At 61.5% G+C, this 57671-nt stretch carries 52 protein-coding genes and 1 tRNA gene (1 of these 53 only partly in view); 37 read left to right on the top strand and 16 right to left on the bottom strand.

Annotated elements, in window-relative coordinates; all coding sequences use genetic code 11:
* Positions 1-9: 9 nt before the first annotated feature.
* Both VLJ37_00590 and VLJ37_00585 read right to left on the bottom strand, forming a co-directional pair.
* On the bottom strand, positions 10-1176 hold the full coding sequence (locus VLJ37_00590; GenBank protein HSA58170.1) for a thiolase family protein: 1167 nt from the start codon (positions 1174-1176) through the stop codon (positions 10-12).
* 172 nt (positions 1177-1348) lie between these two features.
* Positions 1349-3268 (bottom strand): 1-acyl-sn-glycerol-3-phosphate acyltransferase, encoded by a 1920-nt coding sequence (locus VLJ37_00585; GenBank protein HSA58169.1) that lies wholly within the window; start codon positions 3266-3268, stop codon positions 1349-1351.
* A gap of 59 nt (positions 3269-3327) precedes the next feature.
* Here VLJ37_00585 and mutL point away from each other — a divergent pair, with 59 nt between their 5' ends.
* Positions 3328-5031 (top strand): DNA mismatch repair endonuclease MutL, encoded by a 1704-nt coding sequence (gene mutL, locus VLJ37_00580; protein HSA58168.1) that lies wholly within the window; start codon positions 3328-3330, stop codon positions 5029-5031.
* A 21-nt stretch (positions 5032-5052) separates the two neighbouring features.
* On the opposite strand, the gene VLJ37_00575 is transcribed toward mutL, so the two are convergent.
* Positions 5053-5634, bottom strand: coding sequence for a hypothetical protein (locus VLJ37_00575; protein ID HSA58167.1), 582 nt, complete (start codon positions 5632-5634; stop codon positions 5053-5055).
* 191 nt (positions 5635-5825) lie between these two features.
* Between VLJ37_00575 and VLJ37_00570 the strand changes: the two genes are divergently transcribed.
* The 8 genes from VLJ37_00570 (at position 5826) to VLJ37_00535 (ending at position 13519) form a co-directional block, all read left to right on the top strand.
* Positions 5826-6104, top strand: coding sequence for a hypothetical protein (locus VLJ37_00570; protein ID HSA58166.1), 279 nt, complete (start codon positions 5826-5828; stop codon positions 6102-6104).
* Positions 6100-7029 carry a tRNA (adenosine(37)-N6)-dimethylallyltransferase MiaA gene (gene miaA, locus VLJ37_00565; protein ID HSA58165.1) on the top strand — a complete coding sequence of 310 codons (930 nt, stop codon included), beginning with the start codon at positions 6100-6102 and terminating at the stop codon, positions 7027-7029. Before VLJ37_00570 ends, miaA begins: the two co-directional genes overlap by 5 nt.
* A gap of 34 nt (positions 7030-7063) precedes the next feature.
* Positions 7064-7600: a Rieske 2Fe-2S domain-containing protein gene (locus VLJ37_00560; GenBank protein ID HSA58164.1), complete on the top strand. Its 537-nt coding sequence runs from the start codon at positions 7064-7066 to the stop codon at positions 7598-7600.
* A gap of 9 nt (positions 7601-7609) precedes the next feature.
* Positions 7610-8413, top strand: a complete 804-nt coding sequence (locus VLJ37_00555; GenBank protein HSA58163.1) for a cytochrome b N-terminal domain-containing protein — start codon at positions 7610-7612, stop codon at positions 8411-8413.
* Between the two features lie 3 nt (positions 8414-8416).
* Positions 8417-9211, top strand: coding sequence for a cytochrome C (locus VLJ37_00550; GenBank protein ID HSA58162.1), 795 nt, complete (start codon positions 8417-8419; stop codon positions 9209-9211).
* A gap of 1 nt (position 9212) precedes the next feature.
* Positions 9213-11885 carry a c-type cytochrome gene (locus VLJ37_00545; protein ID HSA58161.1) on the top strand — a complete coding sequence of 891 codons (2673 nt, stop codon included), beginning with the start codon at positions 9213-9215 and terminating at the stop codon, positions 11883-11885.
* Positions 11882-12670 (top strand): carboxypeptidase regulatory-like domain-containing protein, encoded by a 789-nt coding sequence (locus VLJ37_00540; protein HSA58160.1) that lies wholly within the window; start codon positions 11882-11884, stop codon positions 12668-12670. Before VLJ37_00545 ends, VLJ37_00540 begins: the two co-directional genes overlap by 4 nt.
* Positions 12671-12754: 84 nt before the next feature.
* On the top strand, positions 12755-13519 hold the full coding sequence (locus VLJ37_00535; GenBank protein HSA58159.1) for a TonB-dependent receptor: 765 nt from the start codon (positions 12755-12757) through the stop codon (positions 13517-13519).
* Positions 13520-13635: 116 nt separating this feature from the next.
* Here the strand turns inward: VLJ37_00535 and VLJ37_00530 are convergent, their stop codons facing one another.
* Genes VLJ37_00530 through VLJ37_00510 form a run of 5 tightly spaced genes read right to left on the bottom strand, consistent with a single transcriptional unit; the run spans position 13636 to position 17488 of the window.
* Positions 13636-14043: a hypothetical protein gene (locus VLJ37_00530; GenBank protein HSA58158.1), complete on the bottom strand. Its 408-nt coding sequence runs from the start codon at positions 14041-14043 to the stop codon at positions 13636-13638.
* Between the two features lie 2 nt (positions 14044-14045).
* Positions 14046-14363, bottom strand: coding sequence for a cytochrome C oxidase subunit IV family protein (locus VLJ37_00525; protein ID HSA58157.1), 318 nt, complete (start codon positions 14361-14363; stop codon positions 14046-14048).
* 14 nt (positions 14364-14377) lie between these two features.
* Positions 14378-14977 (bottom strand): heme-copper oxidase subunit III, encoded by a 600-nt coding sequence (locus tag VLJ37_00520; protein ID HSA58156.1) that lies wholly within the window; start codon positions 14975-14977, stop codon positions 14378-14380.
* A 12-nt stretch (positions 14978-14989) separates the two neighbouring features.
* Complete coding sequence (locus tag VLJ37_00515; protein ID HSA58155.1) at positions 14990-16714, bottom strand: cbb3-type cytochrome c oxidase subunit I; 1725 nt, start codon at positions 16712-16714, stop codon at positions 14990-14992.
* Positions 16715-16723: 9 nt separating this feature from the next.
* Positions 16724-17488 carry a cytochrome c oxidase subunit II gene (locus VLJ37_00510; GenBank protein HSA58154.1) on the bottom strand — a complete coding sequence of 255 codons (765 nt, stop codon included), beginning with the start codon at positions 17486-17488 and terminating at the stop codon, positions 16724-16726.
* 128 nt (positions 17489-17616) lie between these two features.
* Here VLJ37_00510 and VLJ37_00505 point away from each other — a divergent pair, with 128 nt between their 5' ends.
* Together VLJ37_00505 and cyoE are read left to right on the top strand one after the other, a co-directional pair.
* Complete coding sequence (locus VLJ37_00505; GenBank protein HSA58153.1) at positions 17617-18552, top strand: COX15/CtaA family protein; 936 nt, start codon at positions 17617-17619, stop codon at positions 18550-18552.
* Positions 18549-19442, top strand: coding sequence for a heme o synthase (gene cyoE / locus VLJ37_00500; protein HSA58152.1), 894 nt, complete (start codon positions 18549-18551; stop codon positions 19440-19442). Before VLJ37_00505 ends, cyoE begins: the two co-directional genes overlap by 4 nt.
* 4 nt (positions 19443-19446) lie before the next feature.
* On the opposite strand, the gene VLJ37_00495 is transcribed toward cyoE, so the two are convergent.
* Positions 19447-20598 carry an MFS transporter gene (locus VLJ37_00495; protein ID HSA58151.1) on the bottom strand — a complete coding sequence of 384 codons (1152 nt, stop codon included), beginning with the start codon at positions 20596-20598 and terminating at the stop codon, positions 19447-19449.
* Positions 20599-20635: 37 nt separating this feature from the next.
* Here VLJ37_00495 and VLJ37_00490 point away from each other — a divergent pair, with 37 nt between their 5' ends.
* The 4 genes from VLJ37_00490 (at position 20636) to VLJ37_00475 (ending at position 24171) form a co-directional block, all read left to right on the top strand.
* Entirely contained in the window at positions 20636-21187 is a 552-nt protein-coding gene (locus VLJ37_00490) for an SCO family protein (GenBank protein HSA58150.1), read from the top strand.
* Positions 21184-21606, top strand: a complete 423-nt coding sequence (locus VLJ37_00485; protein ID HSA58149.1) for a DUF420 domain-containing protein — start codon at positions 21184-21186, stop codon at positions 21604-21606. The genes VLJ37_00490 and VLJ37_00485 overlap by 4 nt, the downstream gene beginning before the upstream one ends.
* A 161-nt stretch (positions 21607-21767) precedes the next feature.
* Positions 21768-23201 (top strand): NTP transferase domain-containing protein, encoded by a 1434-nt coding sequence (locus tag VLJ37_00480; GenBank protein ID HSA58148.1) that lies wholly within the window; start codon positions 21768-21770, stop codon positions 23199-23201.
* Positions 23202-23208: 7 nt separating this feature from the next.
* Positions 23209-24171, top strand: a complete 963-nt coding sequence (locus VLJ37_00475; GenBank protein ID HSA58147.1) for a radical SAM protein — start codon at positions 23209-23211, stop codon at positions 24169-24171.
* A gap of 22 nt (positions 24172-24193) precedes the next feature.
* Here VLJ37_00475 and VLJ37_00470 read toward each other — a convergent pair whose 3' ends face one another.
* Entirely contained in the window at positions 24194-24964 is a 771-nt protein-coding gene (locus VLJ37_00470; protein HSA58146.1) for a hypothetical protein, read from the bottom strand.
* 209 nt (positions 24965-25173) lie between these two features.
* Here VLJ37_00470 and VLJ37_00465 point away from each other — a divergent pair, with 209 nt between their 5' ends.
* The gene (locus VLJ37_00465; protein HSA58145.1) at positions 25174-25437 is read left to right on the top strand and encodes a ribbon-helix-helix protein, CopG family; all 264 of its coding nucleotides are present in this window, start codon (positions 25174-25176) and stop codon (positions 25435-25437) included.
* 1 nt (position 25438) lies between these two features.
* Positions 25439-25837: a PIN domain-containing protein gene (locus VLJ37_00460; protein HSA58144.1), complete on the top strand. Its 399-nt coding sequence runs from the start codon at positions 25439-25441 to the stop codon at positions 25835-25837.
* 2 nt (positions 25838-25839) lie between these two features.
* On the opposite strand, the gene VLJ37_00455 is transcribed toward VLJ37_00460, so the two are convergent.
* Positions 25840-25923: transfer RNA gene (locus VLJ37_00455), tRNA-Leu, on the bottom strand.
* Positions 25924-26056: 133 nt separating this feature from the next.
* Here VLJ37_00455 and rimP point away from each other — a divergent pair.
* The 14 genes from rimP (at position 26057) to VLJ37_00385 (ending at position 45831) form a co-directional block, all read left to right on the top strand.
* Positions 26057-26509, top strand: coding sequence for a ribosome maturation factor RimP (gene rimP / locus VLJ37_00450; GenBank protein ID HSA58143.1), 453 nt, complete (start codon positions 26057-26059; stop codon positions 26507-26509).
* Between the two features lie 10 nt (positions 26510-26519).
* Positions 26520-28013: a transcription termination factor NusA gene (gene nusA / locus VLJ37_00445; GenBank protein ID HSA58142.1), complete on the top strand. Its 1494-nt coding sequence runs from the start codon at positions 26520-26522 to the stop codon at positions 28011-28013.
* Between the two features lie 51 nt (positions 28014-28064).
* The gene (infB, locus tag VLJ37_00440; protein HSA58141.1) at positions 28065-30353 is read left to right on the top strand and encodes a translation initiation factor IF-2; all 2289 of its coding nucleotides are present in this window, start codon (positions 28065-28067) and stop codon (positions 30351-30353) included.
* Positions 30354-30388: 35 nt separating this feature from the next.
* On the top strand, positions 30389-30676 hold the full coding sequence (locus VLJ37_00435) for a DUF503 domain-containing protein (protein ID HSA58140.1): 288 nt from the start codon (positions 30389-30391) through the stop codon (positions 30674-30676).
* Between the two features lie 6 nt (positions 30677-30682).
* On the top strand, positions 30683-31021 hold the full coding sequence (gene rbfA, locus VLJ37_00430; GenBank protein HSA58139.1) for a 30S ribosome-binding factor RbfA: 339 nt from the start codon (positions 30683-30685) through the stop codon (positions 31019-31021).
* Positions 30969-32012, top strand: coding sequence for a bifunctional oligoribonuclease/PAP phosphatase NrnA (locus tag VLJ37_00425; GenBank protein HSA58138.1), 1044 nt, complete (start codon positions 30969-30971; stop codon positions 32010-32012). Before rbfA ends, VLJ37_00425 begins: the two co-directional genes overlap by 53 nt.
* Positions 32013-32024: 12 nt before the next feature.
* Entirely contained in the window at positions 32025-32285 is a 261-nt protein-coding gene (gene rpsO / locus VLJ37_00420; GenBank protein HSA58137.1) for a 30S ribosomal protein S15, read from the top strand.
* Positions 32286-32470: 185 nt separating this feature from the next.
* Positions 32471-34699 (top strand): polyribonucleotide nucleotidyltransferase, encoded by a 2229-nt coding sequence (gene pnp / locus VLJ37_00415; protein HSA58136.1) that lies wholly within the window; start codon positions 32471-32473, stop codon positions 34697-34699.
* A 153-nt stretch (positions 34700-34852) separates the two neighbouring features.
* Entirely contained in the window at positions 34853-38002 is a 3150-nt protein-coding gene (locus VLJ37_00410) for a hypothetical protein (GenBank protein HSA58135.1), read from the top strand.
* 64 nt (positions 38003-38066) lie between these two features.
* Positions 38067-39206 (top strand): hypothetical protein, encoded by a 1140-nt coding sequence (locus tag VLJ37_00405; GenBank protein ID HSA58134.1) that lies wholly within the window; start codon positions 38067-38069, stop codon positions 39204-39206.
* An 88-nt stretch (positions 39207-39294) separates the two neighbouring features.
* Positions 39295-40713 (top strand): hypothetical protein, encoded by a 1419-nt coding sequence (locus tag VLJ37_00400; GenBank protein ID HSA58133.1) that lies wholly within the window; start codon positions 39295-39297, stop codon positions 40711-40713.
* A gap of 173 nt (positions 40714-40886) precedes the next feature.
* Positions 40887-42461 carry a hypothetical protein gene (locus VLJ37_00395; protein HSA58132.1) on the top strand — a complete coding sequence of 525 codons (1575 nt, stop codon included), beginning with the start codon at positions 40887-40889 and terminating at the stop codon, positions 42459-42461.
* A complete protein-coding gene (locus VLJ37_00390) occupies positions 42458-44272 on the top strand; it encodes a hypothetical protein (protein ID HSA58131.1) in 1815 nt (604 codons plus the stop codon). Before VLJ37_00395 ends, VLJ37_00390 begins: the two co-directional genes overlap by 4 nt.
* A 59-nt stretch (positions 44273-44331) precedes the next feature.
* Positions 44332-45831, top strand: a complete 1500-nt coding sequence (locus tag VLJ37_00385) for a hypothetical protein (protein ID HSA58130.1) — start codon at positions 44332-44334, stop codon at positions 45829-45831.
* A gap of 24 nt (positions 45832-45855) precedes the next feature.
* Here VLJ37_00385 and coaE read toward each other — a convergent pair whose 3' ends face one another.
* Genes coaE through VLJ37_00370 form a run of 3 tightly spaced genes read right to left on the bottom strand, consistent with a single transcriptional unit; the run spans position 45856 to position 48641 of the window.
* Positions 45856-46644: a dephospho-CoA kinase gene (coaE, locus tag VLJ37_00380; protein HSA58129.1), complete on the bottom strand. Its 789-nt coding sequence runs from the start codon at positions 46642-46644 to the stop codon at positions 45856-45858.
* Positions 46550-47977: an HD domain-containing protein gene (locus tag VLJ37_00375; GenBank protein HSA58128.1), complete on the bottom strand. Its 1428-nt coding sequence runs from the start codon at positions 47975-47977 to the stop codon at positions 46550-46552. The genes coaE and VLJ37_00375 overlap by 95 nt, the downstream gene beginning before the upstream one ends.
* 10 nt (positions 47978-47987) lie before the next feature.
* The gene (locus VLJ37_00370; protein HSA58127.1) at positions 47988-48641 is read right to left on the bottom strand and encodes a SurA N-terminal domain-containing protein; all 654 of its coding nucleotides are present in this window, start codon (positions 48639-48641) and stop codon (positions 47988-47990) included.
* A 174-nt stretch (positions 48642-48815) separates the two neighbouring features.
* Between VLJ37_00370 and VLJ37_00365 the strand changes: the two genes are divergently transcribed.
* The 5 genes from VLJ37_00365 to rodA are packed head-to-tail and all read left to right on the top strand — an operon-like array spanning position 48816 to position 54223.
* On the top strand, positions 48816-49850 hold the full coding sequence (locus tag VLJ37_00365; protein ID HSA58126.1) for a rod shape-determining protein: 1035 nt from the start codon (positions 48816-48818) through the stop codon (positions 49848-49850).
* A gap of 13 nt (positions 49851-49863) precedes the next feature.
* Positions 49864-50727 carry a rod shape-determining protein MreC gene (gene mreC / locus VLJ37_00360; GenBank protein ID HSA58125.1) on the top strand — a complete coding sequence of 288 codons (864 nt, stop codon included), beginning with the start codon at positions 49864-49866 and terminating at the stop codon, positions 50725-50727.
* Positions 50724-51209: a hypothetical protein gene (locus tag VLJ37_00355; protein HSA58124.1), complete on the top strand. Its 486-nt coding sequence runs from the start codon at positions 50724-50726 to the stop codon at positions 51207-51209. The genes mreC and VLJ37_00355 overlap by 4 nt, the downstream gene beginning before the upstream one ends.
* A complete protein-coding gene (mrdA, locus tag VLJ37_00350; GenBank protein ID HSA58123.1) occupies positions 51199-53130 on the top strand; it encodes a penicillin-binding protein 2 in 1932 nt (643 codons plus the stop codon). Before VLJ37_00355 ends, mrdA begins: the two co-directional genes overlap by 11 nt.
* Complete coding sequence (rodA, locus tag VLJ37_00345) at positions 53120-54223, top strand: rod shape-determining protein RodA (protein HSA58122.1); 1104 nt, start codon at positions 53120-53122, stop codon at positions 54221-54223. Before mrdA ends, rodA begins: the two co-directional genes overlap by 11 nt.
* On the opposite strand, the gene trxA is transcribed toward rodA, so the two are convergent.
* Positions 54220-54549: a thioredoxin gene (gene trxA / locus VLJ37_00340; GenBank protein ID HSA58121.1), complete on the bottom strand. Its 330-nt coding sequence runs from the start codon at positions 54547-54549 to the stop codon at positions 54220-54222. The two genes, rodA and trxA, sit on opposite strands and share 4 nt — an antisense overlap.
* Positions 54550-54823: 274 nt before the next feature.
* Here trxA and VLJ37_00335 point away from each other — a divergent pair, with 274 nt between their 5' ends.
* Positions 54824-56827: a radical SAM protein gene (locus VLJ37_00335; protein ID HSA58120.1), complete on the top strand. Its 2004-nt coding sequence runs from the start codon at positions 54824-54826 to the stop codon at positions 56825-56827.
* A gap of 88 nt (positions 56828-56915) precedes the next feature.
* On the opposite strand, the gene VLJ37_00330 is transcribed toward VLJ37_00335, so the two are convergent.
* On the bottom strand, positions 56916-57671 hold the 3' portion of the coding sequence (locus VLJ37_00330; GenBank protein ID HSA58119.1) for a CDP-alcohol phosphatidyltransferase family protein. It continues 99 nt past the right edge of the window; 756 of the gene's 855 nt are visible here — the last part of the coding sequence; its start codon lies off the right edge, out of view — the gene reads right to left on this strand; it ends in the stop codon at positions 56916-56918.

Raw genomic sequence — 57671 nt, 5'->3', positions numbered from 1 at the left:
GTCTCGGGACTAAAGCCTTTCAATGATCGCCGCCGGCGCCATGCCGTGGCCCGTGCAGAGCGTCACCAATCCGTATTTCTTGTCAGTACGCTCCAGTTCATCCAGGATCGTTCCCACTAACATGGCCCCCGTTGCGCCGATGGGATGGCCCAGGGCGATCGCCCCGCCGTTGACGTTCAATTTGTTCCAATCGGCTCCCTCGTTCTTGAGGTCATGGAGCCACGCCAGGGGAACGGGCGCGAAGGCCTCGTTCACTTCGTAAAGATCGATTTTCTTGAGGGGGATATTCGCCTTGGCGCAGATCTTTCGTGTGACGGGAATCGGGGCGAGCAGCATGATGACGGGATCGTCGCCGATCTGGGCCGTGGCAATGATCCGCCCCCGGGGCTTGAGGCCGGTCTTTTCCAGACCCTTCCTTGACGCTATGAGGACCGCGCCGGCCCCATCCACGATCCCCGAGGAATTGCCCGCGTGAATGACGCCGTCGGTCTTGAAAACGGGCTTCAAGGCGGCGAGTTTGTCGGCGGTCGTTCCGGGCCTTAAGTGCTCGTCTTTATCCACGACGGCCGTTCCCCCGTCCGCCGTCCTGACCGGGACGGGAATCACGCCTTTCGCGAACCGCTTTTCCTCCCAGGCCCGGGCCGCCCGGGTCTGCGATTCGGCCGCGAATTCGTCCAACTGGCGGCGAGTGAACCCGTAGCGTTCGGCGATCATTTCCGCGGAAATCCCCTGGGGGACGAGGTCGGGGAAGCGCCTGCCGAAGGAAGATTCCCCGACGTCGAAGTCGATTGCCATCGGCACGCGGGTCATGTGCTCGACACCTCCGGCGATCATGAGGTCCTCTTGTCCCGACATGACGGCATGCGCCGCGGCATTCACGGCCGTGAGGCCCGAGCCGCAGAAACGATTGACCGTATAGCCCGCGACTTCGAGCGGAAGGCCCGCGCCCAAGACGGCCTCGCGGGCGATGACGTTGTCCTGCTCGCCGCGCTGGCTCACGCAGCCGTAGATGACTTCGCCGATGAGATTCGGATCGAGCTTGTTGCGCTCCACGAGCGCTTTCAAAGGCGCGACGGCCAGGTCGATGGCGTGCGTCTGGGCAAAGGCACCGTTCCGTTTTCCGCGCGGGGTCCGGACGGCGTCGATGATGAAGGCCTCGTGGGTCGAATTGGTCATGAAGTTATCCTCTTTTCTTGTGGAAAAAATGTTGAAACACGAACAGCAATGAAAATATTTCCAAACCTTTTCAGATAATTGCCTTGGATTGCCTTCATATTAGGCATCCTGGAAACGGCAGTTATCCACATCTGTGCGGGAGATGTGAATATACATATATGGTCACGTAGGGTCATTGAAGAAACCGCTTAATATTATTCATGAAATTCTCGTCGCGCCCCGCTTGTTGATAGAATGTCCTTTTTCTCCGTCCCCATCCTTCGACCTCCTCCTTGAAGAGTCCGAGGTCGCGAAAGGAGGAGAGGGCGTGATGCAACGTGAACTTGTTGATCGCTTCGGGACGGTCGATCTCCTCCTTCAAATAGAGGATGCGTCCCCGCTCCTGGAGGAATCGGAGCAGCTCTTTTTGTTCCCAGCGCCGCGTGCCCAGATGGGGGAGGGTCCGCCACACGATCCCGTACGCCTCGATAAAATTCCGGATCGGAGAGGCCAGCGTCTCGAGGGCGTCGCGCGCCTCGGGGATGGCCGCGAGGTCCGGTCCTTCGACGCGGACCATGCCGCGGGGAACCAGGTAGTCCAGGAGCCGATCCACGTGGGCGGCCACGGGCTGGCGGCGGCTGAACGTGAACTCGTACTGAAAAAGCTCCCTGAGAAAGAGGAAGTCCTCTTCGGCCCGGGCGCGGGAGATCCGCCCGTTCGGCGCCGCGGACAGGACTGCGGCCAGCACGCCTAGGGAGACGAAAAAGTGGACGGACGTGTTCTTGTAGTAGTCGAGGAGGGCGCGCTTGTCCTCGACGACGCGGTAGAGCGGTTCCTCGAAGTCGTAGAATTCTTGGACGAGATGGCTCCGGATGTAGCCGCGCAGGGACTCCCGGATCGCGAGGGACTGATACTTTTGGAGGGGCTCGGACAGGCGGCTCTCCTTGAATTTCAGATAATCCAGATAGCGATCCACGGAGGCATGGAGCGTTTTGGCGGCGATGGCCCTTCGGGGCTGCGTGAGCAGGACCGTTGCGGTGAGGGCCGCCGGAGTCACCACGGCGGATTTGTTGATGCCATAAGTGATCTCATAGGCCAACTCTCGGATTTTTTCCCTGTCCGATGCAGTTGCACCGGCGGCCGTCATGTAATCTTTGAGCGAAATCACGTCTCCGAAGCGGATGTAGACCTTTCCCTGGCGCCGGCGCAGGTATTTCCGGAGACGGAGGAGATCCCAAAAACCTTCCTCCTTCTTGACCGCCCCGGCCTGTTCCTCCAGGTAGCTCTTGTCCTCCAAGACCGATTCGTAGGTGAAGGACGTCGGAACGATCATCACGTCGTCGGCCGCCCCGCGTTCAAAGGCATGAACGACGCTCGAGAGAATCCCCATGCGCGGCGGGATCAACTTGCCGGTCCGGCTCCGCGTGCCTTCGATGAAGAACTCCAGGCACGACTTTTCTCGGATGAGCTCCTCAATGTAAGCCTGAACGGCCGCGGCGTAAAGTTTGTTGCCCTCGTAAGAGCGGCGGATGAAGAAGGCGCCGGATTTCCGGAAGAGCGAGCCCAAGGGCCAGAAGGAAAGGTTCGAACCAGCGCAGATGTAGGGGACGGGGATTTGGCGGTCGTGTAGGACGTAGGAGAGGATGAGGTAGTCCATGTGGCTCCGGTGGTTCGGAACGAAGACCACCGGGCGCTGGCCCACGAGGGGGCGGATCGTCTCGAGGGCGGCGTGGTCGATGTCCAATCCCTCGTAGATCGTCTCGAACACCCACGTCAGCAGGAAGTCCCAAAAGGCGATGAAGATGTAGTTCAAGTCGGAAGCGATTTCCCTCAGGGATTCCCGGAACGTTTGCTCGACGTGATCGATCGGCATCCCGCACTCGCGGGCGAAATCCTGCAGAAAGTCCTGATGATGGGGATGTTCCAGGATGCGGGCGATCATCTCGCGCCGGCCTTTGGGGAGGACGGAGGGCACAAAGCGGGACTTTCGGCGGATGTAGTTCTTCAGGGCCGAGATGAAGCCCTTGAGCAGGGCGCGGAACGACGCGAAACTGCGCTGGAAAAAATCGAGGACTTTCTGTTCGATCGCCGGATAATCCAACTTTTGGGGCATCAGATTAACCTAGCCGGAACTTCGTTGAGTTGCAAGGAGGGCTCTGCTACGGCACGGTCATGCCCCGCATCCGCCGACTCCCTGAGGAACTCATCTCCAAGATCGCCGCCGGCGAGGTCATCGAGCGGCCGTTCTCCGTCGTCAAGGAGCTGGTCGAGAACTCGATTGACGCCGGCGCGGCCCGGATCGAGGTCGACGTGGAGGAGGGCGGCCGGAAGCGGATCACGATCCTGGATGACGGCTGCGGGATGACGGAGGAGGAGGCGTTTTTGGCCCTCGAGCGTCACGCCACGAGCAAGCTCCCCAGCGACGAGGCCCTCTTCAGCATCCGGACCTTGGGGTTCAGGGGCGAGGCGGTGCCGTCGATCGCGGCGGTCTCGTTCCTGACGTTGGAAACGCGCCCGCCGGAGGCCACCGAGGGAACCCGGATCGAGGTCGAGGGCGGGAAGGTCGTCAAGAAGATCGCCTCCTCTCTCTCCCGCGGGACCCGCCTCTCGATCCAGAACCTCTTTTTCAACACCCCGGCGCGGCTCAAATTCCTCAAGTCGAAAGAGACGGAGTTCTCCCACATCGCGTCTTGGATCGAGTCGATCGCCCTCTCAAGGCCCGACATCGGCTTCGTCCTCCGGCACAACGGCAAGACCGAGCTCCTGGCGCGCCCCCAGGCGGAGGTTCGCGAGCGCATCCGGGAGATCTTGGGCGTCGAAATCGCGGAGTTCCTCCATCCCGTCGCGGGGCATCGAGGGCAACTCAAGCTCTCGGGTTTCGTCGCCGACCACCGGGCATCGGGCACTTCGGCCAAGTCGCTCTTCCTCTTCGTCAATGGACGCATCGTTCGCGACCGAACCCTCCAGCACGCGGTCCTCGCCGCCTACGAGAACCTGATAATGAAACACCGGTACCCGTGGGCGGTGCTATATCTCCATGTCCCTCCGGAGTTTGTGGACGTGAACGTGCACCCGACCAAGAGCGAGGTACGGTTTGCGAATGGGAGCCTTGTGCATGAGCTGGTGAGGGAGACGGTTCGGGGGGCTTTGAAGGTTGAGCAGCGAGAGGAGGTTTCAAGTTCGACGTTTCAAGTTTCAAGTCGGACTGAGCTTGCTCCCAGCGCTCCTCAATCTGAAAACTGGGACCTCAAACCCGAAGCTTTGGTCCGCGATCAACCCATCCAAACCCTTCTAACCCGTGACTTCCGGGTCGTTGGTCAAGTGGGTGGAACCTATTTGTTGTGCGAAACTGAGGATAAACTCATCCTGATCGACCAACACGCCGCCCACGAGCGCATCGGCTTCGAGAAGCTCCATGCCCAGTACGAAAACGGCGGAATCGAAAAACAGCACCTCCTGATCCCCCAAAACTTCGATCTCAGGCCGTCCCAAGGGGAGATCCTGAAAAAATACTTGGACGACCTGGCGAACGTGGGTCTGGAGATTGAGTTCTTCGGCGGCAATACGTTCATCTTGAGGACGATTCCGACGCTCTTGGAAGGCTCCGACGTCGTCTCCTTGATCGAGGAGCTGATCGAGAGCCTGGAGTCAGTGGGCAAGCTCACGCCCTTGGAGGAGAAGATCCACGAGGTCTTGGAGAGGATGGCCTGCCACGCCCAGGTGAGGGCGGGGCAGAGGCTGACGAACGAGGAGATCGAGGCCCTGATCGGAGAAATGGGAAAAACCCGTTTTGCCGGCCAATGTCCCCACGGCCGCCCCTCCGTTCTGGAAGTGCCTTTCAACGAGATTGAAAAGTGGTTCAAGAGACGAATTTAGTACTTAACCGACGGGGCTCTGTTACTTGTATTTCACCGAAACCATTTGGACGCCGGATCTTCCAAGCTGGTAGGGTTTAGAAAGAGGAGGCGGTGGCGATTCTCCTGGAACGGGCATGGGGGACGCTGCAGCAAGTCGCCCGTCGATGTCCGAGATCCATACGACAAAAGAATTTGTTTCAGATTTTACGGCGCTGAAACTCGATTGTTCGGACGTATCCTTTGATTTTAGGACAAAAGAACCGACCTCGTTGGCGCTATCGCTACCCACTTTCATTTCGTACAATGTAATTTCCGATTCGAGTTCGTCATTGATTTCCATGCCCGCCCGTCGGTAAGCCACGACGCCCGTCAAGGTGGAGCCCATGGGAAGATCGACTAAGCATGCATGGGCCTGAACCTCGGTCGTTCCGACAGGGACGGTGACTAGCCTGCAGGTGATGGTTGGAATATTGATGGATTTAGGGAGTAGATAAGGCCTTGCTCCGGCGAACACCTTGCCAACGCTTGAACCAACACTGACGTCGGGATTTTCGGCGAAAGAAGCCCACGGCGTGAAAGCCAGAATAATGATGATTACAACGAAGAGTCTTTTTTTGTACATTAGGATTCCCCCTCGTCCCGTACTGATTGCAAGGCCAGTGCCAGTCATAGGGATGCTAATGTATGGGACAGGTATGAGTGATTTCAGGGGGTTGAATCCAAACTCAGGATCACGAGCATTATCAATTTGATAACAATTCTCAGAATGAGAATTCTTTACAAAAAAGAGGTCCGACATTATGAGAGCGAATCGTGAAAGAGAAAAAAGGCGAAAGGATCCTTCGAGGAAGAATGGCGGGAATCGCTCTCGAAGATCTCGATTCAAAGCTGGATATGATCGTTGAGGTGGTAAAGGATTCGGAAAGACGACTTTCTGGGCAAGTGAATGAAATGAAAACCGAGCTAAAGCAAGATATTGCCGATATCCACCTTCTTCTAAGACGTCACACCGATTCACTTCAAGGGCATGAACAGAAGATTCAGAAACACGACGAAGAAATAGTCGTCTTAAAACAGACATCTCGCCATTAATCCCGAAGAAACTTCTCAGACAATCATTATCCTCTGCGGTCCTACCGCGTCTGGTAAGACGGCCGTGGCCGTCGAGGCGGCGCAAAGGCTCGGCGCCGAGATCGTCAGCGCCGACTCGGGGCAGGTCTACCGGGGGATGGACATCGGCACGGCCAAACCCTCGCGCGAGGACCGCTCGCGCGTTCCGTTTCATCTGATCGACATCCTCGACCCCGACCAACAATTCTCGGCGGCGGACTTCCGTTCCCGGTCCCTGGAGGCCATCGGCGCCATTCAAAAGAGGGGAAAAAGGGCCCTCGTCGTCGGGGGGACGGGGCTCTACCTCAAGGCCTTGGAGCAGGGGCTCTTCGAAGGACCGTCGCGAGACGACGCCGTTCGTGCCGAGCTCGAGGAGCGCGTCCGGCGGGACGGGATCGAATCGCTCCATCGGGAGCTTCAGGAGGTCGATCCCTCCGCCGCGGCGGCGATCCCCCCCAAGAATCGCCAGCGGATCATCCGGGCCCTGGAGGTCTATCGGTTGACGGGGCGGCCGATCTCGGAATTCTGGAAGGAGGATCAAGCGCGACGGGGCAGTGGGGGACGCGCGATCCCGACCTTCATCAAATACGGCCTGGACCTCTCCCGGGACGAATTGAACCGCCGCATCGAGGAGAGGGTGGAAGGCATGATCGAAGAAGGGCTTTTGGCCGAGGCCCGGGGCCTGTGGGAGAGGTGGGGAAGGGCGGCCCCCGGTCTCAAGCTCATCGGGTACAAGGAGATCGTCGCGTATTTGGAAGGAAAGACCGGTTTGGAGGAGGCCGTCGCCCTCGTCATCAAGAACACCCGCCAATACGCCAAGCGCCAGCGGACGTGGTTTCGGAAGGACAAGGAGATTCGATGGGTTAGCGATTTGACAAAGATCATGGGGGACTTGACAAAGGGGTGATGGTTGCTATTGTGCGCGCGAATTTTTTTTAACCATGCAAACGACCATTCCCGAAAGCCAGAAGCTGTCGAAAAAAGCGGACGACGCCAATCTGTGGACGCGCCGCGATTTTTTGGGTTTTGCGGGATGGGGCGCCTTTCTGTCCGCGATCGGACTCGGTCTGCTTGGCTTCCTGCGCTTCATGTTTCCGCGCGTCCTCTTTGAGCCGTCCCCCATCTTCAAGGCCGGTAGGCCGTCGGATTATCAGGACGGAGAGGTGAGCGAGAAATTCAAGGAGGAACAGCGCGTCTGGATCGAACGGGAGGGCGACAAGATCATCGCCATCCAGGCGATCTGCACTCACCTGGGCTGCACGCCCCGCTGGCTGCCCTTGGAGGGCAAGTTCAAGTGCCCCTGCCACGGGAGCGGTTTCACCAAGGAGGGGATCAATTTCGAGGGGCCGGCCCCGCGTCCGTTGGAGCGCCTGGCGATTCGCCTGGACGAGGAAGGCAATCTCGTGGTCGACAAGAGCAAGAAATTCCTGTTCGAAAAGGGCCAGTGGGAGGAGTCCGACTCTTTCGTCACTCTCTAGGCATCGCTTATGAAACTGATTCAACTCAAAGAGAAGTACGAGGAAATCCGCAAGGTCGTCGTCGATTCCACCGTCTGGAAGTCGATCTTCCGGCACGGGTATAAAGATACGCCGCGCAACCGCGTGTTGATGACGGCCTCGAACGTCTTCCTGCACCTGCACCCCTCCAAGATGAGGAGGCACGGGATCAAGATTTCGTACACCTGGTGCGCGGGGGGGCTGACGTTTCTTTTCTTCTTAATCCTCACGGTCACGGGCGTCATCCTCATGTTCTACTACCGGCCGGTGGCTGAATACGCCTTCGTCGACATGAAGTATCTTCAGTTCGACGTCCCGTTCGGCATGATCATGCGCAACATGCACCGGTGGGCGGCCCACGGGATGGTCATCCTGGTCATGCTTCATATGTTCCGGGTCTTCCTGACGGGCTCCTACAAGCCGCCCCGCGAGTTCAACTGGATCGTCGGCGTCATTCTTCTCGTGCTCACCTTCCTGCTCTCCTTCACGGGTTATCTGCTGCCCTGGGACCAGCTGGCCATTTGGGCGGTGACGGTCGGCACGAACATGGCGCGCGCGACCCCGCTCATGGGTCATGAGGGACCGTTGGCCGAGCAGATGCGCGAATTAACCGGCCTGATCACGCCGCGTTACGACGCCCGGTCGCTTCTCACGGGCGGTACGATTGTGGCGGCGCCGACGCTCCTGCGGTTCTACGTGCTTCATTGCATTTTCATTCCGATCGCGACGGCGGTCCTGATCATCGTGCATTTCTGGCGCGTCCGGAAGGATGGGGGGATCTCGGGTCCTCTTTAGCCTATGGCGGAAGAACAAAAGAAAATCGTTCCGGCTTCGAGCCTGTCCCCGGACAAGGTTCATACGTGGCCCCACCTGGTGAAGGCGGAGTTCATCGTCGGGCTGATCTCCCTGATCTTGATTACGGTCTGGTCTATCGTGATCGATGCCCCGATGGAGGAACCGGCCAACCCGACCAGGACGCCGAACCCCTCCAAGGCGCCCTGGTACTTCCTGGGCCTCCAGGAAATGCTGGTTTACTTCGACCCCTGGTACGCCGGTGTCGTTCTGCCCAGCCTCATCATCGTGGGGCTCATGCTCATCCCGTATCTCGACATCAACAAGAAGGGGGTGGGCTATTACACGTTCACGGAACGCAAGTTCGCCGTCTCCGTTTTCGGCTTCGGGTTTCTCATCCTCTGGGTGTTCCTGATCATCATTGGCGTCTTCTTCCGCGGACCGGGCTGGAACTTCTTCATGCCCTGGCAGGACTGGGACACGCACAAGGTCGTGGCCCTGACCAACATCGACCTGAACATCTTTCTCGCGCAGCATCTGGGAATCGACTTACTGCGGAACACCGTGGTTCAGGCCGTTTTTGGGACGGGCCTGATCGGGGCGTACTATCTGATCGGGGTGGTTTTCTATCTCTGGAAGGTCAAGAAGAGCCCGGTGCTCCAGGAATTGGGTCCGATCCGCTACGGGCTGACGGCCTTCTTGTTTCTGACCATGATGGCGTTGCCGATCAAGATGATTCTGCGCTGGACCTTCAACATCAAGTACATCGTCACTTATCCCTGGATCGGGCTGAACATCTGATATGCCTCCCGCTGAAACCGACCCCATCGAGAAGAAGTCCTATACCAAGCTCTGGTTCCTGCTGGGCTCCCTCTTTTTTCTCGTTTCCGTCTGGGCCTTCTACAGCGAATTCATCGCGCGCCGGTCCTGGAAGGGCTACCAAAGGGAATTCAACCGGCTGGAGCTCAAAAAGGTCGAAGAGGAATACGAGAAGACTCAACAGTCCATCGAAGCCGAAGATAAGCGCCGCGACCAGCTTCCGGACCCCGTGCCACCGGCTCCGCCGCTTTCCGATGATCAGCTGTCCTTGCGCAAAATCCGCTTGAGGATCGAAGAGGCCGAAATCCGGATGGACGGCAAAGAATATCAGGATGCCCTGAAAGAACTGAAGAAGCGAGGCATCGAGCTATCCGACGCCAAGCAGGTCTTGGGCTTCGCCAAGGCGGACCAGGACGAAGTTTTCTACGAATGGAAACACGCCATTTTTCATGGGCATGACAAAGAGGCCGAAGAGCGCAAGAAACAGTACTACGAGCTTGAGAACCGCATCGTCGAACTGAAGAAGGCCGTGGCGGGGAAGGAGGATCGGGTCGCCGAGGTCCAGAAGGTCCTCGACACCTATCAGTTGGAACTCAAGAAGTGGAAAACCGCCGAAAAGAAATACGGCGAGGCCCTCGAAAAGTTTGACAAGAAGATGGAGGCGATCCGGGGCCGGGGGCTCGACATCAAGCAAACGGTCATCGATGACTTGGGCAAGGGCGGGGTCATCGCCTGGGGAACGGTGGACCGGTGCGAGTCCTGTCACGTAGCGATCAACCGCGCCGGTTTTGAGAACGAAAAGCAGCCGTTTGCGACGCATCCCCACCGCGAGGAGATTCTGGGCAAGCACCCTCCGGAGCAGTTCGGCTGCACCACGTGCCACGGCGGCCAGGGTCGTGCGACGCAAATCGAGCACGAGCCGCTGGAGGAAGGCGACTTTGCCCACGGAATCGTGCACCATTGGGCGGAACCCCTCCTGCGCAAGGAATTCGTCGAGGCCTCCTGCAACAAGTGCCATCAGGACCAATGGAAACTGGAGCATGCACCGGTGGCCATGAAGGGAAAGAGACTCTTTTGGAACAAGGGATGCACCGGGTGCCACACGATCAAGGGGTTCGAAAGCGCCCCGAAGGTCGGCCCGTCGCTTGCCAGGGTGGCCTATAAGGTCCAGCCGGAATGGCTGATCGCGTGGATCAAGAATCCCCGCGACTATTTGCCTCACGCGAACATGCCCAAGGCCCCCCTGGACATCGACGAGCCGGGGCAGGTGGAAAAGGTGGCCGCCTACCTGCTGCAATCCTCCCAGCCTTACCCTTTGCCCTTCGGAAAATTCCCCGGAGGAAACGCCGAAAGCGGCAAGAAGCTTTTTGAGACCGTCGGATGCTATGGCTGCCACACGCTGGGCGACAAGGGGACGGGTTTGGCCCCGGCCCTCGACAAGATTGCCTCCAAGACCAACGCCGACTGGATCTACAACTGGATTCAGGACCCGAAATCCTACAATCCAACGGCCCGCATGCCCAGCCTCCGGCTGAGCCGGGAGGAGGCGGCGGACATCACGGCCTTCCTGGCGCAAAACGGCCAGCCTCAGACCCCCGATGAGGCGCTTCAGCAAAGACTAAAGGACCCGGAAAATGCCAAGAAGGGGTTCCTCCTCGTCTCACAATATGGGTGTTACGGTTGTCACAACATCAAGGGTTTCGAGGACACATCCAAACTGTCGGTTGAACTGACCGCGTTTGGGAGGAAGGACATCGCCGAGCTCGACTTCGGGGACACGAAGATTCCGAGGACGTGGGATGATTGGGCGGCGGGCAAACTCAAGAATCCCCGGATGTACCTGACCGAGCGAACCTCTTCGCGCATGCCCAACTTCGGGCTTTCGGATGAAGAGATCCATGCCCTCGTCGTCTTCCTCAAAGGCATGAAGAAGGAGGATGTGCCCGAACGTTTCCTCATGACCAAGAAAAATGCGCATCAGGTCGAGATCGATGACGGCCGCCGCTTGGTCGAGCGCTTGAATTGCAAAGGTTGCCATTTGATCGAAGGGGAAGGACGCCTCATCGAAAGCATCGTCGGCGCCGACAAGGCCCCGCCCAATCTGATGGGGATCGGCGCCCGGGTGAGGCCGACCTGGATGTTCTCGTTCCTGAAGGATCCCTCCAGGACGAAATTGCGGCCCTGGATCGAGGTTCGCATGCCGACGTTCAAGTTTTCGGATGATGAGGCAAACACGATCATCAAGTACTTCTCAGCATTGGACAAAGTTCCGGCGGATTTCTCGACGGTTCCCGAAATGCCGGCCGATCCGGAAATGGTGGCGGCCGGAGAAAAGCTGGTCTCGCGCGATTACTTCAGCTGCTGGTCCTGCCATATTCAGGGGAGTGTGACGCCGACCTCCGCGCCGGAACAGTGGGGGCCGGATCTGGCCCTGGCGAGGGAACGGATCCGGCATGATTTCATCCCCGAATGGGTCAAAGATGCCCAAAAATTCACCCCCGGCGTCAAGATGCCGGCCTTCCTCCCCACGGATGACGCCGCCCCGCAGGACATTCTCGGCGGCAGCCGTCAGAAACAGGCGGAGGCGATTCGGGATTACCTCATGACTTTGGGCGCAACCTCTCCCTCCCACGCGTCGACGACTCCCTCGCAATGAGACTTTCCGTTTTGGCGGCTGCCTTGGCGGTCGTCGCCATCCATTTCGCTCCTGTCCAGGCATGGGCCGGGGGCGCGATCTCCGGCTTCATCCGGTATCAGGGGGCTCCCTTGCCCGCCAAACACCGGCCGATCACCGTGGATGCAGCCGTATGCGGCCCTGAGGCGGTTCTCGAGGACTTGGCCCTGGGCAAAAGGGGAGGTGTGGCCAATACCGTCGTCTCCCTTCAAGGCATCGCGGGAGACGGGCGCGCGTTTCCCGAGCCTTCAGGCGGCTTTGTCCTGAGACACAAGAAGTGCCGGCTTGAACCCCCCGTCCTGATCGTCGCCCCCGGACGGGATGTTGTTGTCCTCAATGAAGACCATCTAAATCATGACCTGATCACGATGGGGCGGACCAATCCGCCCATCGATGTGGCACAGCCGAAGGGGGTTTCCCGCGTCACAGTTCGCTTCGACCATCGGGAGATTCTTCAGGTGCGTTGCGGAATCCATGACTGGGAGACGGCCTGGATCGTTGTGGCCGCAAACCCATACTATGCCGTTTCGAATGCGGAAGGTTTTTTCGAGATCAGGGACGTCCCGGCCGGCGATTATACGGCCAACATTTGGCACAGAGTCTTGGGCTCAGAGACGAGGCGTGTGGTGGTCCGTGAAGGCGAGAATCTCAGACTGGACTTCAATCGTAAGCAACTCGTCAGCCAGATTTTTCCAAAGGATCCCTACATTTCCCAAAACATTAGTCGTCTCGACGTCAACATTCTCCCCATCCGGCTTGTCAAATAGCACGGACCGGTAAGGCCGCGAACACCCTTGACTTTTGACGCGCCGTTTCACAAACATACGGGCCCTAAAAAGGAGAGAAAGACTATGAGAACCAAGACCGTGTTGACCGTCGCGGCCCTGTTGGCCGCAAACGTGTTCCTGAACCAGGAGTGCCAGTCCCAGCCTGCGCCGGCGGCCAAACCGGCTCCCGCGGCGCCTGCGGCCGCTCCGGCCGCCGCCCCTGCCGCCGCCCCTGCCGCGGCCGGTTTGAAGGTGGTCGTGAAATTCACGGGGACGGCCCCCGCTATGCCCAAGCTGAAGCGTGACGCCGATCCCTTCTGCGGCAAGACCCCGATGAACGATCAGGAGGTCGTCGTGAATTCGAACGGAACGCTCAAGAACGTCGTTGTTCGCGTTTCGCAGGGGGCCGCGGCCTCGGCGACCCCGCCGGCCGAATCGAAGGAGATCGATCAGAGCAACTGCATGTACGCGCCGCGCGTCGTGGCCGGCGTGACGGGCCAGAAACTGATCATCAAGAACGGCGATCCGATCATGCACAACGTGCACACCTACATGGGCACGACAACGGGATTCAACCAGGCCCAGATGAAGGGCGCGAAAGACATCGAGAAAACGATCGCGGCCGGAGTCACCAAGTTCAAGTGCGACGTGCACCCGTGGATGACGGGTTATGTGGTCGGCAACGACAACCCCTACGTCTGCGTGACGGACGACAAGGGCGAATGCACGCTGGCGGGCTTGCCTTCGGGGGCCTATACCCTGGAAGCCTGGCACGAGAAGTACGGCACGAAGACGGCCACCGTCGCGGCCGGTGCCGCCTCCGCAGAGTTCAGCTACGCGGCGCCGTAGTTAGTTTGTTCGGAAATTCAAAAGAGCCTCGGTTCGAAAGGACCGGGGCTTTTTTACGTTGGAGGCTCAGTAGGAGCCGGAAACGCACCCGAAGGGGAAGCCGTAGGGTGTTGGATTCAGCCTTCGAGCGCCTTGGCGCGGCGGGCCCAGGTGATTCCGACGGAGGCGATGCCGGCCAAGACGCCCGCGACCACTAGGATCAAGAGGAGGATCCCCGCCTTGAGCCCCCTGGTCATCTCGGAGTTCGAATCCCCGAAACAGAGGGCGCAGGCCCATGCGGTGGGCAGGCCCGCCGCATGGGTTGAGATCGCGGCGAGCAAGACGACTGCCATCTTTTTGAACTTGTTCCGGAACCAGCGCCCGTAAGGCACGAGGGCCAGGAGTCCGACGACGCCGGTGATTCCCACGCCCAAGGAAACCGCATCCCGCGATACGCGATAACCCTGAAAGCCCCAAATCACCATGAAAAGCGACAGGCTGACCGAGACGATGATGAAGGCAATGTGAAAGCTCTTGAGTGACACGTCTAAGAATGCATCCCGTGTGACATCATACCACGATCCGTGAAAAAAATAATGAAGACCATGGCGATCAAGAAAGAGATGGTGATCCCCAGGATGGAAAATATGAGTTTGCGCTCCGAGATCAAGTGCATGAAGTAGGCCGCGACCAGGGATGCCTTGATCGTGGCGATGGACAGGGCGACCGTCACCGCGATGGGCATGGTGAGGTGCATATAGCTGACGCCCACCGTCACGACCGTCAGTCCCGCCAGGGCCACAAAAACGGCGACGTAGGTCCGGACGTGCTTCTTGATGTCTTCCGCGGCAGCCCCGTGCTCCATAGGTTTCTCCTATTTTATAATAGATAAATGGACGGAAACAGGAAAATCCAGACCAGGTCGACGAAGTGCCAATAGAGGCCCGCCGCCTCGATCCGTCCGGCGAACATCTTCGGATTTCGGGTCCAGAGGCGTTTCCCCGTGACCAGAAAATAAAGATTCAGCAAAATTCCGCCCAGCACATGCAGTCCATGCAAGCCCGTCAGCGTGAAGTAGATGCCATAGAAATTGTCCGTCCAGGGGAAATGCTCGTGATGGAACTTGCTGGAATATTCGAATCCCTTGACGCCCATGAAGGCGAGCCCCAACAGGATCGTCAGCCCCATGTAGAGGCGGAAGCGGTCGAACCGGTTCATCATCAGGGCCGCCCAGCTCATCACCATGGTGACCGACGACGTGATCAGAATCATTGTGTTCAGCGTCGCCAAGGGGACGTTCAGGACCATCCAGCCGTGAGGCCAGGCGGGATTGCCGATTCGCAGGATGATATAGCTGGAAAACAGGGCTCCGAAGAGCATGACTTCGGAGGCGATGAAGAGCCATACGCCCAGCTTGGAGTTCGTGACCCCGGTGACCGGGTGCGGATGATCGATATAGTGGATGACGGCGGTCGACATAGATTCTCCGGATTATGAAACCTGTTGAGGGATGTAGTCCGTGGCCTTGCCCGGGACGCTGTATTCATAAGGCCCGCGGTGCACCACGGGTTCCTGCAGGAAATTCCCGTGCGGCGGGGGGGTCGGCGTCGCCCACTCGAGCGTCGTCGCGTCCCATGGATTATCGCTCGCCCTTTTGCCGGCCTTCAGACTCAGGAAGAAATTGATGATGAAGAATAGCTGGGCCGCGCCCAGAACCCAGGCGCTGATCGACATGAAAACGTTCGTGCCCTGGACCGCTTGGGCGTGGGCGTAAAAGTTCGGCGTATGCAGGCGGCGGGAAACGCCCGCGAAGCCCTGGATGAACATGGGCATGAAGATCCCGTTGATGGCGAGGAACGAGATCCAGAAATGCAGCTTGCCCAGGAGATTGTTCATCATCCGTCCTGTGACCTTGGGGTACCAGTAGTAGATGCCCGCGAAGAGGGCGAACAGGGTCCCCGGGGCCACGACGTAGTGGAAATGGCCGATCACGTAGTACGTGTCGTGCAGGTAGATATCGGAGGTCGCCAATCCCAAGGGCAGTCCCGTGAGGCCTCCGATCGCGAACATGGGGAGAAAGGCCAGGGCGAACATCATGGGCAGGTTGAATCGGATCGATCCTCCCCAGAGGGTGATGATGAGACAGGTGATCAGGATCACCGACGGGATCGAGATGATCATCGTCGTCGTCTGGAAGAAATTGCTCATCGTCGTCCCCATGCCGGTCATGAACATGTGATGGGCCCAAACAATGAAGGACATGAAGCCGAGAAAGAGGACCGAATAAACCATCGTTTTATAGCCGTAGAGGGGTTTGCGCGTGTTGTTCGCGATGATTTCCGTGACGATGCCAAGCGCCGGCAGGATCAGGACGTACACCTCGGGGTGAGCCAGGAACCAGAACAGATGCTGCCACAGAACGGGATTGCCGCCTCCGGCAACCTGCAACGGCATGCCGCCGACGACCAGGCCCGACGGCATGAAAAAGCTCGTGCCCGCCACGCGGTCCATGAGCTGGAAGACGGCCGCCGCTTCCAGGGGAGGAAAAGCCAGAACGAGCAGGAAGGACGTCACGAACTGGGCCCAGACCAGGAAGGGCATCCGGAAAAAGGATAACCCCTTGGCGCGGAGCTGAACGATCGTCACGATGATGTTGATCGAGCCCAAGAGCGAGGACGTGATCAAGAAGACCATGCCGATCAGCCAGGCCGTTTGCCCGGTGCTGGCCAGGATGGAAAGCGGCGGATAGGAGGTCCAGCCGGATTGGGCGGGGCCGCCGGGCAAGAAGAAGCTGCAAAGCATGACGACGCCGCCCACGAAGTAGGACCAGTAGCTGGCGGCGTTCAGTTTGGGAAACGCCATGTCGGGAGCGCCGATCTGGAGCGGAACGAGGTAGTTGCCGAAGCCGCCGACGGCCAGCGGAACCACGCCCAAGAAGACCATGATCGTCCCGTGCATGGCGCCAAAGGAGTTGTAGAGATCGGGGGACATGACGCCGCCGGGCATCATCTGCGAGTTTTCGAACCAGGACGCGATCAGCGGGAGGGCCTCCCCGGGATAGGCCAGTTGCCAGCGCATGAGCATCATGAGGCAGAAGCCGAAAAAGAGGAAGAGGAGCCCGGTGATGGCATACTGGATGCCGATGACCTTGTGGTCGATGGAAAAGACGTATGTCCGGATGAAGCCGAGTTCGTGATGTTCGTTGTGTTCGCTCATAGTCGTTCCTTATTGGGGCGCCGGTTCCAGTTCCTTTTCCTTCTCCGCCATCCAGGCCGCGTATTCCTCGGGCGTGTCGATGCTGACGAATCCCCGCATGGTGGTATGGCCATTCCCGCAGAGTTGAGCGCAGGCGATTTCGAACTGGCCCGTCTGCTTCGCCTCCCACCAGATCGGGACGTTCATTCCCGGAATGGCGTCGTGCTTCACGCGGAGGACCGGGATGAAGAGGCTATGAATGACGTCCTTGGAGGTCAGGTTCGCGATGACCGGCTTGTCGACGGGAAAATGGAGCTGACCGAGCGTCGTGATGTCGTCTTTGGCGTTGGGATCGTTCAGGTCGAGACCGATGGTATTGCTGTCGGAGACGAGCTTGGGGTCGGTCCTGCCGAAAACGCCGTCCTTGCCCGGATAATGGATGTTCCAGCCGAACTGCTGAGCGACGATCCTGATGTTTGTGGCGGATTCCCTCGGCGGGAATGCGGTCCTCAGCTTCGACCAGGCGGGGTAGGAGAGGCCCACGAGGATGAAGGCCTCGAAAATGACGACGCCGATTTCCAGGAATTTCGGCAGCTTGCTATGCGGGATCTCATGCCGTGCCTTGTGTCCGGGACGCTGGCGGAAACGGACCAGGCAGTAGACGAAAAAGAGGCCCCAGCCGACGAAGAGAGCGACCATGAAGACGTGCATGATGAGGATGATCTGATCGATGATCGCGCCGTGCGCCGAGACGTCGGGAGGAAGCCACCAGCCGTAGATTGAAGGAGAATCCATAAGAGTTTTCCTAATTTGAGGGGTGCGGCTAACATAGGAATTGGAGACCCGTCAAGGAGAAGCATTGATTTCCGTCATCAATTGACAGTTTGTCCGAAGCCGGGTAGGGCTCCCCCCGCAATCCCTCAATGAAACCGTCCTTGGAAAACCGTATTGCACTCGCGCTCGCTGTCCTTATTTTCCTCCTCGTCGTCTGGGGAGGCGTCGTCCACAATACGGGATCGAGTTTGGCCTGCCCCGACTGGCCGACCTGTTACGGAAGCCTGATGCCTGAAATGAAAGGCGGCATCGCCGTCGAGCACGGACACAGGCTCCTCGCCACCGGCGTGGGACTCCTGACGGTCCTCCTCTCCGTCGTGCTCGCAAAAAAACGCAGGGACCTGCGCCTTTGGGGATACTTGGCGGTCTTTCTCGTTGTCTTCCAGGGTGTCCTGGGAGGAATCACCGTCCTCTACCGTCTGCCCACCGCGGTTTCGACGGCTCACTTGGCGACCTCGTTCGCCTTCTTTGCGTTGGTGATCTTTCTGGCGTTGAGGACCTCTCCGACCTGGGGCGGAGTGACTTTGCGGCTTTCGTGCGCCGCAGGGGTCTCCCTCCTGGTCTATCTCCAAAGCGTTCTTGGGGCCTTCATGCGGCACACCGGCGCCGGGTTGGTCTGCCCGGATCTCCCTTTTTGTTACGGCTCGCCTTGGCCTGCGGACAAGCCGGCTATTCTGCTCCTGCACATGGCCCATCGGTGGCTGGGGGTCGTGGTCGCCTTGGCGGTTCTGGCCCTTCCTTTCCTGATCCATGGGGGAAGGGCGCGCTTCTTAAGTCTCTTGGCCTGTGTCCTTGTCGTGGCCCAGATCGGTTTGGGCGCGGCGAGCATCATGACTCACTTGGGGGTGGCCGCCGTGACGGCCCATTTGGGCGGAGCGGCTTTGTTGTGGGCGGTGATGGTGATGTTGACCCTCACCCCCGACCCCACTCCCGCGACTCCCAAAGGACCGCGCTTTGCCGGAGGGAGAGGGGAGTTGATACCAGTGCGTGAAATGACGGGTGAGGGTCCGGGGGTGAGGGCATGATCCTCGGCTCCTCCCTTTACCTTCACAGCCCCACCGATCTCATCGCGCTCCTCAAGCCACGCGTCACCGCCCTGGTCATCGCCACCACCGCGGGCGGGCTCTGGCTGGCGCCTGGACCTCTTTCAGGCACCCTCGCATTTTACACACTTTTGGGAACCGTCCTCCTCGTCGGGGCCGCAAACGCCCTCAACATGTACCTGGAGCGCGATACGGATGCCCTGATGGCCCGGACCCGCGACCGCCCGCTGCCGGCCAAACGAATGTCGCCGGAGATCGCGTTGTGGGCCGGCATTTTTCTGGCCGCCGTCTCGCTCACCCTTCTTGCCGTTCGAGTCAATCTCCTGACCGGCGTTCTCGGTCTGGTCGCCTTCGTCAGCTACGTGCTCTTTTACACGCCGCTCAAACAAAAGAGCCACGCGGCGCTCTTAATCGGAGCTGTCCCGGGCGCGATGCCGCCCCTCATGGGCTGGACCGCGGCGACGGGGACGCTCCACCTCCCCCAGGATTTTCCGGGGCTCACGCTCTTTGCCATCCTGTTTCTCTGGCAGATCCCTCATTTTCTGGCGATCGCCCTCTTCCGGAAGGCGGACTATGAAAAGGCCGGCATCCGGATCATGCCTCTGGAGAAGGGCGAAGAGGCCACGAAGCACATGATCGTCCGGTATCTGGCGGGTTTGGTCGCCGTATCGTTCTACCCCGTGTCCTTCGGCATGGTGGGGCGCGGTTATTTGGCGGCGGCGGCGGCACTGGGGCTGACGTTCTTCGTCTGGGGATGCCTGGGATTCCGCAAGAACGCCGGCCCCGCCTGGGCCAGAGGCTTCTTTCTCGCCTCGATCGTCTATTTACCGGTGCTGTTGGGGGTCTTGGCCTTGAGCGCGCGATACGACTGACGGGTCAAGTGTTCAGAGAGAGCAAAAAAACGGCGGCCATGAGCCCTCCCGCCAGGTAGAAGGGAAACGCCATCCCCTGATCGAAGAGGAAGCCCGCGATCACCGGTCCGATCACCCGTCCCAAGCTTGCGCTGGCCTGAAAGGTGCCCATCACCGCGCCCCGCATCTGAGGCGACGATTTCTTGGAGACGATGCTCAGGAGGGACGGTTGGCTGATACCGCGGCCGACCGACGCGATCCCCAGGGGCAGGAGCAGTAGGGCGACCGTCGGGCTGAGCGGCACGCAGGCAAAGGAGGCCCCCAAGAGGAGGGAGCCGGAGAGAAGGAGGAGGGTCTCCCCGTATCTTTGCGTGAGCGTGCGGATCAATCCGCCCTGGATGACGATCATGATCAGGGCCATGAGTGCGAGGATGTAGGCCACGTGCATGGCGTCGTAGCTGAAGCGCCGCATCATGAAAAAGGCGAAGATCGACTCGAGCTGGTTCACGGCGATCGTGAACAAAAAGTAGATCGCGCAGAGCTTGAAAACCTGCGGCTGGGCGAGAACGCGTGTTTCGACGACCTCGTCTTGTGAGAGGCTGGGCTTGTGGTGCCGCGCGGGCTCGGGGAGGCGCCAGAGCGCGTATAAGAAGTTGAGCGCCGACAGCGCCGCCGCGGTCAGAATCGGGACGTGATAGCCGTGGTGGGAGAGAACACCGCCCAGGGCGGGCCCCAAGAGGAAACCGATCCCGAAGGCCGCGCCGATCATCCCCATCCCCTTGGAACGGTTTTCCTCCGTGGTGACGTCCGTCACATAGGCCGAGGCGACGCTGATGTTGGCCGCAAAGATTCCGCTCAGGATACGGCCCGCGAAAAGCAGAAGAAGGGAATTGGCGAGCCCGACCAGGACCAGCGAGGCGGCCGATCCCGCGATGGTGAGGACCAGGGTTTTCTTGCGTCCGATCCGGTCCGACAATCGGCCCCACAGCGATGAAAAAGCGAACTGCATGGCCGAATACGAGGTGAGGAGGAGCCCCAGCACCGTTGCGCTGGCCCCGTATTGTTTGGCGTAGAAGGGGAGGATCGGGACGACGACGCCGAAACCGATCAGGTCGAGGACGATGACGCTGAAGAGGATCAGCAGGCTTCGGTTGGCCGACGGCGTCGCAGTTGACATGGGCGTCCGGATTATTCCATGAGTCCCCTACGACGCAATGAGATTCCTGAAAGTCATCCTACTTCTGTCACTGGCCGCGGCGACCGCGGCTTGCGCGCGGCCTCTGCCGGTCTTCGGCGACGTTCCCGACTTCGTCCTCACGGACCAGACGGGGCGGACCGTGACCAACAAGGATCTCGCCGGCTCGGTGTGGGTCGCCGATTTCATCTACACGGGCTGTGCGACGGCCTGTCCGGCGCTCACGCAGAGGATGGCGGAGCTCAAACGCCTCGCCCGCCTCGTGACGTTCACCGTGGATCCGGAAGTCGACACGCCCGAACGGCTCAAGGCGTACTCCGAGCGCTTCGGCGCGGAACCGGCTTCGTGGTCATTCCTGACCGGCCCCGTTGAGGAGGTCCGGAAGACGATCTCGGAGGGTTTCAAGCTCTCCGCGCAAAAAGTCGACGCGGACGTCTTCCATTCCGAAAAACTCGTGCTCGTGGACGCCCGCGGGAGGATTCGGGGCTATTTCGACGCCGATCCCGAGGGTCTCGAGGCGCTCCGCCGGGCCGTCCGTCGATGCCGAGAGTCTTCAAAGGAGTCTTCGTGACCGAATGGGGCTCGCAGCTGGCCGCCGTCAATGCCGTTTTGAACGGGCTGGCGTTCGTACTGCTGTGCGCGGGATTTATCGCCATCCGCCGAAAGCGCGTGAAGACGCACCGGGCGTTGATGCTCGCCGCGTTCGCGACGTCCGTCCTTTTTCTCGTCTCCTATCTGACGCGTTTTTACCTGACCGGGGTCCATCGGTTTCCCGGCGAAGGGGCGCTCAAGACCTTCTATCTTTGGGTCTTGGGCTCTCACACGATGCTGGCGGCCTTAACCCCCGTCCTGGCCCTGCGCACCCTCTATCTGGCCACGAAGGGCCGGTTCGAGGCCCATCGCCGGATCGCGCGGGTGACCCTGCCGATCTGGATGTACGTCTCCGTGACGGGCGTCCTCGTCTACGTCCTGCTGTATCACGTGGCCTAGCCCCGCTTCCCGCGGGACAGCTCTCGCTACGGCTCGTGAAGGAAGCTAGGTCCCAAGGTCTGGGGTGGGCGTGTCAAAAAAAGAGGAAACGTTTTGAAGGGTTAGCGCATCCAACCGAAGGTATTGACGCATTGATCGAGGCATGTATGATGAAAAAAGGTATGAAAGCGTTGATCATTGCAGCGGGCCAAGGGAATCGTCTTCGCAAATGGGACGGCGACCTTCCCAAGCCCCTTTATAAGGTCGCCGGACTGACCCTCATCGAGCGCGCGATCCTCTCCGCCAAGAAGGCGGGCATCACGGAGTTCGTCGTCGTCATCGGCTATAAGGGCGACGTGATCCGGAAAAAACTGGAGAAGCGCCGGGCCAAGCTGGGCGTCTCGATCGAGTTCGTCGAGAATCCCGATTGGACGGCGGCGAACGGGCATTCGGTCCTGAAGGCGAAAGGCCGCCTCCCGGAAAATTTCGTCCTCATGATGTCCGACCACGTCTTTGACTGGAAGATCTTGTCCGGACTCGTGCGCGAGACCGTCAACCCGGGCGAGGTCGTTCTGGCGGTGGATCGCCGGATCGACGCCGTCTTCGATCTCCCCGACGCGACGAAGGTCAAGACGCGCCCCGGGTCCTCCGGCGGCGCCATCGTCGAGATCGGCAAGGAGATCTCCAGTTACGACGCCATCGACACGGGCCTCTTCCTGTGCACCCCCGGTCTCTTCCCCGCCCTGGAGAGGGCGTGCGCCGAGGGCCAGGGGAGCCTCTCCGAGGCGATCCGCGGCCTCGCGTCGCAGGGCAAGGCCCGGACGGCGACGATCGAGCCCCTCTTTTGGCAGGACGTCGACACGCCGGAAAGCCTCAAGCACGCGGAAAAAATCCTCTTCGGATCGGTCCGCAAAGAGACCGATGGGTTCATCTCCCGCAACATCAACCGCCGGATCTCGGGCCTCATCTCGCGACTTTTGATCAGGACGCCTTTGACGCCCAATCAGATCACCTGGTCGGCCTTGGTCGTCGGACTCATGTCTGGTTTTCTCATTTCGCGCGGCACGTACCGGGACGTCGCCTTGGGCGGCCTCATTTTCCAATTCGCGTCAATCTACGACGGGTGCGACGGCGAGATCGCCAAGCTCAAGCTCGCTTCCTCCAAGCTCGGCGAGTGGCTGGACACCGTCTGTGACAATATCACCTACGTGGCCTTCTTTTTGGGTGTGGCGGCCGGCGTCTATCGCCAGGGAGACACGACGCTCGCGCCGGTCGGGTTTCTCATGGGCTTCGGCATCCTGATGACGCTCGGGTCCATGTACTTCCATTTGGCCCGGAACACGAACTCGGGGAGCCTCGTGACCGTCCAAAAAGACATCGCAACGGGTCTCGAGTCGGGTGAGCAGGGCTTTCTCATCCGGGCCGTGGGCAAGCTCAAGTTCATGATGAAGAGGGACTTTTTCGCCCTGTTCTTCATGGCGCTCTGTCTCATGAACCGGCTCGATTGGATCCTCATCCTCGCCGCCATCGGGGCGAATCTGACCTGGATCGTCTTCCTCTCCACGAAACGCGACATGGCCCTATCGGCCGCCAAGGTGGAGATCCCGCCCCGCTGACAAGATCATGCTGTCCCGACAATTCACAGCCGCCAAAAAGCTGGAAGGCATCTACAAGTTTTTGAGGATCAAGGCGACCGGCTGGCCGCGCCTGATCAACCTGGAGGTGACCAAGCTCTGCAACGCCCAGTGCGATTTCTGCCCGTGCTGGGAGATCAAGGACTATCCGCAGCTCAAGGACTACGGGCCGATCATGAAAAAATTCCGGCCGATCGTCCTGTCCTTGAACGGCGGCGAGCCGCTGTTACGCAAGGATTTCATCGACATCGTGGACCAGGTCCGGCCGCACGTGACGTATCTGACGATGATTACGCACGGCCAGCTCCTGACCGAGGAGAAGTTCAAGGAGCTGACGGATCACGGCGTCGACCAGATCACGATTTCGAGGAACTACATCGACGAGACGCACGACCGGGAGCGCCACTTGCCGGGGCTCACGGATCATTTCAAGAAGCTCGTGCCGTCCCTCACTCGGCAGGGTTTCGACAACGTCGGCTTCAACACCGTCATCATGCATCACAATCTGGATCACATCCTCCCCCTGGCGAAGCAGGCGCACGAATGGGGCGCGAAGATCTCGTTCAGCTCCTACAGCACCTACAAGAACGACAAGGGCGATTACCGCGTGCGCGAAGAAGAGCTTTCGAAGCTGAAAGACGTCATCGGCGGGCTTCTCGACCTTAAGAAATCCCAGGGCAACATCATGACCTCCGAGTGGTACCTGAACCGCATCCCGGAGTTCTTCCGCGAGGGCCACATGGACGACTGCCGCGCGGGACTCAACTTCATCCAGATGACCCCGGACGGTTACATCAAGCGCTGCTCCGAGATGCCGGTGATGATGCACTGGTCGGAATACGAGCCGAAGAAGGTCGAGGAAAACACCTGCAACATCTGCTGGCTGTCCTGCCGCGGAGAGACCGAAACCCCCATCACGCCGTCACGGTTGTGGGAGTTTATTAAGCATTGATGGGACGAGATCGTCTGACAAATCATTGCTCAAATTGGAACTTCCAAGCCTCACCCACCATCTTGTCGAACATCAGGATGCGAACACCGAGGTCTTCTTGTCTCCTAATTTCATAAGCCGCTTGACCGTCCCATTTAGAGGCTCCGCTCACCCCGCACACTTCAATCCCAATCCTATGATAGGGGCAATCAGGACACCCCTCAAAATCTACGCCCGACAAGGGTATCTTATGGTGATAGTGACATAGATACGCAGATTCTGAGGAGGATTGCACCGTTTCTACCTTGATCGGAGTCTTGTAATCACTATTGTCATAATCCCAGGGTCCTTCAGTAGGACCAGTAAGAGGAGGAGAAATCCAACTTTGGACTTGATAACGTATCACCTCTATTGGGCAGGAGTTAAGTCCGTTCGGCTTACCAAATATCGTAGCGAGGTAAAGAGATTCAAGATCACTTGTTGATTGAAGACTTATACTTGGACCCTTCATACTCGAAAAGTATGAGGCATTGCCCGGCTTAGTCTTGTCGGTAGCATCAGTAGTAACATCATTGCCGAAATCATGTCGGTACGCGACCTTCTCGTCAGGAACTTTTATGACCAAATCTGCGGAACCCCCGGTGGAATTTGTTGGAGTATATGTCCAGCAATTGGGAACGACCCCTTGATTGACCGCTTGTGGGAAGCCAGTCGTAGGTTTGGAAATCGTACCCCTTACGACAGGCCCGGCAATGGCGGAATGACTGCTTGCACAAAGAACAAGAGAAATAACAAGTGTACGCACAACGTTCATAGGCCCTCCATTTTCGTGAACGAGTATCTAAAGAAGCAATTTTGGTGCTAGATTTGCAAACCAAACCAAACCAAACCAAACCAAACCAAACGAATTCAGCCATTTGCGTTTTGAAGAGTTGGCGAGATGGAGGTGAAAATGCCCCTCAAAATGATGATTTTCTCATTTTGATATTTGACAAATTCCTACCAGTAGGATAGGTATTACTTATGAAGCTCAGCATTTCTTTGCCGGACGCGATGGGGGGAGAGATCAAAGGCCTTGCAGCAAAGTCGGAGCGCAATGTCTCTTGGTGGATTCGTCGGGCATGGGACATTGCCCGCACGCAGCTGCTCCGCACCGATCAAGCGCAACGATCTCATAGGAGGGCGATGAAGAAGTTGGCTTCGCTCACCGGGGTGCTTAAAGAAGATTATCCGGGTATTGATTCCGTCACCTTGAGCCATCAAGCCTTTCTCTTGAAGAAGAGATAAATTGTATCTCTTCGATACCAATGTTTTTCTGGAGATTCTGCTGGAGCAGGAAAAGGAACAAGTTTGCAAGAAGGCGCTGGGTTCAATCAATGAGAGGCAACCCGGCTGGATAACGTCTTTCTCGCTTCACGCGATTCAAGCACTCATGGGAAATGCGAAGAGATGCGGGGCTCTCAAGACATTTCTGGAATCCTGTCAGGAAAATCCTCATCTCTTCTGTTATGCAACGACTCTTGAAGAAGATATGGAAATCGCTCAGTTGATCCCCAAGCTCAAACTGGATTTTGACGACGCCCTTCAGTACTACGTCGCCAGGAAACAAAAGCTCACGTTGGTCACGTTCGATCAGGATTTTCAAAAGGTTCGCGACATTCAGGTCGTCTCGCCCGAAGCTCTTTAGTGTGCCGCCTGAGGGACTCGAACCCCCACGGAGTTGCCCCCATCGGATTTTGAGTCCGACGCGTCTACCAGTTCCGCCAAGGCGGCAAGGGCCAAGAGAGCGGTATTTTCAGCAGTTTTTTTTGTATTGCAATGACTATCTGGTTTCGTTAAGAATTTCTTACATTTTCGGAGCAGTACCGAAAGTGGGCCTTACGCCCACTTTTTTATTTTCGGCCTTATGGATTCGCAAAGAGTTCGGTCATTGGTCGAGCCGGTTCTGGAGCCTCTGGGTTGCGAACTCATCGACGCCCGGTTCGTGACCGAACATGGACGGCGGATCCTGAGGCTCTTCGTGGACCGAGAAGGCGGCGTGACGGTTGGGGATTGCGAGCGGGTTTCGAGGGAGCTCGAGACCCTGTTGGAGGTGGAGGGAGTCCTGGGCGAACGGTCGGTCCTGGAGGTCTCTTCCCCCGGGCTCGACAGACCGTTGACCAAGCCGGCGCATTTTGAAAAATACGCCGGCAAGATGGCGGCGGTGACCACCTCAAGGGCGGTGGAGGCGTACGGGGACCGCCGGAACTACAAGGGGCTGATCCGCGGCGTCGAGGATGGAAAGGTCGTCTTGGAGATCGACCGGCAGGAATATCGGGTTCCCTTGGAATTGATCGAGAAGGCGCATCTGGTTTTTTAAAGGAAAGAATATGTTGCAGAACCTCACAAAAATCATCGAGCAGGTCGGCAAAGAAAAATCGATTCCCAAGGAGATCTTGATCGAGGCCATCGAGGCCGCGATGCTCATGGCGGCGCGCAAAAAGTACGGCCACGAGCGAGAGATCGAGGCCCGCTTCAACGAGGAGTTGGGCGAGGTTGAGCTCTTTCAATTCCGCACGGTGGTCGAAAAGGTCACCAATCCGTATACGGAGGTCGACACGAAGCAGGCCGCCGAACTCGATCCCGAGGCCCAGTTAGGGGACTCGATCGGCGAGAAACTCGACAACACGTTTCTGGGCCGTATCGCGGCGCAGACGGCCAAGCAGGTCATCATCCAGAAGGTGCGCGACGCCGAGCGCGACATCGTATTCAACGAATACCGCGGTCGCGTCAACGAGCTCATCACGGGCATCGTGCGCCGGGTCGAGAAGGGGAACGTCATCGTCGATCTCGGCAGGACCGAAGCCGTCCTTCCGCCCCGCGAACAGGTGAAGACGGAGGAGTACAAGCCCGGCGACCGCGTTCAGGCCTATTTTCTGGCCCTTCAGAAGACCTCGCGCGGTCCGTCGCTCATCCTCAGCCGCCGCAATCCGGGCCTCTTGACCAAGCTCTTCGAGATGGAGGTTCCGGAGGTCTCCGAAGGAATCGTCGAGATCAAAAGCGCGGCCCGCGAGCCGGGTTTGAGGTCGAAGATCGCGGTCTATTCGAAGGACAGCGACGTCGATCCCGTCGGCGCCTGCGTCGGCATGAAGGGCTCCCGCGTCCAGAACGTCGTCCAGGAATTGCGGGGGGAAAAGATCGACATCGTCGCCTGGGACCCGGACCACGCCAAGTTCGTCTGTAACGCGATCGCCCCCGCGGAGGTCGCGAAGGTGATCATCAACGAGAAGGACAGGAGCATGGAGATCATCGTCCCGGACGACCAGCTTTCCCTCGCCATCGGCAAGCGCGGGCAGAACGTCCGTCTCGCCGCCGAGCTGACCGGCTGGAACATCGACATCTACAGCGAGTCGAAGCTCGACGAGATGGCCAAAAAGGCGAAGAAGACGCTCGCCGAGGCCCTCGGAATCGACGAGGCCTCCGCGATGATCTTCTACAGCCACGCGTTCCGGAGTCCGGAGGAGATCTCCAGCGCGACGATCGAGGAGCTTCAGCAGATTCCGGGCATGAGCGCGGGACGTTTGCAAGAACTCCAGGCGGCCGCGCGCGCCTATGTGGAGAAGAAACGCATGAGCCCCGAAGGTGCCGAGGGAGAGGGCGGGATGGCCATTCCTCCTCCCGCCGAGGGCGACGCGCCCCTGGAAACGGTCAAGGGGGTCGGGCCCAAGACCCTGGAACTTCTGGCCGCGGCCGGCATCACGGCCCCGTCCCAGGTGGCCCAGTTCACGCCGGAGGAATTGTCCCAAAAGACCGGCATTCCGCAGGCGAAATCGCAACAATTGGTGGAAACCTGCCGCGCGAGCCTGACGGCGGCCAGGGCCTAATGAGAGTGAACGAAGCCTATGGAAGTTAAAACCGGAGTTGAAGAGAAGCGGGTGAAAGCGACGGTCATCCGACGTCGCGCGAAGGCGGAGCCCGAGGCCCCGGCGGCGCCCGCCCCGGCCCCGGAACCCGCCGAGGCCGCTCCTGCCTCCGAGGCTGCCGCGGCTTTGGAGGCGACCGTTTCGGAGGGCAAGGCGGCGGCTCCCGCCGCTCCCACAGCGGCCGCGCCCTCCGCGACGGCACCCAGGTCTCCCTCGGACAAGCTCGTGGCCGTCGTCACGCAGGTCGCTCCCCGGCCCGCGGTTCGCCCCGGCGTCGCCGGCGCGCCCCCGATGTCGGAGGCCGCTGAGGCCGCCGAGCGCGAGCGCCTCAAGAAGGCGCAGGCCCGCCGCAAGAGCCGCGACGAACTTGAAATGGAGATGATCGAGCGCGCCGGGGGCCTCAAAAAGGCCGCAGACCTCATGGAGTCGGCTCCCGAGAGGCTGGAGCGGGTCTTCCGGCCCGAAAAGAGCTCCAAGAAGAAACACAAGATACTGGCCAAAAGGGATTTCAAAAAGACCGAGATCACGACTCCCAAGGCGATCAAGCGGATCGTTCGGATCGAGGGCGCCATCACCGTGGCCGACCTCGCCAAGCGCATGAGCGTCAAGGCGACCGACGTGGTGAAGAAGGTGATCGATCTGGGGACGATGGCGACGGTCAACCAGGCCCTCGACACCGACACGGCGACGCTCGTCGCGCATGAATTCGGATACGAGGTCGAGAACGTCGCCTTCGCGGAAGCGTCTATCCTGGACAAGCCGGAAGCGGTCGAGGATCAGGGCGAGAAGCAACACCGCCCTCCCATTGTGACCGTCATGGGCCACGTCGATCACGGCAAGACCTCGCTTTTGGACGCCATCCGGAAGACGCAGGTGGCGGCCGGCGAGGCGGGGGGCATCACCCAACACATCGGCGCCTACGACGTTCAGACGCCCAAGGGAAAGATCACGTTCATCGACACCCCGGGCCACGAGGCCTTCACGTCCATGCGGGCGCGCGGGGCGCAGGTGACCGACATCGTCATCCTCGTCGTCGCCGCGGACGACGGGATTATGCCGCAGACGGTGGAGGCCATCAACCACGCCAAGGCGGCGAAGGTGCCCATCTTGGTCGCGATCAACAAGATCGACAAGCCGGAGGCCGACGTCGGCCGCGTGGAGCGCGGGCTCATGGAACACGGCCTGGTTTCCGAGCGTTTGGGAGGCGACACCATCCTCCTGCCGGTTTCGGCCAAGACGGGAAAAGGCGTCGAAGAGCTCTTGGAGATGATTCTCATCCAATCGGAGGTCTTGGACCTGAAGGCGAGCGAAACCAAGCGCGCCCTCGGGACCATCATCGAGGCACGTCTCGACAAGGGACGCGGTCCCGTGGCCACCGTCATCATTCAGGAGGGGACCCTCCGCGTCGGGGACATCATCGTGGCGGGGCTTGCCTACGGAAAGGTCCGGGCCCTGGTCGACGCGCTGGGGAAGAGCATCAAGGAAGCCGGGCCGTCAAAGCCCGTCGAGGTGCTGGGCCTGTCGTCCGTTCCCATGGCCGGCGACAAGTTGAATGCCATGGAATCCGACGAGGACGCCCGGACGATCGCGGATCACCGCGAAAAGAAGGCCCGCGAGGTCAGGACCCAGGCGGGGGTTCTCCCGACGCGCCTGGAAGACCTCTACGCCAAGACGGTGAAAGGCGGCCTCCCGGAGCTCAAGGTCATCGTGAAGGGCGACGTGCAGGGATCGGTGGAGGCCCTCCGCGAGGCCCTGCAGAAGATCAAGTCGGAGAAGGTGACCGTCGCGGTCATCCACACGGCGGTGGGCGCCGTGACCGAGTCGGACGTCATGCTGGCGGTCGCCTCCAACGCGATCATCATCGGCTTCAACGTGCGCCCGGACTCCAACGCCCGGAACCTGGCCGAACGCGAAAAGATCCAGATCCGAACGTACAACATCATTTACGACGTCATCGAGGACATGAAGAAGGCGATGGAAGGTCTTCTCCAGCCGACCTACGAGGAGAAGTACCTGGGCCGGGCGGAAGTCCGCCAAATTTTCACGATCTCGAAGGTCGGCACCATCGCCGGCTGTTTCGTGACGGACGGGAAGATCCTGAGAAGCGCGTCGGTCAGGCTCCTCCGCGACGGCAAGGTCGTCACCCAGGGCAAGATCTCCTCGCTCAAACGGTTCAAGGAGGATGCGCGCGAGGTTGCCACCGGCATCGAGTGCGGCATCGGCATCGAAAACTACAACGATGTGAAGGCCGGCGACGTGATCGAGGCGTTCGAGATCCAAGAATTCGCCACAAAATTATAATGTAGTGACGGTTTGTGAATCGCCCCTGCGTCCCCATGATTGTTGGCATCTGCAAATTGGAATTATTTCTCCCTGAAACCCATTCTCTGAAAGAGAAGAGACAGATTTTGCGGAAGATCATCGGAAGAACATCGGAAAAGTTCGGTGTCAACGTCGCCGAGGTGGACCATCAGGACCTGTGGCAGAGGGCGGCGCTGGGGTTCGCGGTGGTCGGGAGCGACGGAGGCGTCTTGTCGTCCCTCCTGGATCGAACGATCCGGGCGATCGAGGAAATGGATCTTGCGCGGATCACGGACCGGACGACGGACCTGGTCGACTTTTGAGGATCTATGAGCGAACACCGGATCAAGCGCATTCAAGAGGAGATCCAGCACGCGGCGAGTTCCGTCTTCCTGTTCGAGATGACGGACCCACTCCTGCAAGGACTCACGATCACGCGCGTCGTCGTCACCAAGGACGTGGGGACCGCGCGGATCTATTATGAAACCGGAGCCGACCGCAAAAAAAAAGGCGCGGATATTCAAGAAGCACTCGACCGGGCCCGCGGGTTCGTACGCCGCCGATTGGCCGAACGTTTGAACTTCAAGTCCGTTCCCGAGATCCAGTTCTTTTATGATGAAACCGGCGAAGAAGTCTCCCGCATCGAAGGGCTCCTCTCCAAGATCTGACGCGACGGCCAAGGCCGCCGCGATCGTCCGGAAAGGGGAGCGTTTCCTCGTTGCCACGCACGTGAACCCCGACGGAGACGCCCTGGGATCGGCCCTGGCCCTTGCCGCCGGCCTTCACAGATCGGGCAAGTCGGTTACGGTCTACAACGCCGATCCGGTTCCGTATTATCTGAAGTTCCTCCCCGGCTCCGGCGCCGTCACCTCGCGGCTTCTCCCGTCCGACCGCTTCGACGCCGTCTTTGTCGTGGACTGTTCGGAACTCGCACGGGTGGGGAAGGCCTTTCTCTCCCGTCTTGAGGATTTCGGAATCTCCGTCGTCTTGGATCATCATGCGCGGGGGAAGCGGGACGGCGACGTGCGCTGCGTGGACGCGAAGGCGGCTGCGTCGGGCGTTGTGGTTCACCGCCTCTTGGAACGGCTGGGTGTCGCCCTGACGAAGCAGATCGCGGTCAACCTCTATGTGACCCTGGCCACGGATACGGGCTGGTTCCGCTATGGCAACACGTCCGCGGGAGTCCTGAGGCTCGCGGCCCGATTGGTCGAGGCGGGTGCGGAACCCGACCGGATCTCCCGGGCCCTTCAGGAATCCTCCCCGCCGGCGAGACTGAAGCTCCTGGCGCGCGTCTTGGACTCGCTGGAGCTTTACGAGGGAGGGACGATCGGCCTCGTGGCTCTGACCCGGGCCATGCTGAAGGAGACCGGCGGTACGATCGAGATGACGGACGATTTCGTGGAATTTCCCCGGTCTGTCGCCTCCGTCGAGGCGGCCGCCCTTCTCAGGGAGACCCCCGACGGGTGGCGGGTCAGCCTCCGCTCCAAGGAAGCGATCGACGTCGGCGCCGTGGCCACGGGTTTGGAGGGGGGAGGCCACATCCGGGCGGCCGGGTTCACGATGAAGGGGGATTTAGCCACCGTCCGTGCCCGGACGGTCGCGGCCCTGGCCGACGCGCTGCGGAAATCTCCCGTTTACAAGCGAAAAACAGCATGTTAGCGTCTTTCGAGTATGGAAAACGTAAAGCAAGAAGTCATCGGTAAATTCAAGACACACGACAAAGACACCGGGTCTCCCGAGGTTCAGATCGCCCTTCTGACGAAGCGCATCGACCATTTGGCGGACCATTTCAAGTCGCATGGCAAGGACCACCAGTCGCGCCGCGGTCTCCTCAAGATGGTCGGCCAACGCCGCCGCCTGCTGGAGTATTTGAAGAACAAGAACACGGACCGTTATCGCCGTGTGACCAAGGATTTGGGCCTGAGGAAGTAAGTTTTGGTGATCTGATAATTTATGAATCCGCCCTCCTTCGTCCGCCTCAGGCGGGCTACGGAGGGTGAAATTATAAGTTATCAGAGATCCCTCCCTCAGTATCCCCTTCATCAATTAGTTAGTTCATCTGTCGTTCATTTGGCTGTTTGTTGGTTGTCGTTCATAAAACGAATAAGGAGAATTTCATGATTCACAAAGTCGAAACCGAAATCGGTGGACGCAATATCGTCATCGAGACGGGCAAGGTGGCCAAGCAGGCGGGCGGTTCCGTGACCATCCGCATGGGCGATTCCATCGTCCTCGTGACGGCGGTCGTGGCCAAGAAGCCGAGGGCGGGGGTCGATTTCCTCCCCCTCACCTGCGAGTACATGGAGCGGACGTTCGCGGCGGGCAAGATCCCGGGCGGATTCTTCAAGCGCGAAGGTCGTCCTTCGGAGCTCGCGACGCTCACCAGCCGCTTCATCGACCGTCCGATCCGGCCGCTCTTTCCCGAAGGGTTTCGTCACGAGATCCAGGTCCTGGCGACGGTCCTCTCGGCCGACAACGACAACGAGCCCGGCATGCTGGCGATGACCGGGGCCTCCGCCGCCCTGATGCTGTCGGATGCCCCGTTTACGACGGCAATCGCCGGCGTACGCGTCGGGCGCGTGGGCGGGGTCCTTAAGGCCAATCCGACCATGGAGGAGCTCGAGGCCTCTGACATCGACCTGGTCGTCGCGGGCAGCCGCGACGCCGTCATGATGGTGGAGGGCGACATGGAGGAGGTCTCCGAGGCGGACGTCGTGGAGGCGATCGCCTTCGCGCACAGCGCGATCCAGCCCCTGCTCAAGATCCAGGAGGATCTGCGGCATCTCGCCGGCAAGCCGAAGATGGAGATTGCGCCGGCGGAGGAGGATGAAGGCTTCCGCGAGGAGGTCCGAGCTTTTTGTGAAGACAAACTCAAGGCCGCCCTGCGGACTCCCGAAAAGCAGAAGCGACAGGAGGCCATTGCGGGACTTGAGGCGGACCTGGCCAAGGCGAAAATTCCGGCCGAGGATGACGGGACCATGGCCAAGAAGGTGAAGCACCACTTCGAGGATCTCCAATACAGGCTCATGAGACAGATGGTCACGGACGAGAAGGTGCGCATCGACGGCCGCCGCTACGACGAGATCCGGCCGATCACGGTCGAGGTCGGGCTCCTGCCGCGCGCGCATGGCTCGGCCCTGTTTACCCGGGGCGAGACGCAGGCCCTGGTCGCCGCAACGCTTGGCTCGGGCGACGACGAGCAGATCATCGACGCCCTCGCCGGCGAATGGACCAAGCGCTTCATGCTGCACTACAACTTCCCCCCGTTCTGCACGGGCGAGGTCAAGCCCATGCGCGGGGCGAGCCGTCGCGAGATCGGCCACGGGGCCCTCGCCGAGCGCTCGATCCTCAGGATGATCCCTCCCGCGGACGCGTTCCCATACACCATCCGTGTCGTTTCCGAGATCCTCGAGTCGAACGGCTCGTCCTCCATGGCGACCGTCTGCGGCGGAACGCTCTCCCTCATGGACGCCGGCGTTCCCGTCAAGGCGCCGGTGGCGGGCATCGCGATGGGCCTGGTCAAGGAGGGCGACAAGGTCGCCATCCTCTCCGACATCCTGGGCGACGAGGATCACCTGGGCGACATGGACTTCAAGGTCGCGGGCACGGAAAAGGGCATCACCGGGCTCCAGATGGACATCAAGATCGCCGGGGTCGAGGGCGCGCTTCTGGCGAACGCCCTGGAGCAGGCGCGCCAGGGCCGTCTGCACATCCTGGGCAAGATGAAGGAAGGGCTGGCCGAGCCGCGCGCCGACCTTTCGCCGTACGCCCCGCGGATCAAGACGCTTAAGATCGACAAGGAGAAGATCGGGGCCCTGATCGGGCCGGGCGGCAAGAACATCCGCGGCATCGTGGACGAGACGGGCTGCAAGATCGACGTCGAGGACGACGGAACGGTCAAGGTCTATTCGAACGACGCCGAGGCCATGGCCCGTGCGGTCGAAAAGGTGGAAGAGCTGACCGCCGTTCCCGAGTTGGGCAAGACCTACCGGGGCCGGGTGGTGAAGATCGCCGAGTTCGGCGCCTTCGTGAACATCTTTCCCGGCACCGACGGACTGCTCCACGTCTCGGAGATCGACTACCAGCGCGTCAACAACGTGCGCGACGTCTTGAACGAGGGCGATGAGGTGATGGTCAAGGTGATCCGCATGGAGCCCGACGGCAAGATCGCGCTCTCGCGCAAGGAGACGATGCCGCCTCCGGAGGGCTACGTGCCGCCCCCGCCGCGCGAGGGCGGATACCGGCGCGAAGGTGGCTTCCGGGACGACCGGGGTGGAGGCCGCGATCGCGATCGGCGCCCCCAGGGCGGAGGACGCCGCGATCACGGCCCCCGCCGTGATCGCTGAAAAAGGGTGGAATTTGACCCTTTTTCCCCCGCCGTTATGCAAAAGCGGTTTCTAAGTCCCTGACAATGCAGGTAGAATGGCATCCCGCCCCGGGAATGATCCGGGCATAGTCTTTGCACCCTCAAGAGAAGGGCGACATAGCGCGCCCTCTTTATGGGTGGTCCCGATACAACGCCGGCGCCTGGTGGCCGGTCCGTCGTCGCGAATCCCCCGCGGGATCCCAACGTGGTGCAGGACCAACCCGTTCCGGGCGGGGGTGGCACGGCGGCTGCGATTCCCGGGGGTCCCGTCAGCGAGTTCCGCACGCTGGGGATGGCGTCCTCCTACCTGCACATGGGCCAAGGTTGGGGCAGCCTCCTTTCGCTCCTCTCCGACAACGCGCGTGTCAGCGCCGTCGACTCCGAAATCCTGGATCTGGAGCTGCGCGCCCGGACGGTCAACGGTCCGGCCCTGGGAGAGACGACGGAACGCTTGGAACGGTTGCGGTCCATCCGGACGACCGTGGATCAACTTTCGGCCCTGACCATTCGCCGTCCCGACGTCGACCGGCTCCGGAGGGAGGCCCTGGACAAGCTTCTGGGAGGTGCGGCCAATCCGCCGCGTGCCGCCGAATACGAGGAGGGGAGGCGCCTGTTCGTGGCCCTTCAGCGCTACGCGCGCGCCGAGGAGAGGCGGGAACTGGTCCGGCGGCGGATTGAATCGCTCTACCCGCCGCCGCCGTCCGATTCGCAGATCGCCTATCGACTGAATTTTGACGGCGTCACCGACGCCCAGTTGGATCCCTGGCGGCACCCGCCGGCCGACCGGCTTCGGTCTCTCTCGGTCGTCCAGACCTACGGCTCCCTCCGAGGCTCGACGGACGCGAACGACATCGCCGTGGCGGATTACGCCGACCGTCTCTTCGATCACTTCCGCACCCAGAACGCCGTCTACGACGAGGGCCTCATCGGTCCCCCGAATCCCGATACGATCGGATTCCTGAACGGGCTGAGCGGGGAACTGGAAGGACTCACGACCGATCTCAATCTCCAGACGTTCTTCGACCGGATCGCGACCCACGAGAGGACTCGGACGCTCGCCGGCGGCAACGAGGCGGGGCTCGCCTCGCTGCACACAACCGACGGGCTCCAGGCGATGGGACAATACCCCGCGCTCGTGACCGCATTGACCGAATACGACGCGCGTGTTGCCCGCCGGGTTCCGCCGATACCGCTCGATCAGCAGAGGACGATGCTCCTCGATACCTGCCGCCTCATGGTCCGGCGCGGCGAGCGTTTCGAGAGCCTTCTCTCCGGGGCGCGCGGTTCGGACCGCCCGCTGCGGAGCGACCTGGAGGCGCAGCTCCCGGAGGCCCGAAACCTTGTGGCGTATTTGGAAAACCTGGGCGGCGCCGACCTGACGCAGGCGAACTTGAGCCTCGCGGCCTCGCGCCTGGCCCCCGTCACCCAGACGTTCCAGACGATAGAAGAACGGAACGTTCAGGACGGGATCCGGCGCCTGCTCGATCAAATCGAGCGGTTGCCGTCCTCCGAGAACAACATCGCGCCGATCCGTGCCGACTTTCACACCCTCGTGACGGCGGGGCCGGCGTCCTACGCCGACCGCTTGGCGGCCTACCGGCAGCTCGCGCAAAGGATCGACCAGGCCGCCTCCCTCCGTCTGGTCGACGCGCGCATCGCGAGCTTTTCCGAACAGCAAGGCGTCGTCCGCGAACGGGACGAAATGGTGAACATCCTGGGCGTGCTGGCGGGCGCGCCCATCGGGGCGGCGGATGCCCACCGGCAGGTCTCCGCGGAGAGCCGCGAGGAATACACGCGGATGCGGACCGAGTACCAGGGCATCCGGACGATGCTGACGTCTTCGGACCCCGCGGAGGTCGCGCAGGGCCGTCTGCTCCTCCGCCAGATGGAGGGCGTGCGCCAACAGGACGTCCTGCGCGAGGCGGCGGAAAACGCGGGGACCTTCAACCAAATCTTTCTCGTCTCGACGATCGTGCTCGCGACCATCCCCCTTTTCCTCGAGGCGATCCCGGCCGGCATCGTCGGCGGCGGAGCGGTCGCAACGGGGGAGGTCTCCCTCCTGCAATTGGGCAACCTGGGGCTCCGCGCCGTGCTCGGCCGGACGGCCTTGAGCCTCGGCGCCCAGAGGGGCCTGGCCACGCTCGGCACCTACGCGCTCGCCTCCGGCGTCATGACGGGCGTCAACCGGAGTCTGACGACGCTCATCTTGGGCGAGCAGGCCCTGCAGCACGGCGTGGGCGTGGAGTTTCTGATCAACATGGCCTTCATGGGCGCCGGTTCCCTGGCCGCGCGCGGGATGGGGCTCGTGATCGACGCGGCCGTCGAGGCCATCGCCGTGCGGAACATCGCCTCGCGCGGCGGGGGGATCGTGCTCGCCCAGGGAGCCGCGGCGGTCGCTCCCTCCGAGCTGAGTCCGGCATTGCGCGCCGCGATCGACCTGGAGAAGCAGCAGATCATGCAGGGCGCTTTCGCGCGTTTCCTAAGCACCGCGGGCCCTCTCGGCGCCGAGTACGCGGCCTTTCAGACCCTCGAGTTCCTCAAGACCGCCGCGGACCTGGCGCATCGGGGCGTTCCAGACCCGGCCGGGGCGGCCTTCCGGCATGTGACGAGCTTCCGCACCCAGGTCTTCATGATGGGACCGCTCATTCTGACGCACACGATCAGCGGGACGGGCGGCGACCACAGCGGGTTCATCGCCCAGGCCCGGAGGGTCGAGTACGACGCGATTGAACGCGCCTATAACCGGGACATCGCCGCCTTCCGCCGCGACTACGCCGACCGGTTGTTCTTGCCGGACGGGAGGCCGAATCGCGAATTGTTGCTGGACGCCGAGTTCCGGAGACGCGATTCGGAGATCCTCCAGCATCGCCAGGACATGATCGCCCTCGTGGAGCCCGGCCGGCGCACGCCCGAGATGCTCGCCGAGTACGGGACGAACCAGCGCTACCTGCAGTCCCTGGAGATGTTGGGGCGGGCCGCTGAGATCAACCAGACCGTGTTCGGAGACGGCAATCGTTTCGGCGTCCGCCTGCAGGGTGAGGACGGGACGACCTTCACGTATCAGCGCCGGGTCTCGGGCGCCGACAACCTGGAGGCGCTCCTCAGGGATTATCCTTTTGCGGACCGCGCGAACGTCCGCGTCTATTCAAACGGCATGATCGAGGTGCCGATCCTCGCCAACGCCTTCATGCCCGAGCCGCAGACGATCCGTCTGATCCCCGCGAGTTCTGTCCGCGCGACGCGCCCCGCAGGAGTTCCGGTGTCTCAGGTCGTGACACCTTAGATCGAGGAGAATCATGGGAGGAGGAGGAAGACCGCCGATATTTAGGCCGGGCGCACCCGGGGAATTGCCGCGCATCGAGATCGACCGCCCGCTCGTCTCGGGCGGGGAGATCGTCAGGGACCCGTTCGCCGTGGACCCGCTGACGTCTTCCGGGGGTGACTCCGCCCTGGCGCGTTTTGGGGAAGGCACACTGCCTCCGGACATCCCTCCGGTGATCGACGGCGCGAATCCGATGCCGGGCGTGCTGAACCCCCCGGACGTCTCGGCCCTGGTCCCCGACGCCGCGTTCCCCTCTGCCGCACCGGCGCGGGGATTCCTCGCGCGCGCTTGGGAGGGCTTTTTGGGATTTTTCGGGAGGACCCGATCCGCCTCCGGCCTCGGGGAGGGGGCGATGACGTTCTACACGCCGGCTGACGATGCGACTCCCGATCCCGCCGCCGCACGCCGCGCGATCGTCGTGGACGCACGGACGGAAGAAGGCGCGCCCGGCTGGGTCGAACTCTGTTTGAACGACCCGAATCCCTTCACCCGCGTGAGGATCAAGCTCGAGATGGACATGCCGGGGAGCGAAAGTCTCGAATCGTTCCTGGGTCGTGTCGATTCGATGGTCCCGGAGGCCCGCAGGGCCGAGGTTCGGTCCATCTTGTCATTGCTCACCGACCGCTCGGCCGGTTCCGGAACATTGGTCATGCAGCTGCGCTGGGAGGTGGCGGCCGAGATCCACGCAAGCGGCGAAGGTTACCGCAACCGGTATCAACTGACGGACGCGGTCCGGACCGTTCTGGCGCGGTACGGTTTGGATGTGTCGACCCTGGAGGCCGGAATGAGCCCCGGGGACCGGGCGAGCCTGTCGGCGGTTCTGCAGAATCTTTCCCTGCAGCTGATCCCGGACGACGTCCCCGTTTTTAGGACCAGCGGGCGCGGCGTCCGCGAAGGCGCGACGACGACCGTCATGAAGGCCAATCTGGACGGGATGACCTATTGGGGCGTCGGGACCGACGGGATCGCCGTCGCCGAAAACTACGCCACCGAAGGGCGCGTCGTCGTGACCACGACGGTCGGGGAGCTCCGTCGGCTCGGGGTTCTGACCACCGACGACATCGCCATCGTCGGCAACGCCGTCGAACTCTACCACGACCCCCGCGAGGACGGTGGCTGGGTCCGCATTCCAGTACGCGTGGTGAATCGCAGCCCGGGCCATTAGTGAATCCCCAGTTATTTCAGCGGGTTCCTTCGCTTTCTTACTCAGCAAGAAAAAGCAACTTTCCCCCTGATCCGCCGATGAGGCCCCGATGCCTGGGCCTCTTCTCGTCAGCTTGATGCCGGCCGCCTTCCGTGTGACGGCTGGGACCGCATCGATCCCTGCCGCGGCCTCGCGCTCGGTCGCGGCCTTTACGCCTCCAGCCGTGCCGCGGACGTTTGATGACCGGACGGGATCGATCTTGAACAGTCTCGAGGGATTGTCCGAGCGGCGCGGACCTCTCGCGTTTCACTACGATTCAATGATGCGGGACTCGAAGGCCGACGAGAGGCCGTTCTACGCCGAGGCCTCCTGGCACCTGGACCGTCTGCTTCAACTCGAGCCGTGGCAGGACGGCGAGAATACCTACTTCGAATTTCTCGCGTATCAGATCCTCGAGGCCGTCCTCAAGAACCGCGATCTCGCGTCGTTCGTCTTTTTCCTGTCCGTCATGGGCGGAGGCCGGGGAGAGACGAGGAGCGTCGCGGCCCTGGAGGAGCTGGCGCTCAGCGAAAACATGCGGGTCGCCTTCGGGCTGTCCGGTCGCGCGCCGGCCCCGTCGACGGAGACGTTCGGCTACGCCCGCGCGGCCGGGATCATCCAGAGCCACCGGGCGTTCCGCGCGGTGCGTTCCGAGATCCTGGGCTTTCTGGGGACGGTGGTCGCCAAGATGGAGGGGAAGGCCCCGGCCGCGGGCCTCGGTTCCGACGTCTATTCCACGGACGCGTTCGAGTTCGTGCAGGCCTTCGGTTACGGCCTCGAGCATCCCGAATTCTCCCGGCGCACGGAGGAGGCGATCCGGACCTCGGCCGTTCAGCCGTTGGGGTTTCTTCGCATGAGCCGGCTCGCCCATGTCCTCATGAGCCGGGAGATGGAGCACAAGGTGGAGGAATTCCGGCCTCGCGGGCGGGACCGTCTCTCGGAGATTTGCGCGCAGATCGAGGAGGCCCTGAGACAGGACCCCGAGTCCGCACGCGCGCGCCGGCCCGTTTCGAATCAATGGAAGGACTGGGTCTCCTCAAGTCCGATTCGGGAGGCCCGCCTCCTGGCCGAGGCCCTGGGCAAGACCGTGAGCGTCTCGGTGCAGGAAGAGACGGCGTTCCGGAAGATCATGAAGGACGCCTACCGCCATGCGCCGGACGGAGTCGATTCGCATTACCGGTTTCCCTCCGGCCCTCGGGGTTGCGCCGAAATTCTTTTGAAGAGCGATCTCTCCTATGAAATGGCCTGCCGCGCCCTTCATGAATGGGTCCATATCGGCCAGGCGCGGAACCACCCAACCGGCTGGATCGAACAGCATCTGGCCCTGGCCGAGCGCGAGGCGTACGCCCTGGAGGTCGTCTTCCGGCTCTCTTTCGGCGACCGAAGGCTTTACGACGTCATCTCGTCGTTGAGTCCCCAGGGATTCGAGGCGGGTCTCACGATCTTGGTCGAGCAACTCTTCTTCCGCTTCCGGGAACTTCCGACGTAATCACAGGGGGGTTATGAATAACCCTCTTATCGATCTGTCAACGACTTCAAGCCCCAACATGATAATATAAATATAATAATATCGACTAGTTATAATTACTCTAAATTTTCATTTATTGGCATTCTCCTTGCAAGTTCACCCCATGGATTCGTTTGTCTTGCATGGGGAGGCCTATGGGCGGTGGTGGAATCAGACCGATCGAACCCCCGCGCTCGTATGACATGACTCGCGTCGAGCCTGGCGGACTGGCCCGCGTCGAGCCGGGTGTCGCTTCGGCCGATCTTGCGCTGGGCGGCGGGCTCGGGATTGAGCCGGGGTTCGGGGAATTGGCCCGCTTGGGGACCGACGTCCCCGCCGACAATCCGCTCTTCCGGCCCGGGGCCGTGTTGCCCTCGGTCACCGGCCAGCCCCTCAGCGATCCCCATACCGACTGGACGGTCCCGTATTCGCGCGACGCCCTGGCGGGCGCCATGGTGGCGTTGGGGTTCGGCGACACGGTCGTCATGCCGTCCTCGCAACTCAATCCGCTCTTGCAGGCGAGCGTTGCGCCCGACTTGGAGCGGACCGTCGTCATGAGTTCCGACCATCTCGCATTCCTGCGTTCTCAGGCCACGCGCGAGGTGACGGTCGTGACCGATAACCCCGCCCTCGCGGAGGAGCGCGCCCTGGCGGGCAGCGGCGAGGAGGAGACGGCGGTCATCCCTCTCGTCCGTCGGCGGACCGGTTCGGGCGCGGCGGAACCCGTGCCGCTGGCGGCCCGCGCGAGCTCGGGGGCCTTCGCCGACATCGTCAACCGGGCCGTCTTCACGCCCGCGACCGGGGACCTCGCGCGCATGCGCATGGAGACGCTGAGGCTCTTGGGACAGACCGAGACGAACCACCGCTCCGAGTGGCATAGGCATCTCTTGAGGGACGCGGCGGCGATCGAGGCGAATCCGGACGCTTATCCCCCGGAGTACCGGCGGATGGTCGCCGACGCGGCGCTCGCCCTCGACCCGCGCGCGGACGTCAATCTCGTCGCCCTCGACAGGGAGTTGATGCGGCTGCTCGCGATCCAAGATCCGACGCCCGCCGACGAAATCCTGCTCTCGCAAACCTACGCCCTCCTGCGTCACCAGACCGGCGTCGTGCGGCGCTTTGAGGCGCATCACCAGGAAAGCGAAATCCTCGGGGGCATCGTCCGGCGTTTTTTCCGTCCTTTCAACACCGACATGGTCGCGCGCGCGACCGACGAACGCGTTCAGGCTTACATGCGGGGGCATCCGGGCGTCGATTTCGAGTCGGCGTCGTGGATCGCCGGCGTCGGACCGACGGAGGCGAGCATCTTTCCATCCGCCGTCCTGGGATTCCGGCTCGTGGATTCGACGGTCGTGGGACCGCCGGCCCCCGGGGCGGCGTCGCACGGCGTCAGTCTCCGCGTCGCGGGGGACGCCGGCGAGTTCCTCGATTTCCTGGAGACGACAATTAACAGCGGCGAGCCGCCCGTGCAGTTTCCGATCGAAATGACCTATGGGGACACGGCGACCTACCATGACCCGGTTCGCGGGGACGTGGCCGTTCCCATGGAGGTCACCGAGAACATCCTTTACACGCCCGAGGCCCCCGCTCAATGGGCGACGATGACGGCCCGGCGCGATCCCGGCAACCCGAGCCGGTTGATCGTGACCCAGAGCGTGGAGATTCGCCGTCCCGACGGGACGATGGAGCCGAGGGAGCTTCGCTTTTTCGTCGAGGTGACCGGCCCATGAGCGGAGGCGCGAGACCACCCGGAGGCGGAGGGCTGATGCGTCCGGCGGGGCCGATGGACCTGCGCGTCCCGGACGTGGCGGAAGACTTTACGGTCCTCCGGCCGATGCCGATTCTTTCCGTGGGCGGCCTTTCCGGCGCCCTGATCGCCGGGCCGGGAGTGTCCGGATCGGATGCCTTGGCGGCTCTTGGGGCCGGCGCGGCGCCTCCGGCCCCGATCCCCAGCCATTGGAGGGCGAGCGCCTCCTCCATCGTGCCGCTCGCCTCCGGAGTTCCGATCATTCCCGACGCGAATTCGGGGAGGCCCTTCGTGATCAGCCGCGCCCCGGGCGCCGACATGGTCTTGAGCGGCGGGTTGGTCCCGCCGGGCGCGCAGCCGGTCTGTGCGACCATCGTTTACACCTCCCAGGGCTGGATCGTGATCAACGGAGCCCTCAACGCCGACGGAACGGTCACGCCGGGTTCGTCGGGGCTGATCGTGAACGGCAATAGCGTCGCAACGTGGGCGCCGATCGCGGCCAATGACGTGATTCAAGTCCCCGAGGCGGGCAATCTCCTGGCGGGCGATTCGTTCGTGTTTGTCGATCCCCTGGAGACGACGAGGCGCGTCGCGTTGCCCCCGGGACCCGAACTGGAGATGGGGGAGCCTTGGATGAGGCGGCGGGAGTCGGACGGGAATATCGTGGCCTTCGCCTCCTTCCGGGGGATCATCGACAAATACCCGGAGAACCAGGATCGCGCCTTTTACCGGATGTCTGCGGATGGCGGCGTCGTCGCGGGCATCGCCGACGGCATGGGCGGACACGCCAGCGGCGAGAGGTCCGCGGAGATCGGCCGGCACGCCTTCGAGGACGGGGTCGATTCGGGCATGAGCCTGGGCGACATCGTCGACGCGATGAACCTCGACATTTTCGAGAGCAACCAGGCCCGCCGTGAGCGGGGTGGGGCGGTGTTCGCAGGCGTCCACCTGCATACCGACGGAAGGATCGAGGCGCGGACGGTGGGGGACGGTGAGGTGGTCGTCATGAGCCTCCCGGCGGACCGGTCCTCCGGCTTGCGCCTGGACTACTGGTCCACGCGACCGTCCTTTATGCAGGGCCACGCGTACCGTCTTCCCACGCTCCCCGACGGGCGTGTCGTCCTGGGATACGAGCGGACGCTCCGCCTCGATCCGGACTCGAACGTCGTCGACACCGCCCTGGGGCTTCACGGCCAGTCGATGGAGGGCGTCCAGTCAGCCGACTGGATCAACACCGAGCCGGGGCGGATCTATCTCGCCATCCCCATGTCCGACGGGCTCTCGGAACAGTACATCGACCATGCCGAGATGATGGGCGTCGTCGACGCCTACATCCGGCGCACGGGCGACGTCTCGCCGGACGGCATCCGCGACGCCTTGATGCGCGATGCGTTGATCCGCTGCAGCCTGGCGCGCATGGCCTACCGGGAAGGACGGCCGTTCGCGATCACACAGTCGACGTTTCGGAGGGCGTACCGGGAGATGACGCTGGAAATGGACGGGGTGGCCACCGATCCCCCGTCCGATCTCCCCATTTGGCCCTACCAGAGCCACACGGGGCCCAATGGCGCTCAGGAGCACTACTTCATGATCCCGGCGGGGGGAACGGCCTTCGTCGTGCGCGGCGTGACCCGGCCCGACGGGAGCGTGATTCCCGATCCGGCGGTTGTGAGTCCCACGACGGGCCGCCTGATCCTCTCGAATCCCGCGGCGACCGACCATCCCTCCATCGTCGGCCGCTTCAAGCAGGACAATATCAGCGCCGCGGTCGTCGCCTTTGAGAGGACCCCCTAGGACTCGAAAGCAGCTGATTTCTGAGCAACTTTTGACGTCAGTCCCCGATGGTGTACGGGATGCCGTCGTACCCGTTCATCGGTGGACATTGGCCCGTCCTGGTGCCGCCTTGTGGCGTGCCGCAGGAGGGCGCGTCCCCGGTGCTTCCGGCGCCGGCGTCCGGGGAAGGGACGGCTACGGTGGCCTCCGTCCCCCGTTCGGAGCCGCCCGCGGTGCCGGCCCTGTGGGCGGCGCACCCGCTCGCGCCCTTCGTCCGGAGCATCCTCGATCGACTCGAGCGGATGGACGCCGGCGATCCGTCGGCGAATTCCCTCCACGAATACTTGAGCCACGAGATCGCCCAGGCCGTCCTCCGGAGCGGCGAAGACGCGCTTTGGGAGAGGTTCTCCGTCCTGCTGTTACGTTCCTATTCCCTGGCGGATCTGGAAAGGTTTTGCGAGGGGCCGGGCTTCGGCCCGCGCTTCCGGTTGGTCGATGCCCCGGCCCGACTCTCGGCCGGCGCCGCCGGAGCCTGCGTCGTCCTGGACGGCCAGGGGCTTCCCGGGGACCTCAAAGGGGTCCTCCAACGCTTTGTCGGGACCGTCGATTGGAAGCGCCGCTGTCTGGTGCACCCCGACGGGTTTTCGGAGGCGCACCCGACGCCCGTCGGAGAGATTCCCGGGGTTTTTCTCACGGCCCTGGCCGATCCGCGCCTGGCCCCGTCGGTGGCCGGGGAGCTGCGCGCGGCGCCGTCGCACGCCACGGCCTATCTGAGGCTCAACCGGCTCTTTCACGTGCTCTCGCGGCGGACGCCGCCCCGAAGCTGCGAGCACAAGGTCTTCGAGTTCGGCGGTCTCCCCTTCGTGAAGGCGGGCTATGACTCCGGCGGCGCCCTGCGCGCCCGTTCCGCGGACGAGATCCGCGGGACGATCCACACGGGGTTCCTGGACGATCCTGAGCTGGCCGCGTCGGTCCTGCGTTTTTGGCGCGAAGCGGAGAGGCTCTTGGCCCGGCCGTTGGAGGAACGGACGCAACGATGGGAGGACCTTGTGCGGGCTTCGGCCGTCCATGGGGACACGCGGAGTCCGGAGCGCCTGGGCGCCCTGGCGAGGATTTACGACGACGGAATCGCCCGGGAGCTCGCGGCGAGGCTCCATCCGGAGACGGGCGATCTGAGGACGGATTTTTTTTCGGTCAAGGCCTTGCGGGCTTACGTCGTGGAAAAGGCGAGGGCCCAGGGGACGTCGTCGGCCTCGGCGGTGGAAGCCGCCTATGAGCACCCCCTGCTCGGGGATCCCGAAAAGCGCTTTTTGATGCTCGACTCCCTGGGCGAGAGGGACGTCGCGGCCAACCTGCGCCACGAATACCTCCACGTCCGGCAAATCGAGGAGAGAGGGCTGGCCTGGCGCTACCTGAACTTCGTCGCGTCGGAGGTCGAAGCCTACCTCGAAGAAATTCTCCTGCGGCTGGCCTCGGGCGAGGAGGGGTTTCTGCGCCTCGCGTCCTCCGTAAGCCCTTACGGGCTGCTTTTGAGCCTCAGGCTTTTCGTCGAACAGACCTACCTCAGAAAAACCCGCTGAAGGACTGGATCGCGAACATCACGATCAGAGGCTTGCAAAGAGCGCCCGGACGGCCCCCCGGGTCTCTTCCCGTGTGCCGGAATTGTCGATGAGGAGGTGGGCCCTTTCCGCCTTTTCGGCGGACGGCATCTGGGAGGCCATGCGAAGCCGCGCGGCGGTTTCGTCGAGATGGTCCCGTTCCATGAGGCGCTTGAGCTGAAGGTCCTCACTCAGGGTGACGGCGACGTTTTTGTCCATGCAGCCGGCGAGTCCGGATTCGAAGAGAAGGGCGGCGTCGACGACGATGGTCTTCGGATTCCGTTCCAGGCGCAGCCGGGCCACCTCCTGGGCGATCGCGCGGAAGATGACGGGGTGAGTGATCGCCTCCAAGCGCCGTCTTTTCTCGTCGTCCTCGAAAACCAAGGCCCCCAGCTTTTCGCGATCGAGGGTTCCGTCGCCGGCGAGGATCTCCCTCCCGAACTCCGCGACGATTTCGTCATAGGCCGGTTCTCCGGGGCGGACGACGTCCCGCGCGATCTGGTCGGCGTCGATGACCGGCAATCCCATTTCCCTTAAAATTCCGGAAACGGTCGACTTGCCGCAGGCGATGCCGCCGGTGAGTCCGACGAGCGTCAGGTTCCCCTCCATGCGTTCATGGAGGAGGGCGACGGCCGGATTCTCCCGGGCCTGGATTTCCATCGTGGACCAGACCTCCGTGACCAATTCGGCTTCGCCGAATTCAATGATCGCCTTCTTCTTCCGGCGCGAAGGGGTCTTTTTCTTCTTTTTGACGGGGCGGGGCTTTGCCTTCGAGGATTTTTTTCGCGAGGTCAAGGAGGGCCTCCTTCGTGTTGGTTTCCGGATCGTCCAGAACGTATTCGATCAGCTCTTTCAGGATCCGCCCGATCCCCGGGCCTTCGGGGATCCCCAGGGCCATCAGGTCCGTCCCGCGCACCGCCAGATCCTTCACGCCGAACGGGGTCTTCTTCTCCAGCTCGTCTTGGATCTTTCGCCGGAGGCGGAGCACCCCCTTAATGCCCTCCGGGTACTTGCCGCCGCGGTTGTCGGCGATGCGGAGATCCACGAGTTTCAAGATCTGATCGGGCCCCACCTTGTTGATGAACCGGCGGATGGCGCGGTCGTTGAAGTGGGCCTTGGTCTGGAACATGTGGTGTTCGACCAAGTGCGCGACGTTTTCAGGATTGACGCCCAAAACGGTCATTTTCAGATGGCTCATGCGTTTCCGCGCCATGCGCTTGGAGAGGATCTGGTGGCCGTAGAACGTCATCCGGTTCTTATCGGCGTCGAACCGCTGCGTGCGCGCCTTGCCCACATCGTGGAAGAGGGCGGCGAGCATGAGCTCGAGATCCCCCGCCATCGGAATCGCCTCGTCCTTTCGCGAGGCGTCCAGGACCTTCATCGTGTGAAGAAAGACGTCGTCCTTGTCGGCCTTGTTGCCTTGCTCGACGCCCACGTTCTCCGCGAGCTCCGGAAGGAGGGGGCCCAGGAGGCCGGTGTCCCTCATGAGGACGAAGCCTTCCGACGGCTTCTCGGCCGAGAGGAGTTTGCGGATCTCCTCGCTCACCCGCTCGGGCGAGACGGTGCGGATCCGGTCCGCGTTTTTCTTCATGGCCTCGAAGGTCGCCGGTTCGACCGCGAGCTTGAAACGGGCCGCGAACTGGACCGCGCGCAGGAGCCGGAGAGGGTCCTCTTCAAAGGCGCGGTCGAAGACCATGCGGAGAATGCGGTTCTCGAGATCCTCCTTGCCCTGAAAGGGATCGAGAAGCTTTCCCGTGCTCGTTTCGATCGCCATCGCATTGATGGTGAAGTCGCGGCGGGAGAGATCGACTTCAACCGGCAATTCGGGATCGAAATCCACGAGAAAATCCCGATGACCCGCGCCGGTTGACGTCTCCTTGCGCGGCAGGGCGAAGTCGTACTCCGTCTCCGGCGCGTCCTTCGGGTGGAATTTCAGGACGCCGAAACTTTTTCCCACGGTGAAGACCTCGCCGTGGCGGCGCAGGATCCGGGTGATCGCGTCGAGTTTCAAGCCCGTGACAAGGAGGTCTTTGTCCTTGGAGACGCGGCCGAGCAGGCGGTCGCGGACGGTTCCGCCGACTTCAAAAACGCGGCCGCCCGCTTGGTTCAGCTCGGTGAGAAAGGACACGGAGGCCTCTTTACCGGTAGGTTTCAATCTTGGTCTTCTGGCGCTGTATTTCGAGCCAGTCGCCGAAGAGGTCGATTGGGGAGGTGCTGGTGATCGAAGAGGATTTTTCCTCGAGCGATCGGTCGAGCTCGCTCTCCCAGGGTCCGAAGGCGGCCGTCACGACCGTTTGGGTCTTCTCGATGAGGAGGTCGCGGCGGACGGCGTTTTCGAAGTCCTCGCCGTTGCGCCGGCGGTAGTCGGGCAAAAAGTTGTTTTCATAGGCCTTGAGGTCGAAATTGCCGGCGGCGAAAAGGCCCGTGTTGTTGCGGATGAATTCAGCCACCTCTTCATCGGAGACCGTCAGACCGAGTTCGTGGCCGTAGCGCGCGGCGAGCTCGCGGGTGACGAGCTGGTCGAGGACGTTCCCTTTCAGGATTTCCTCCATGTTTTCCGGAAGATTACCGGAAATGTCCTGGCGCAGACGTTCGACGGTCTCTTGCATCAGATTCTCGTATTTTTTCCGCGGGATGCCTTGGCCGCCGACGCTCGCGACGTAGAGGTGGGCGTCCTGGTAGCGGTTGGCGACCCTCGACCAACCGAAGAAGGCGATGAAGGTGAAGATGATGACGCCCAAGGTGGCCTTGACGACCCAGTTGGCGGCGTGTCTGCGGATTTCGTCTAACACGTTTCGAACCTCCTAAAAAATCCAATTCCGAATCGCACCTTTGGTGTGGAGGTCCACTAATTCGAAAAAGCGAACGAAATCAACAAATTTCTTGATATTCCGCCGCCGTTGGTGATAGCTCGCTCGACACTAAAGTGCGATTCAAAACTCGGATTTTCGCAAGGGGTTGAAAACGTGATTTTCGATTCTTTCCTCGGATTTTTTTCCAACGATCTGGCGATCGACCTGGGCACGGCCAACACCGTCGTCTACGTCAAGGGTCGAGGCATCATTGCCTTCGAGCCCTCCGTCGTCGCCGTCCAAAAAGACCCTCGCGGAATGAAGAAGGTGCTCGCCGTGGGCAAGGAGGCCAAGGAGATGTTGGGCCGGACGCCCGGCAACATCGAAGCCATCCGCCCCATGCGCGAGGGAGTCATCGCGGACTTCGAAGTGACGGAGGCCATGCTCCGCTATTTCATCCGCAAGGCGCACAACCGGAAGACCCTGATCCGTCCCCGCATCATCATCTCGGTGCCCTTTGGCATCACCGAGGTGGAGAAGCGCGCGGTGCGCGAGTCGGCGGAGTCCGCCGGCGCCCGCGAGGTTTTCCTGATCGAGGAGCCGATGGCGGCGGCGATCGGGGCCGGGCTGCCCATCACGGAGCCCTCGGGCAACATGATCGTCAACATCGGCGGCGGCACGACGCAGGTGGCCGTCATCTCCCTGGCGGGCGTCGTCTACAGCAAGTCCATCCGGATCGCCGGCGACAAGATGGACGAGGCGATCATGAACTACCTCAAGCGCAAGTACAACATGCTGATCGGCGAGCGGACGGCGGAGCAGATCAAGATCAACATCGGCACGGCCTATCCGGAGAACGAGGTCCGGACGATGGAGATCAAGGGCCGCGACCTGGTCGCCGGCGTACCCAAGACCCTCGAGATCAATTCGGAGGAGGTGAGGGAAGCCATTCAGGAGCCGATCAACGCGATCATCGAGGCGGTCAAGGTGGCCCTCGAGCGGACGCCGCCGGAGCTGGCGGCCGACATCGTCGATCGTGGGATCTGCATGGCGGGCGGGGGCGCCCTCCTCAGAAACATCGATGTCCTGATCCGAGAGGAGACGGACCTCCCGGTCATGATCGCCGACGATCCTCAAACCTGCGTCGTGCTCGGGACGGGCAAGGCGCTCGATCAGCTCGACACGCTCAAGGGCATTACCATCACATAATTAGCCACGGAACGTGAAACGTTCCGTGGCTCCTCGCATGTTCTTTTCTGGAACCAGGCTGAAGAAACTCATGATCGCCGCGGCGCTCGCGGGCGCGGCCCTGCTTCTCTATCTTCGCCATCAGCAGATCGAATCCTCCGGAGCGCTTCGCTGGTTCGACCGCCCGGTCGTCTTCGTGGTATCGCCGGCCGTACGCGGGGTGACGGCCGCGCGCGATCGCGTGGCGCGGACCTTCGAACGGTATGTTTTCCTCAAGGGCTTGGAACGGGAGAATGAGACGCTTCGGGCGGAAAACGCGCGGCTCAAGGAGCGGGAGGTCGTCTCGAACGGCCTGGAGGAGGAGAACCGGAGGCTTCTGGCCATGCTCGACCTCAAGAACCAGCTCTCGGGCAAGGGGGTCGTGGCCCGGGTGACCGGTTATCCGCCGGCTGCGCCGTACGGGATCATCACAATCAACAGGGGGTCGGACGACGGCGTGAGGCGCCGCGCCCCCGTGGTTTCCGCGGACGGCCTGGTGGGGCAGGTGTCCCGGGTTTTTCCGGGCACGAGCCAGGTGCTGATCATCACCGATCCCACCAGCGCCGTGGACGGGCGGCTCGATCCTTCCGGGGCCCGGGGCTTGGTCGTCGGCAAGTCGCTCAAGCTCGGGCTGAAAAGGGACCTCTTCATCAGCGCCTTCGAGTACTTGAGCCAATCGACGGATATCGCGGAGGGCGCGCGCGTCACAACGTCCGGCATGGACGGCGTGTATCCGCCCGGCATTCCGATCGGAAGCGTTCGCGAACACAAGGCGAAGCAGTACGACATCTTCCAGCAGGCCGAAGTGATTCCGGCGGTCGATTTTTTTAAACTGAGCGAGGTCTTGGTGCTGCCGTGAAAGCGTCGCCATTCTTTTTCGTGGTCGTCTTCGCGGCCCTCATCCTCCAAGGATCGGTCGTGCGGCTTCCTCTTCCCGACCTGAAACTGGACATCGTCTGGCTGGCGGTCCTTTTTCTGGGATTTTACGTCCCGCTCGTGCCCGGCGGATTCGTCGTCCTCCTGTTGGGATTGATCCAGGAAGCCCTGGGGGCGCCGTTTCACGGGACGGTCTCCCTAGCCTACCTCGCGGTTTATTTCCTGCTCCGCATGACGCACCAGAACCTCTTTTTTCAAAAGAGGACGTCTCAGGCTGTTTGGGTCGCTCTTCTTTCGTTGGCGTACCGGGGCCTCGAGTCCGGCCTCCTGGTCTGGCAGGGTTACGCATTTCCCGCGGGCTTCGGCCATCTGGCGGCGTGGGCCGTTCTGGAAGGCGTGGCCTCGATAGCGGTCTTTCCCTTGCTGCGAGCCGGAGGCAAAATAGAGCGGCCGTATGCCTCTTGAACTTTCCACCGAACGCCGGACGCATTTCGAGGGCCGCTACGTCTTTTGCTACCTCGTGATCCTTCTGTTTTTCTCCGCCGCGACCGCGCGTCTGTTCTACCTGCAGGTCGTCCGGGGGCGGAATTTTCTCGCATTCTCCGCCGTCCACACCATGAAGGAGATCCGGATGCCGGCCTCCCGGGGCGTGATTTTCGACCGGAACCGGCGGCCGATCGCCCAGAACCGTCCGTCCTTCGACTTGAGCGTCGTGCCCCAGGAGATCGTCGACATCGAGGGCGTCAAGAAAACCCTTCGGACGTTTGCCCAAGTCGATCCGGAACTGGTCGAACAAAAGTGGGCCAAAAACAAAAAGAGCCCGTCCTATTTTCCCATTCCCGTCGCGTCCGACATTCCCTACGACACGGCCGTTCGCATCCGGACTGCGAAGTCGCTCGAGCCGGACGCCTCGGACCCGGAGGGGGGCTTCGATTTCAGGGGCGTCGAAGTGGGCGCGCGCCCTTTACGCAGCTACCCGCAGGGCCCGATCGCCGCGGCGACCCTGGGCTACATCGGGGAAATCTCCGAAAAGGAACTGGCCCGTGTGAAGAAGGATCAGCCGGGACGTTACGTGCTGGGTGACCTGGTCGGGGCCTCGGGGCTGGAGAGGACCTGGGAGTGGCTGCTCAAGGGGCGCGACGGCTACCAGCAGAAGATCGTCGACGCCGTGGGGCGCGAGGTTCAGAACGAGGACCTGGCCTCTCTTCTGACGGAAGAGGAATCGGTTCACGGGAGCAACCTGATCCTGACCCTGGACAGCCGCCTCCAAAAATTCGCGGAGGATCGGTTTGAAGGCAAGTCCGGGGCCCTGGTGGCCCTCGATCCGAATGACGGAGAAATCCTCGCCATGGTGAGCGTCCCGTCTTACGATCCCGGCGAGCTCGTCGCGAACGTTTCCCACAATTACTGGGCGAAGCTCGTCACCGATCCCGGGAACCTGCTTCTCAACCGGGCGACCCAAGGGGCGTACCCGCCGGGCTCCACCTTCAAGCTCGTGACCGCCCTGGCCGCGCTCGAGGAGGGGATCATCGGGCCCAACGACCGGATCGGCTGTTCCGGGGGGCTCAAATACGGCAAGCGGTTCTTCAAGTGCTGGAACAAGGGAGGCCACGGCGCCATTTCGGTCGAGCGCGCGATCGCCGAGTCCTGCGACACCTTTTTCTATCAAATGGGGCTCAAGCTGGGAGTCGACCGGTTGGCGAAGTACGCGAACCTCTTTGGGTTGGGGCTGAGGACGGGAATCGACCTGGAAGGGGAGAAGCCGGGACTCATCCCGACGGCGGAATGGAAAAAGAGGGTCTTCAAGCAGGACTGGCAGCCCGGCGAGAACATTTCCATTTCGGTGGGGCAGGGATACGACACGGCGACGCCGCTTCAGAACGCCCTCATGGTGTCCGAGATGGCCACGGGACGGAAAATTGTTCCGCATTTGCTCAAGGCCGTTGAGGGGGCGGACGGTCTCATGGAACGTCCGCCGTTGCCCGGGGAAGGGGAGCCCCTTCCGGTCTCGCCTAAGAATCTGGAAATCGTCCGCAAGGGCATGCTGGGGGCGGTCCAGAGCCCAGGAGGCACGGCGCATCGGCTCGCCTCCAAGACCTTCCAGATGGCGGGCAAGACGGGGACGGCCCAGGTCATCAGCGAGGAGGGCAAGGCCCGGGCCCGGGGCATCAACACCGAGGATCACGCCTGGTTCGTGGCCTACGCGCCGGTCGAGGGACCGCGTATCGCCGTGGCTGCGATCGTCGAGCACGGCGGCTTCGGTGCATCGGCCGCGGCGCCGATCGTGCGGGACGTGATCGAAAAATATCTCGATTTTCAGGGTTTGTTGCCCAAGAAGGAAGAAAAACAGGCGGCCCCCAAGAAGGGAAAGAGACGTGTTCGATAAGAGATTGAAATACCACTTTCATTGGCCTCTGCTTTGGGTGACGCTGGCCCTCTCCGTCGTCGGTCTCCTCAATCTCTACAGCGCGACCTATGACATCGCCGTCGGTTCGGTCTCCCCCCTGTTCGTCTCCCAGCTCGTCTGGTTCGCGGTCGGCATCGCGCTGGGGATGGCCTCGCTCCTGATCGATTACCGGATTTTGCTCCGGCTCGCGTATCCGCTTTACGCCGTCTCCGTGATCCTCCTCGCGTTGGTTCCGTTCTTCGGCAAGGAGGTGGCGGGCAACCGCAACTGGCTGATGATCGGGCCGTTCACGATGCAGCCGTCCGAATTCGCCAAAATCGCCTTCATCATCGTCATGGCGCGTTTTTTGTCCGACCACCCGACCACGCATGGTTACGGTGTGAGGGGCCTGCTCCGGCCCTTGGCGCTGCTTCTCCCGCCGCTGCTTCTTATTTTGGCGGGCAAGGACATCGGATCGAGCCTTTTTCTGATCCTCACGTTCGCCTCTCTCGTGATGTTCGCGGGCGTGCGCGCCAAGGTCGTCCTGCTCTGCGTCGCCATCGGCGTCGTCGGCGCGGTCGGGATGTACAAAAAGGTGCTCTCGGGGCATCAAAAGGCGCGGATCGAGGCGTTCCTTCATCCGGACGCCGACCCCAAGGGCATCGGCTACCATCTCTTGCAATCGAAGATTGCCGTCGGCTCCGGCCAGATCATCGGCAAGGGTTACCTGAAGGGGATGCACAACAAACTCCTCTACCTGCCGGAGAAGCACACGGACTTTATCTTTCCCGTCTTGGCGGAGGAATGGGGATTCGTGGGATCGAGCGTCGTGCTCGGGCTCTATCTGGCCATCCTGGTTTTCGGGATCCAACTGGCCTCGAAGGCCAAGGAATCCTTCGGCGTTTTCCTGGCGCTCGGCGTGACGGCGCTCTTTTTCTGGCAGGTGGCGATCAACCTGGGAGGCGTCTTGGGCCTGATGCCGCTCACGGGCGTGACGCTGCCACTTCTCTCTTACGGGGGGTCGTCGCTGGTGACGATCCTGATCGGGATCAGCCTGCTTCTGAATATCTCGATGCGGCGGTTTATGTTTTAGACCGCCTTCTTGACCAATTCCTCAAGCTGCGACTTCGGCACCGCCCCGACGACCTGGCCGACGACCTGGCCGCCCTTGAAAAGAATGACGGTCGGGATGCCCCGGACGCCGTAGCGGGCAGGGGTGTCCGGATTGCTGTCGATGTCCACCTTATAGACCTCGAGCTTGCCGGCGTATTGGTTCGCGACCTCGTCGATGATCGGGGCCAGCGCGCGGCAGGGGGCGCACCACGTCGCCCAAAAGTCCACGATGGCCGGTTTGCCGTTGCCCAGGACGTCCTTCTCGAAACTCGCGTCGGTGGCGTTCTTCACGTTCGGGGATGCCATGAAATAGATCTCCTTTTAGAGCCTGTTAGTTCCAAGGCGCCCCTGCGACTTGGGACGTTACAGGCTCTTATGCCGATGGCAGAACGCCATCGGCATTTTTTCCAAGTTAAGGATTCGGCCCCGACAAAGCAATAGGAAGAAGATTTTTTATTGACTTTAACGCGCTGCGCGGCAATAGTCCGCGGAACAAAATTTCCAAGCAAAATCAATCGTTTAGAACGTTTAGAAAATAGAAAACATTAGGAAAAGTTAATCCACCCGAAGGAGAACTACCATGGCAGCCGTCGCCTACAACGAACTCGAAGAGATGCAAAAGGGTCAGGAATCCCCGAAGCCCGACATGGTCTACAAGACCGGCGGCAACGGGGCCCTCGCCTCCAATAAGCTCGAGCAGGGCGGTTTTAAGCTCGGCGAGCGCCTCCTGGTCGCTGCGGCGCGGGCGGCCTGGCCCGTCTTCCAGTTCATCAACAAGGTTCACCAGGGTAAGCCGTTCCAGCCCCAGTGGGCCCCGGCGCCCCTTCTCAAGAAGAAGGAAAAGACCTTCCCGCAGCTCGGCTGGCCCCGCGTGACCGATTCTCTCTGCCCCCGCTGCGTTCAGGAGTCTCGTAAGGAGATCGTCTCTGGCGTCAAGGACTACACGCATCTGATCAACGAAAATCCGGGCGAGATCAAGGCGGAGATCATCGAGCGGAACGGCGAGATCCTCATGGTGAAGGATTGTCCCAAGCACGGGCACTTCGAGGACGTGATGGCGATGGATCCGAAGTTTTTGAAGCGCATCGAAAAACTGTACCCGGGCCGCGATTTCAAGTCGCCGCTGACGAACCTGCGCAATCACGGATCTTCCTCGATCCTGTATGGGCGGGGTTCCGTGTTGACGGTGGATCTGACGAATCGCTGCAACATGATGTGCGATCCCTGCTTCATGGATGCGAACCAGGTCGGTTACGTCCACGAGCTCGCGTGGGAGGAGATCCAGGAAATCCTGGACAACTCCCTCAAGATCAAGCCCAAGCGGCAGATGTCCGTTCAATTCTCCGGCGGCGAGCCGACGCTGTCTCCGCACTTTCTGCAGGCGGTCAAGTATGCCAAGGACGTGGGCTATTTCAGCATCCAGGCGGCGACGAACGGCATCCGCTTCGCCCAGGAGCCCGAGTTCGCCAAGGCGGCCTATGACTCCGGCATGCGCATCGCCTACCTCCAGTTCGACGGGGTGGGGAACGAGAACAACGAGCACCGCAAGATCTCGAACCTCTTCGACGTCAAACTCCGCGCCATCACGAACCTCTACAACGCGGGCATCGACGTCGTGCTCGTCATCACCATCGTCAACACCATCAACGACCACCAGGTCGGCCCGATCATCGACTTCGCGGTGCAGAACTCCGACAAGATCACGTTCTGCGCCTTCCAGCCCGTCTCGTTTACGGGACGCGACGAGGACATCGACGACGAAAGCCGGATGAAGCAGCGCTACACGCTTTCGCACCTGGCCCACGACGTGAAGAAGCAGACGGGCATCTCCGAGCCTCTCCGCGATTGGTTTCCGCTTTCGTCCGCGGGGCCGTTCGCGGATCTCGCGGACCTCATGAAGGGGCCGAACCAGGAGTGGGGGACGCTCAAGTGCGGGTGTCACCCGAACTGCGGCATTGCCATGGGACTCATGGTGGACAAGCAGGACCGCGAATGGCTGCCCATCTCGGAATTCATCCGCCTGGACAAGTTCGTGGACGACGTCCAGGACATCACGGACGCCGCCCAGCCCAACTGGCTCACGAAAATGGAGGTCGCGACCTCCCTGTTGCGCAATTACCGGCCGGGCAAGGCCCCGAAGAAGCTCAAGCTCAAGGAGTTTCTCCGTAAGTTCGACAAGCAGAGCGGCGGCGGCCTTAAGGGCGGAAAGGCCGACTACGGCCAGGGCGCCGAGCGAAAGAAGGACCGGTGGCACTTCATGTTCGTCGCCGGCATGTGGTTTCAGGACCTCTTCAACTACGACTTCCGACGGACCGAGATGTGCATCATCCCGTACGCGACTCAGTTAGGAGAAATCTCCTTCTGCGCCTACAATACGGGCGTGGGATGGAGGCAGATCATCGAGAACATGTTCAAGAACGCCTCGGTGGCCGATTGGTACCGAAAATACGGACGCCACGACGTCTTCGCCGGCAGCCGTCCGATGCCGGTGCCAGAATACGAGCACACCGTCCGCCTGCCGGAGCAGATCGCCCTGAAGGAAAAAGAGGGTGGGTGCGGGGATTCCTGCGGGTGTTCGCATTGATCGGTAGGGGCGAAGCTTGTCTTCGCCCTCCGGTCGCGCCGGGCGAACACGAGGTTCGCCCCTACACGGTTTCCTCTCAATATCGAGGTTATTCCAACGACGACCGGCCGGCCGCCAGGCGGGCTGAGCGTTGCGTATCCCGTGGGAGAGGATCGAGCGTCTTCATGACGACCCCCATCCGGTGAAGGGCGGTCACGTTTGTGAAGATCGCGATCAGGATGATCGCGCCGATCGTGACGATGTCGAGGGGCACGGACGGGACGAGGAAGCGGAGAAAATAGGCGAGGATGGGGCTGAAGATGGAGCCAACGCCCAGGTAGACGATCCGCTCCGGCCGTTGCATGAACCCGCTCTTGACGTCCACGCCCACGCCTTCGCCCCGCGCGCGGGTGTAGGAGACCATCATCGATCCCACGAGGCCGAGGATCGTGACGTAGAGGATCCAGGAATTCCGGTAGAGGCCCGCCAGCCCCAGAAAGACGACGGCCTCCCCGAAACGGTCCATGACGGAATCGAAAAAAGCGCCGGACTTCGACGCCTTGCCCGTCATCCGCGCGATCTGTCCGTCAAACATGTCGAAGGTCGCGCCGAAGATCATGAACCAACCGCCCGCGCCGACCATCCCCAGGCTGAAGAAATAGGCCGCCACGCACGAGAGCAGGAAGCCGCAGACGGTGAGCCCGTTCGGCGTGAAACGGAGTTTCACCATCACACGGACGATCGGGGAGGTGAGCCAGTACCAATATTCCTTGAGGAAACGGGAAAGAAACTTCGAATGCTCTTTTAAATCAACATCTTGGGTCTTTGGCCGCCGCCGGTACGTGAACCAAAAGAAAAACAGGGT

The organism is bacterium (assembly GCA_035454885.1).
Taxonomy (GTDB): Bacteria; UBA10199; UBA10199; order JACPAL01.
Note: the sequence above shows the minus strand (reverse complement) of the source record. Positions and strands in the feature narration are given on the sequence as shown.

What these genes read in the sequence shown, in the direction of transcription:
- VLJ37_00590 (HSA58170.1), bottom strand. Translation starts at nt 1,176, where the DNA reads ATGACCAATTCGACCCACGAGGCCTTCATCATCGACGCCGTCCGGACC.
- VLJ37_00585 (HSA58169.1), bottom strand. Translation starts at nt 3,268, where the DNA reads ATGCCCCAAAAGTTGGATTATCCGGCGATCGAACAGAAAGTCCTCGAT.
- mutL (HSA58168.1), top strand. Translation starts at nt 3,328, where the DNA reads ATGCCCCGCATCCGCCGACTCCCTGAGGAACTCATCTCCAAGATCGCC.
- VLJ37_00575 (HSA58167.1), bottom strand. Translation starts at nt 5,634, where the DNA reads ATGTACAAAAAAAGACTCTTCGTTGTAATCATCATTATTCTGGCTTTC.
- VLJ37_00560 (HSA58164.1), top strand. Translation starts at nt 7,064, where the DNA reads ATGCAAACGACCATTCCCGAAAGCCAGAAGCTGTCGAAAAAAGCGGAC.
- VLJ37_00555 (HSA58163.1), top strand. Translation starts at nt 7,610, where the DNA reads ATGAAACTGATTCAACTCAAAGAGAAGTACGAGGAAATCCGCAAGGTC.
- VLJ37_00550 (HSA58162.1), top strand. Translation starts at nt 8,417, where the DNA reads ATGGCGGAAGAACAAAAGAAAATCGTTCCGGCTTCGAGCCTGTCCCCG.
- VLJ37_00545 (HSA58161.1), top strand. Translation starts at nt 9,213, where the DNA reads ATGCCTCCCGCTGAAACCGACCCCATCGAGAAGAAGTCCTATACCAAG.
- VLJ37_00540 (HSA58160.1), top strand. Translation starts at nt 11,882, where the DNA reads ATGAGACTTTCCGTTTTGGCGGCTGCCTTGGCGGTCGTCGCCATCCAT.
- VLJ37_00535 (HSA58159.1), top strand. Translation starts at nt 12,755, where the DNA reads ATGAGAACCAAGACCGTGTTGACCGTCGCGGCCCTGTTGGCCGCAAAC.
- VLJ37_00525 (HSA58157.1), bottom strand. Translation starts at nt 14,363, where the DNA reads ATGGAGCACGGGGCTGCCGCGGAAGACATCAAGAAGCACGTCCGGACC.
- VLJ37_00520 (HSA58156.1), bottom strand. Translation starts at nt 14,977, where the DNA reads ATGTCGACCGCCGTCATCCACTATATCGATCATCCGCACCCGGTCACC.
- VLJ37_00515 (HSA58155.1), bottom strand. Translation starts at nt 16,714, where the DNA reads ATGAGCGAACACAACGAACATCACGAACTCGGCTTCATCCGGACATAC.
- VLJ37_00510 (HSA58154.1), bottom strand. Translation starts at nt 17,488, where the DNA reads ATGGATTCTCCTTCAATCTACGGCTGGTGGCTTCCTCCCGACGTCTCG.
- VLJ37_00505 (HSA58153.1), top strand. Translation starts at nt 17,617, where the DNA reads ATGAAACCGTCCTTGGAAAACCGTATTGCACTCGCGCTCGCTGTCCTT.
- cyoE (HSA58152.1), top strand. Translation starts at nt 18,549, where the DNA reads ATGATCCTCGGCTCCTCCCTTTACCTTCACAGCCCCACCGATCTCATC.
- VLJ37_00495 (HSA58151.1), bottom strand. Translation starts at nt 20,598, where the DNA reads ATGTCAACTGCGACGCCGTCGGCCAACCGAAGCCTGCTGATCCTCTTC.
- VLJ37_00490 (HSA58150.1), top strand. Translation starts at nt 20,636, where the DNA reads ATGAGATTCCTGAAAGTCATCCTACTTCTGTCACTGGCCGCGGCGACC.
- VLJ37_00480 (HSA58148.1), top strand. Translation starts at nt 21,768, where the DNA reads ATGAAAGCGTTGATCATTGCAGCGGGCCAAGGGAATCGTCTTCGCAAA.
- VLJ37_00475 (HSA58147.1), top strand. Translation starts at nt 23,209, where the DNA reads ATGCTGTCCCGACAATTCACAGCCGCCAAAAAGCTGGAAGGCATCTAC.
- VLJ37_00470 (HSA58146.1), bottom strand. Translation starts at nt 24,964, where the DNA reads ATGAACGTTGTGCGTACACTTGTTATTTCTCTTGTTCTTTGTGCAAGC.
- VLJ37_00465 (HSA58145.1), top strand. Translation starts at nt 25,174, where the DNA reads ATGAAGCTCAGCATTTCTTTGCCGGACGCGATGGGGGGAGAGATCAAA.
- rimP (HSA58143.1), top strand. Translation starts at nt 26,057, where the DNA reads ATGGATTCGCAAAGAGTTCGGTCATTGGTCGAGCCGGTTCTGGAGCCT.
- nusA (HSA58142.1), top strand. Translation starts at nt 26,520, where the DNA reads ATGTTGCAGAACCTCACAAAAATCATCGAGCAGGTCGGCAAAGAAAAA.
- VLJ37_00435 (HSA58140.1), top strand. Translation starts at nt 30,389, where the DNA reads ATGATTGTTGGCATCTGCAAATTGGAATTATTTCTCCCTGAAACCCAT.
- rbfA (HSA58139.1), top strand. Translation starts at nt 30,683, where the DNA reads ATGAGCGAACACCGGATCAAGCGCATTCAAGAGGAGATCCAGCACGCG.
- VLJ37_00425 (HSA58138.1), top strand. Translation starts at nt 30,969, where the DNA reads ATGAAACCGGCGAAGAAGTCTCCCGCATCGAAGGGCTCCTCTCCAAGA.
- rpsO (HSA58137.1), top strand. Translation starts at nt 32,025, where the DNA reads ATGGAAAACGTAAAGCAAGAAGTCATCGGTAAATTCAAGACACACGAC.
- pnp (HSA58136.1), top strand. Translation starts at nt 32,471, where the DNA reads ATGATTCACAAAGTCGAAACCGAAATCGGTGGACGCAATATCGTCATC.
- VLJ37_00410 (HSA58135.1), top strand. Translation starts at nt 34,853, where the DNA reads ATGGGTGGTCCCGATACAACGCCGGCGCCTGGTGGCCGGTCCGTCGTC.
- VLJ37_00400 (HSA58133.1), top strand. Translation starts at nt 39,295, where the DNA reads ATGCCTGGGCCTCTTCTCGTCAGCTTGATGCCGGCCGCCTTCCGTGTG.
- VLJ37_00395 (HSA58132.1), top strand. Translation starts at nt 40,887, where the DNA reads ATGGGCGGTGGTGGAATCAGACCGATCGAACCCCCGCGCTCGTATGAC.
- VLJ37_00390 (HSA58131.1), top strand. Translation starts at nt 42,458, where the DNA reads ATGAGCGGAGGCGCGAGACCACCCGGAGGCGGAGGGCTGATGCGTCCG.
- VLJ37_00385 (HSA58130.1), top strand. Translation starts at nt 44,332, where the DNA reads ATGCCGTCGTACCCGTTCATCGGTGGACATTGGCCCGTCCTGGTGCCG.
- mrdA (HSA58123.1), top strand. Translation starts at nt 51,199, where the DNA reads ATGCCTCTTGAACTTTCCACCGAACGCCGGACGCATTTCGAGGGCCGC.
- trxA (HSA58121.1), bottom strand. Translation starts at nt 54,549, where the DNA reads ATGGCATCCCCGAACGTGAAGAACGCCACCGACGCGAGTTTCGAGAAG.
- VLJ37_00335 (HSA58120.1), top strand. Translation starts at nt 54,824, where the DNA reads ATGGCAGCCGTCGCCTACAACGAACTCGAAGAGATGCAAAAGGGTCAG.